Below are 55287 nucleotides of genomic sequence, written 5' to 3' on the forward strand. Positions count from 1 at the left end.
CGACTGGCCCGCCCCGCTAACGGGTTGTTTTGGTTTCCGTTGCTTTGATGCCGCCGGTAGGCGGGGGCCCGGCCGCCCGCTGGGGGGTGGTGGGCGGGCCGGGTCCGGGTGGGTGCCGGTCAGGCCGGGTGGGCCTCGACGACCTGGACGTCTTCCTCCGTGATCTCGCCGTCCACGATGCGGAACGAGCGGAACTCGTAGGGGTCGTCCTCGGCGGCTCCCTCGGCAGTGGAGACGAGGACGTAGTGGGCGAAGGGCTCGGAGGCGTAGCTCACGTCGGTGCGGGAGGGGTAGGCCTCGGTGGCGGTGTGCGAGTGGTAGACGATCACCGGCTCCTCGTCCAGGTCGTCCATCTCGCGGTAGAGCTTGAGCAGGTCGCCCGAGTCGAACTCGTAGAAGGTGGGCGAGCGGGCCGCGTTGAGCATCGGGACGAACCGCTCGGGCCGGCCGCTGCCGGCCGGGCCGGCGACCACGCCGCAGGCCTCGTCCGGGTGGTCGGCGCGGGCGTGGGCCACGATCCGGTCGCGGATCTCTCGGGTGATGGTCAGCATGTCGGCCAGGATGCCACGCCCTACCGGATGTCCGCCGGGGCGTCCGAGGCCCGGTCGCCGGGTGTCCGCCACACGGTCGCGGGCCTGCGGACGCCCGGCCGCGCCGGGGGTGTCAGCCGCCGTTGCGGGCGTGCAGGTGGTCGTGGGCGGTGCCGTGGACGGACTCCGGGTTGCGGCGCTTGAGCACCTGGTAGCCGATCACCAGCACCAGCGCCCAGCCGGGGAAGACGTACAGCGAGATCCGGTTGTCGGCGTCCAGGGCGATCAGCACCACGACCATGGCCAGGAAGGCGAGGGCGGCCCAGCTGACCCAGGCGCCGCCGGGGGCCTTGAAGGTGGGCGGCGGCAGGTGGCCGGCCTGCCAGGCCTTGCGGTAGCGGATCTGGGAGATCAGGATCATCGCCCAGGTCCACAGCCCGCAGACCGTGGCGACCGAGGTGATGTACTCGAACGCCCGTGCCGGGACGAGGTAGTTGAGGACCACGCCGGCGCCCATCAGCACACAGGAGATGGTGATCGCGAAGGCCGGGGTGCGGCGGCTGTTGAGCTTGGTGAGCTGCCCGGGGGCCTGGCCGCGCAGGGCGAGGTCGCGCAGCATCCGGCCGGTGGAGTACATCCCGGAGTTGCAGGAGGAGAGCGCCGCGGTGAGCACCACGAAGTTGATGATGCCGGCCGCGGCCGGGATGCCGATCTTGCCGAAGGCGGCGACGAACGGGCTGACGCCGGGCTGGAACTCCCGCCACGGCACCAGCGAGAGGATGACCACCAGGGCGCCGATGTAGAACAGCGCGATGCGCCAGGGCAGGGTGTTGATGGCGCGCGGCAGGGTCTTCTCGGGGTTCTCACTCTCGCCCGCGGTGACGCCGACGAGTTCGACGCCCAGGTAGGCGAACATGACGATCTGCAGGGTCATCACGGTGGCGCCGATGCCCTTGGGGAAGAAGCCGCCGTCCTGCCACAGGTGGGTGATCGACGCGGTGTCACCGGCCTTGCTGAACCCGAGGGTGAGCACGCCGATGCCGATCAGGATCATGCCGATGATGGCGGTGACCTTGACCATGGAGAACCAGAACTCGATCTCGCCGAACAGCTTCACCGAGATCAGGTTGGCCGCGTAGAGGATGACCAGGAAGGTCAACGCGCTGGCCCACTGCGGGATGCCGGGCGCCCAGAACTTGACGTACACGGCGGCCGCGGTGGTCTCGGCCATGCCGGTGACGACCCAGAACAGCCAGTACGTCCAGCCGGTGACGTAGCCGGCGAAGGGGCCGAGGAACTCCCGGGCGTACTCGGCGAAACTGCCGGAGACCGGGCGGTAGGTGAGGAGTTCGCCGAGGGCGCGCATGATCGCGAAGATCACCAGGCCGGCGACCGCGTAGGAGAGGATCAGGCTCGGCCCGGACTTGGAGATCGCGGTGCCGGCGCCGAGGAAGAGGCCGGTGCCGATCGCGCCGCCGATCGCGATCATCTGGATCTGGCGGCTGCCGAGCCCCCGCTCGTAGCCCTCTTCGTCCGGTTTCCCGTCGACCACCTGGTCGTAGGTCTGCTCGGCCATGGTCACCGTCCTGGTGGGTCTCGTTTGTGGGGAGAAGTCGTACCACGCCCGATCCGGATACCGGTGTTCATCTGAGCGATATTTGAGCATGTCCTGCTAGGTTTTGCCCGATTTATGCGAAAATGCCCCGGCCGATCGTCCGCATGCTGGACGGAACGGCCGGGGCTTGCCCGAAAGCGGGCAGGATCGCCGGACGAAGCGGAGGAAACCGCTCCACCGTCAGTCGGCGATCGCCTCCAGCAGCGACTCCTGGAGCGCCCCGAGCCACAGGTAGGCCATCACCAGCGGCTTGCGCTCGTCGCCGTCCGGCAGCCCGTAGAGGCCCTGCTCGTCCTCCTCGGTGATCTCCAGCCGCGCCCCGAGGGTCAGCCGCAGGTCGTTGAGCGCGCCCAGCCAGCGCAGGCAGTCGGGGGCCGGCAGCTTGAGCACCCCGCCGCCGCCCAGGCCGTCCAGCGACCGGACCACCTGCAGCGCGTCGTCCCGCTTGCGGGCCCGCAGGTCGAGCTCGGTGTAACGGCGGAACTCGGCCGAGGCGGCCTGCGCCTCGGTGTCGGCCGGCGCGGCCGGGTCGCCGTAGGCGTCCGGGAACAGCCGGGCCAGCGCCGGGTCCGCGGGCGCCTCGCTCGGCCCCTCGGCGAACAGCGCCGCCAGCGGGTCGTCGCTCTCCCCGCCCGGGCCGGGGCCGATCAGCTCCAGCATCTGCACTTCCAGCGAGCGCAGGATGGAGGCCTCCACCTCGTCCAGCGCGATCGCCGCGCCACCATCGCCGGTGCTCTCGAACAACCCAGCCATCTGTATCGGTCAGCCCGTCTTCGTCGTCTTCGCCCGCACCGCCGGGGAGGCGGGCGGTCAGTCGGTCGCCCGGTCGGTCGTACGCCGGAGGGGAGGTCAGTCGTGCTGCAGCGTCGCCCACAGGCCGTAGCCGTGCATCGCCTGGACGTCCCGCTCCATCTCCTCGCGGGAGCCACTGGAGACCACCGCCCGACCCTTGCTGTGCACGTCCATCATCAGCTTCCGGGCCTTGTCCTTCGGATAGCCGAAGTAGGCCTGGAAGACGTACTGGACGTAGCTCATGAGGTTGACCGGGTCGTTGTGCACGATGGTCACCCAGGGCGTGTCCGGCTCCGCCACCGGCAGTCCTTCGACCTCCGGGCGCTCGATCTCCACGGGCGCGACACTCACCGGCAGGCCTCCTCGTTGCACACTCGTCCGTGACTTCTCACGCCCCATGCTGCCATCCGGGGGACACCCGGGCGATTCCGCCCCGGGTCGCGTCGAGAGAAATCGTCACTCTGACGCTAAGTGGTAGTAGCATCATCCTCATGGACGCCACATCAGTGCGCGCGGCCGGTTCGACCGCGCTGCTCACCGACCGCTACGAGCTCACCATGCTGCAGGCCGCCCTGCGCAGCGGGGCCGCGCACCGCCGCTCCGTCTTCGAGGCGTTCACCCGACGCCTCCCCAGCGGCCGCCGCTACGGCGTGATGGCCGGCACCGGCCGGGTGCTGGACGCCGTCGAGAACTTCCGCTTCGACACCGCCCAGCTGGACTGGCTGTCCGAGCAGGGCGTGGTGGACGAGGACACCCTGCGGTTCCTGGCCGACTACCGCTTCCGCGGCGACATCCACGGCTACCCCGAGGGCGAGGTCTACTTCCCCGGCTCCCCCGTGCTCACCGTCGAGGGCAGCTTCGCCGAGACGGTGATCCTGGAGACGGTGATCCTCTCGATCCTCAACTTCGACTCCGCCGTCGCGGCCGCCGCCTCCCGGATGACCGCCGCGGCCGGCGGCCGGCCGGTGATCGAACTGGGCGCCCGCCGGGCCCACGAGCAGGCCGCCGTCGCCGCCGCCCGGGCCGCCTACGTGGCCGGCTTCGCCGCCACCTCCGACCTGGAGGCCGGCTACCGGTACGGCATCCCCACCACCGGCACCTCCGCGCACGCCTTCACCCTGGTGCACGACAGCGAACGGGACGCCTTCCGGGCCCAGATCGAGTCGATGGGCCGGGGCACCACCCTGCTGATCGACACCTTCGACCTGCACGAGGCCGTCCGCACCGCCGTCGAAGTGGCCGGGCCCGAACTCGGCGCCGTCCGGATCGACTCCGGCGACCTCATCCTGGCCGCCCACCGGGTCCGCCGTCAGCTCGACGAACTCGGCGCCGAGAAGACCCGGATCATCGTCACCTCGGACCTGGACGAGTACGCCATCGCCGCCCTCGCCGCCGCCCCGGTGGACGGCTACGGCGTCGGCACCAGCCTGGTCACCGGCAGCGGCCACCCGACCTGCGCCATGGTCTACAAGCTGGTCGCCCGCGCCGAGACCCCGGACGGCCCGCTCGTCCCGGTCGCCAAGCGCGCGGCCGGCGGCAAGACCAGCGTCGGCGGCCGCAAGTGGGCCGCCCGCCGACCCGACGCCGAGGGCGTCGCCGAGGCCGAGGTGGTCGGCACCGGGCCGATCCCCGAGGACCTGCGGCCCCACCTCGTCCAGGTGCCGCTGGTCCTGGCCGGCGAGACCGTCGGCCGCGAACCGCTGACCGCCGCCCGCGACCGCCACGTCCGGGCCCGGGCCGCGCTGCCGCTGTCGGCCACCCAGCTGTCCAAGGGGGACCCGGTCATCCCCACCGAGCTGATCGACTGACCGGCGGTCCGGTCGGCCGGCTGGATCGACTGACCGGCGGTCCGGTCGGCCGGCTGGCCGGCAGACGACCGGTTGGCCGACCTGCCGACAGACCCGCCGACTCCTGCGGAGCGTCGCGGACGGCCGCGCGGACCGGCGGTGGGCCGCCGGGCCCGAAGACGGGCCCCAAGCCTTCCGCCGCCGCGCGCCACTCCCTAGAGTCAGCCGTAGAGTTCCCCTGGAGTTCCTCCCCGGCCGTCCGGCGTTCGCGAGGGACCCGCCACCGGGGCGCACCCGCCCCCCACATCCGAGGATGCGAGCCATGCACCGGGCACTGATCGTCGTCGACGTGCAGAACGACTTCTGCGAGGGCGGCAGCCTGGCCGTCCCGGGCGGCGCCGAGGTGGCCGCCGCCATCACCGACCTGATCGCCGAGTCTCCCGCCGGCTACCAGCACATCCTCGCCACCCGGGACCACCACATCGACCCGGGCGGGCACTTCTCCGCCGAGCCGGACTACGTCTCCAGCTGGCCGGTGCACTGCGTGGCCGGGACCGAAGGCGTGGGCTTCCACCCCAACTTCGCCCCCTCGGTGATCTCCGGCGCGGTCGAGGCGGTCTTCGACAAGGGCGCCTACTCGGCGGCCTACAGCGGCTTCGAGGGGCTGGACGAGAACAACCGCGGCCCGGTGGAGTGGCTGCGCGAACGGCAGGTCGACGAGATCGACGTGGTCGGCATCGCCACCGACCACTGCGTCCGGGCCACCGCCCTGGACGCCGCCCGGGCCGGCTTCACCACCCGGGTGCTGCTCGACCTCACCGCCGGGGTGGCGCCGGAGACCACCGCCGCCGCGCTGGAGGAACTGCGGGCGGCCGGGGTCGAGCTGGTCGGCGCGCCGGTGGTCCGGCCGGCCTGAGCCGGACCTGCTGGGCCCGGCCCGCTGGACCCGGCCCGCGCACGAGCGGTGCGGTCGGTGCGGTCGGCGCGGTCGGTGCGGTCGGTGCTCAGACCACCATCAGCTCCACCACGTCCGTCCCGCCCGCCCGGTAGGCCTCGCGCAGCTCGCCGCCGACCGCCTCCGGGTCCGCGGCCAGCCGGGCGCCGGAGACGTACACCACCCGGATCCCCAGGTACTCCATCCGGTGCTGGCCGCCGCGCACCCAGGCGGCCTCGCCCTCGCTGACGCAGCGCAGGTCCGAGTCCACCTCCACCGCGACGCCCTGCTCCGGCCAGTAGAGGTCCGGGACACCGATGTAGGTGCCGCCGCGCATCCGCAGCTCCGGGGCGACCAGCGGGGCGGGCAGCAGCCACTCGTCCACCAGCCGGTCGACCCGCTCCAGCACGAACTCCCGCTCGGCGGCCAGGAGTTCGTCCAGCGCGGCCCGCACCCGGGGCTCCCCGGTCAGCCCCGACTCGACCAGCTCGGCGGCCAACTCCCGCACCGTGCAGCGGTTCTCCGGGCGGGCGACGGCCTCCCGGAGCACCTCGCGCACCGGCACCGGAGCGTCCACCGGGAGCCCGTCCGCCGTCCACTCGGCCAGCGCGTCGGCGACCGCCCGGGCCACCGGCGCGCAGGCCAGCCCGTGCACCGAGCGGGCCACCAACTCCCGTTCGGTGCGCCGGATCCGCACCTCGCCGGCGTCCTTGAGCCGACGCTGGCGGGGTACCAGGACGTCCACCCCGGTCACCGCGGGCAGCCGGGGCACGGCGGCGAAGCCGTACAGCGCCAGCGCGGCCGCCCCGGTGATCACCGCACCCTCCCGGCGGCCCTCCTCCCGGCCGTTCTGCGCCGCGTACAGCAGCGCGGCCCACATCCGCTGCTCCGGGGTGGGCTCGCCGGACTGGAGCAGGTAGACCCTGGGCAGCAGCCGCTGCCAGGGGCCGCCGTGGCGGCAGTGCTCGGTGATGACCCGGGCCGGCACGCCCCGGGCGCGCAGCTGGCTCGCGGTGACGACGTTCTGCTGACGCTTCGCCAGCTCCTCCAGGGACGGCGGCGGCGAGGGGATCCGGTAGCTCATGCGCGCCCCTCGACGAATCGCTCACTACGTTCGTTCATGCGCCCACCATCCCCAACCGCCACGCCCCCCGTGCCACTGCCTGACGCACTGTTACTCAACCGTCGCGAAACCGGGATCAGCCTGCACTAAAGTCCTCATACCCTCACTCATTTGGAGTAAATGACGTTCATATGGCTATCGGGTTTGATCGGAAACGATCGCCGACCTGGTCGTCTGACCCAGAGTGATCAAGGGCATACGGCGAGGGACCCCCGGGGCGTCAAACGCGCTTCCGGGATTGCCTAGGCTTACGTCATGTCACGTGACGAGACCGCCGGCCTCCGCGCGGCCCAGCTCCGCCTCGGCCGTCTGCCCGGGTACGTCCGCCGCCCGGATCCGGCCCGCCGCAGCGGCGAGAAGGGCCATACGTACAAGAAGGGCTGGGAGGTCCGCTTCACCGCCCGGAGCGAGGCCGAGATAGCAGAGATCCGCGACCTCGTGGTCGCCGCCGGGTTCGCCCCGGCCAGACCCTTCTTCAAGGGCCACCAGCTCATCCAGCCGGTCTACGGCATGGCCGCCGTCCAGGCCTACCTGGCCGCTAGACAGGCGGCCGAGGAACACGCCGAACGGGCGGAACTCGGGCGCCGACGACGCGCGGCGGGGGCGCGCACGGGCGCGACGCACGCCGGAGGGGCGCACGCCACCGGACAGCACGCCGTCGGCCATGCGGCGAACGGGTATCCGGCGGGCGGACACCAGGCGAACGGCCACCTCGCCAACAGCCACCCGGCGAACGGACACCAGACCAACGGACACCCGACCAACGGACACCCGACCAACGGACACCCGACCAACGGGCATCCGGCCAACGGGTTTCCGGCGGGCGCACACGCCACAGCCGGCCACCCCTCGGCCGCACAGGCCACCGCAGCGCCCGGCACCCACCGGTGCGAGCGCGAGGAGGCCGCCGCCGGAGCCGCCGCGGCTGCCGCGGCAGCGGCCGCAACGGCCGCCCAGCTGGCCCGGCGCCGGGCCGTCGAGTCCTTCCCCGCCCAGGTCGAACGCGGCAACACCGCCGACGACCTGATCGCCCCCACGGAGGCCCGGCCGACCCCCTGACCGGGCGGCACCTCCCCGCCCCGATCCGCGCCCCGGTCGCCGCAGGCCGCCGGGGCGCTTTCGACGCACCCCCCGCCACCCGGCCCGGCGCAACCCCCGTCGTGAGCGCGGTTGCGCAGACGGTTGTGCGGCCCCGGCTTCGCGCCCTGGGCGTGGACGCCGGACCCGGCAGGCCCTACGGTGGCACCTCAACTGCCGTGCGACCCCTGCCGTCCCACACCCCCTGACCAGCTGCGACACGCTCGCACCCGCGCCCCCGCACCACTGTGCAGCACTCCCCCGGCCGGGCCCCGGCGGCCCCGGTCGACCCACCACCAGCCCTCGACCGGCCCTCGACCGGCCCTTCACCGGCCTCCACCGGCAGTACCGCCGCCGCGCCGCACCGCCCGTCACCGGAACCGGACGCGCCGCAGCGGGTTCCAGGCATTCCATCGGATTGGTCACCCAGCGCACCGAGGGCCTACCGTAGAGTGAGCACAGATGATCGACCGTCAGAAACCCATCTCCCCTTCCGAGAAGACGAGATGACCAACCGTCACACGAGCGCCGCCGAGCCACCCCCGGGGCCCGGCGAACCGGAGGACGTACCGCTGGAGTTCGCGGCCTTCTGCGAACTCCACCGCCCCCGGTACCTCAGCTACGCCCGGGTGTGGCTGACCGAGCACGCCGAAGCGGCCACCGCCGTCCAACAGGCGTTCGCCGAAATCGCCGTCCAGTGGCGGGAATTGCTCACCAGCCCCAACCCGACCGCGCTCGCCTGGCAGATCCTGCGCGGCACCGTCGCCGAACACACCCCGCAGGAGATCCCCGTCCCCGACCGCCACCCCGCCGACGACGACCTGGCGATCCTGCACTACGTCGTCGGCCTCGCCGCCCCCGAGATCGCCGACGTCATCGGCACCGACACCGCCAGCGTCGCGGGCCGGCTCCGGCGCACCATGCTCCGCGAGGCCTCCGGCTGGTGAACCGCGGCGACCGGGGTCAGACCCGCTCGCCCGTCACGTCGAACAGGTGGTGCACCGGGTCGTGGATCAGGTAGCGGGCGAAGGACCCGACGGTGAAGCGCGCCCCGTCGCTGCGGCTCCCGGTCCGCTCCCACTGCTCCCCCGACACCGCCCCGAACGCCGCCGCCAACGCCGCCGCGGCCTCCGCCAGCTCCCCGGCCACCACCTGCGGCCGCTGCTCCCGGTAGCGCTCGGCGACCGCGGTCTCGTCCTGGTCCCAGTTCGGGAAGAGCGGGCCGTCCTGGTCGAGCATCAGGTCCAGCCGGACCAGGAACAGCCGGAAGACGTCCCGGACGTGGCAGGCGTACTCCAGGTCCGACCACACCCCCGGAGCCGGCCGACGGCGCAGCCCGTCCTCGTCCCCCGCCAGCACCGCCAGCCAGGCCTCGGCGTTCGCCCGGACCATCGCGGCGACCTCCGCCGGGGCCACCGCCGGAGTGTCCAACCCGCAGTCGGGGCAGGCGCGTTCGAGCACCCAGGTCCAGTCCTTGGCGTCCGGGACGATCGCGTCCGGGGCGCTGGGGGCGGGGGTGCCCGGGGCGGAGGTTCCCGGGGCGGGGGTGCCGGCGTCGACGGGGTTCGCGAGGTGCTGGTCAGGAGTGCTCATGGGCCCAGCATGGCCGCCCCGCACCCGGCCCCACCAGCGCCAAGGCCGCCAGCGACCGCCGAAATGCTGCCAGGCCGGCGCCCGTCCGAGCAGCCCCCGTCCGAGCGGTGCACGACACGATCAGCCCCGGCGCGATCAGCCCCCGGCCCGCTCGTACTCCAGCCGGGCCGCCAGCAGGCTGCCCAGATTCTCCCGGCTCCACTCGCACACCGCGTCCATCGGCCCCAGCAGGGTCCGCCCCAACGGCGTCAGCGCGTACTCGACCCGCGGCGGATTCTCCGCGTACTCGGTCCGGACCACCGCGCCGTCCTGCTCCATCGAACGCAGCGACTCCGCCAGCACCTTCGCCGTGATGCCCGCCAACGGGACCCGCAGCTCCGAGAACCGGCGCGGCCCGCCCTCCAGGCAACGGATGATCCGCCAGGCCCACTTGCGGCTGCCCAGCACCGGCACCGACTGCACCGGGCAGTCGGCCGGGAAGAAGTCCGCCGGCAGCGGCGCCGGCCCGGTCTGCGTCATGCCCCGACCGTACCCGCCGGACCGGCTCTGCGGCAGGGCGGCACCGGCCGTCGGAGCCGGTTCCGTTGAAGTAACCGGCACCCCCCGGTCTACCGTCACGGCACCGGCGGGCCACCACGCCCGCCACCGAACCGACCCGAACCGACCTGAACCGACCTGAACCGACCGACGGAGGCCCCCATGACCACCACCACGCCCCGGCAGCAGCACCGCGCGGACGTCATCGTCTACGGCGCGGGCGGGCAGGTCGGCCGCGCCGTGATCACCGAGGCCCGCCGCCGCGGCCTCACCGTCACCGCCGCCGTCCGCGACCCCGAGCGCCACGCCGACCTCGCCGACCTCGCCGGCGGGGGCGTCACCCTGGTGCGCTGTGACGTCACCGACCCGGCCGCCGTCGCCGCCACCGCCCCCGGACACCCCGCCGCCGTCAGCTCCGTCTACACCCCCGACACCCCGTCCACCGAGTTCTACCGCGCCGCCACCAGCGCCCTCGTCGACGGCCTCGGCCGCGCCGGCGTCCCCCGGCTGCTCAGCGTCGGCATCGCCACCACCCTGCAGACCGCCCCCGGCGTCGCCGTCCACGACGACCCCGCCTTCCCCGACGCCTACCGCACCTTCTCCCTCGGCCACTCCGCCGCCCTCGACCTGCTCCACGACTCCCCCGCCACCCTCGACTGGGTCGTCGTCACCCCGCCCATGGACCTCGACCGCACCGCCCCCGGCACCGGCCGCTACCGGATCGGCGGCCCCCACGTCCTCGGCCCCCGGATCGCCCAGGCCGACCTCGCCCTCGCCATCGTCGACCAACTCACCACCCCCACCCACCACCGGCAGCAGATCGCCGTCGCCGCATAGGCCCCGCACCGAAAATCCCGGCACGAACCGGCCCCACCGGGCATCCTGGGCACCATGGCCACGGACCTCTCAGCCCTCGCGGTGAAACCCACCCTGCACGGCCCCACCATCCGCCTCGTCCCCCTGGCGGCCCGGCACACCGACCCGCTGTGGGCGCACTGCACCGACCAGGAGACCAACCGGCTCACCGGCACCCGCACCGCCTTCACCCGCGACCAGATCGCCCAGTGGTGCGCCACCCGCGCCGACCACCCCGACCGGCTCGACCTCGCCGTCGAGGACCCGACCACCGGCCGCTTCCTCGGCGACACCGCCCTCACCAACGTCGACCCGGACAACAACTCCGCCGACTACCGGATCGCCCTCACCCCCGACAGCGTCGGCCGCGGCATCGGCACCGAGACCACCGTCCTGGTCCTCCGCCACGCCTTCGCCACCGTCGGCCTCCACCGCGTCCACCTCGACGTCTTCGAGTACAACGAACGCGCCGCCCGCGCCTACACCAAGGCCGGCTTCGTCCTCGAAGGCCGCGCCCGCCAGGCCCACCACTGGGACGACCGCTACTGGGACGTCCTCCACATGGCCGCCCTACGCGACGACTGGCTCAGCACTCACTGACCGCCCCCACCGTACGGCGCCCCCTCAACCCCCCGCCGCCCCCGCCGCCGCAGCACCACCGCGGCGACCACCGCCCCCACCACCACAACACCAACCGCACCGGCGCCGATCACCAGCCCACTGCCGCTGCTGCCGCCTGACGTGGCCTCGGGTACGGCCGATGGTTGGCCCGTCGCGTCGCTCTCGTCATCGCCGGGTGGCGCGCCCAACGACTCGGGCCGGTTCGCGAGCGGGTTCTCCTTCGGCCCGTTGTCCACCGCCGGATTCGGCTCCAGCGCCTTCTCCGGGGCGACGACCCCGTAGCCGTAGTGGACATTGGGCACCACTGTCCCATCCGGCGGGGGAGTAGCCGACTTGATCATCCTGTTGATCACCTGCCCGGCGGACAGGTTCGGGTACTTGGACCGAATGAGAGCCGCGGTAGCGGAGACGTAGGCAGTGGAGTCGGACGTACCGTTCCCGATCGCATAGCTCGTCAGGGATTTCGCCGAAGCACGGTAGATCTCCACACCGGGTGCGAGGAGCGTGAGTTCGGGACCGGGCTTGGAGCTGCCCCACACCACCCCCTTGGCGTCCGCCGCCCCGACGGCCACCACACCGGGAAAGGCGGCCGGATAGTTGACGCTCAGGTCCGCGACGCTGTTGCCGGCTCCCCCGACCAGTACGGCGTCCTTCGACACCGCGTACTCCACCGCTTTCCGGGCCTGAGAGTCGAAGTGGAACGGTCCCCCGACGGACATATTGATGACCGTCGCACCGTGGTCCACCGCGAAACGAATCGCCGCCGCCAGATCGTTCTGCTCCGGCACAGGACCGCCGTCGCTCGTTCTCACCTTCACCGGCAGGATCTTCGCCTTGGGGGCCAGCCCCATCACTCCGGCCTGGGTACCGTGCCCGTGCCCCGCGATGAGACTCGCCATCCCGGTACCGTGACCGTCCGTGTCAGTACGCCCGTCCGACTTGGCACCGGAGAAATCGGCCCCGGGAAGCACCTGCCCCGTCAGGTCCTGGTGCTCCGAGTTCACCCCGCTGTCGATCACCGCAACGACGACGCCCTCGCCCTGACTCACCGGCCAGACCTTCGTCTCGGCCTCGAAGGTCTTGAGAGCCCATTGCTTGTCCCTGACCTCATCGGCCAGAGCCGCCGGCGCGGCGACGGCCCAGACCAGCGCCCCAGCCGCAAGGACCGCCGTACCACGTGCCAACGAGCGGCTCGTCAACCCCGTTCACCCCACTCAACGAGGCATCCCCGCAGATCACCGACCTGCGGGGATGCGATCAGATCACCCGGCCGTTCACGGACCGGCCCTCATTCCACCACGTTCGGATTGGCCGGCTTGTCCGACGCCCAGGTCTCCTCGTCCTCGACGAGGTAGTCCGGCCGCTTACCGTCCTTCCCTCGGTTCTTCCTACCGCGCTGTGCCTCGCTCAGCGGGATGCCTGGCGACATGACACCTGTACTCCGGGCTCCGACCTCCCCACCCAGGCGGCTGCGCGCGCCCAAACCGGACCCTCCTTCCGTGAAGGCCTGCTTGCCCCGTACTCCGGAAATGGGCGGAATCGTCTCGCCGACGGCTCCCCCGGGCCGGGCCAGCGGTCCAGCGAGCTGTCTGGCCCCGGCCGCTCCTCTTCCTCCGGCTCCGATACCTGGATGGACCTCACCACCGATCCCGGTAGTTCGGCCACCTCGAAGACCCGGCCCCTCCACCGGAGCCGCGCCACTCGAAAATTCCTTGGCGCCAAGGCCAGAACCAGCAGGAGAGCCCTGCACCGACGGTCCTGGATGGACAGCAGTCGTCCGCTCACCGCCGCCCCCGATCGGTCCGCTGCCGGGAGCCACGGTCGGCGGAACATTCAAGCCGGACGTCTGGGTCCCGGAGGTGACCGGACTCGGCACACTTCCGCCCTGTCCGGGCATCGGCGTACCCGAGATGCCCGCGCTGGAAGTACGCCCCGTGGTTGGCGGCGATTTCGGGAGCGCCTGTGCCACTCCTCCCCTGATCCCGGAGTCGGTCGGGGCCGCTGTCCCCTTGACCGCGGGGCGGGCCACCATCGGAGGCTGCGACTTCGGCCGCGTTGACGTGGCGCCGGCTGCCGACCGCGCCGACGCCCCTCCGGTCCCGAACGAAGCACCTGAGACGACTGCGGCCACTGCAGCCGCCGCCCCCGTCGGGTCGGCCTGCGGGCTGGCGTCTCGACTGTCGTCCACCGGCGGTCGTTGAAGGGACGGCGGAGCCTTCAAGGCAGGTGTCGCGATGCGGTAGTGCATCGCGAGGGTCTGCATGACGGCTGCCGCTTCGGCCTTCTTCTGGTCCGTGAGCTGGATGTGGTCGTCCTCGCTGCTGAAGAAGTCCCCGACCTTGTCCTTGAACTGGTCCCAGCTGCCCGGTTCCTCGGGCATGGTGCGCTTGGCCGTCGCCATCGCCTCGGACATGTTGTGCAGCGTGTTGGCCGCGTCGTTGGCGTACGCGGCGGCCTCGTTGATGTTGGTGGCGAGGGTCAGCATCGAGGTGTGGAAGGAGTCGCTGGTGGTGCCCTCCCAGGAGGTGGCCGCCTCGGTGCTCACGTTGGTGAGGGTCTTGCGGATCTCCTTGAGCGTGGTCGCCGCCTTGCGCCAGGGGTCGCCGGCGGCCATCACCGCGCCGGGGTCGAGGGCCTGTGCCATCGTGCGGAGATCGGCATGGCTGTACTTGGTGAAATCGGTGTAGGTCACGGGTTGTTCACCTCCGGTCGGGCGATCGGTCAGATGGTGGCGTTGCCACGCCGGGACGGGACCTGGTTGGCCTGGTACGCGACCTGGCTGGTGGCCGAGGGATCGGACACGGACCAACCGTCGCCGGCCAGCTTGAGCTTCGTGCCCACGTGCTGGTCCTGCTCCTCGTAGTTGGTCGCGGTGAGTTCTGCCTTCTTCTGGGCCTGATCGATCGCCTGCTGGAGCTGGTTCAGCACGTCCCGCAGGGCGTCCCGCATGGTGCTGTAGCGGCCGTGGATCTCCGTCGCCTCCGCGAAGGTGCCGAAGGCGGTCTTGCCGATGCCGCTGCGTCCGTGGGTGGTGCTGCCGTTGGCGTCCTTCTCGAATTCCTTCAACAGCAGCCGTACCTGCCCGGCGAACGTGCGCAGTTGCTCGATCTCGACCCGGTAGCCCTGGTTGGCCCCGCCGGTCGAACCGGTCCCTGTTCCCATTGCGGCGCCCCCCGTGCGTCCGTTCCTGGCCTTCGGGGCCCGGGCCCCGGTGTCCCATGTCTAACACACCGGGTCGGAACCCCGCCCGGTGCACGGTCAGTTCGAGGGCGTCCTGGTCTGCAGGGCTTCGGCGAGGGCGCGGCGGCAGAGGGAGTCGGCGTGCCGGGTGGTCTCGGGTTGGCGGTAGCGGCGGGCGAGGTCGAGGGTGGTGCGGACGGCGGTGTCGAGGCCGATGCGGTGGCCGACGGAGACGTAGACGGGTTTGACGCCGGGCTGGGTGCGCACCGCGCGGCCGACCTCTTCGCCGGTGACGGGGTCGGTGAGCGGGGTCCAGGAGCCGCGTGCGGCCTCGGGGTCGTGGTGGTCGAAGGTGAAGGGGGTCTTGGCGACGCCGAGGGTGCGCAGTCCGGTGAGGACGCCGAGGTGGCTGGCGAGGCCGAGGCGGCGGGGGTGGGCGAGGCCGTAGCCGTCGCAGACGACGGTGTCGGGGGTGCGGGTGAGGGCGGCCAGCGCGTCGAGGACGGCGGGGAGTTCGCGGAAGGCTAGCAGTCCGGGGACGTAGGGGAAGGCGATCCGGCCGACGGCGGTGGCTTCCTCGACGACGTCCAGGGTGTCCCGGTCGAGGAGGACGGCGGCGGCGACGACGAGGTCGTGGTCGTCGTCGTAGGCGACGTCGACTCCGGCGATGAGCGGGCCGGGGGTGCCGTCGTCCTGGGCGCGGACGAGCGGCCGCAGTCGTTCCTGTTCGGCGAGCGCCTGGGCCTCGGTGGTGGGCCAGTCGGTGGGGATGGGCACGGTCGGTTCCCCCGGGTCTGCGTGGTGTCGGACGGGTTCCACCGTACCGAGGGGTGCGGACGACCCCGGGGTGAGCCCGTGCGCCCCCTGTGCCCCCGGCCTCGCGGGCTAGCCTGGTCGTGCCGAACTCCCTTGCCGGGTAGGACTTCTGGCACCGGCATCATTCCCGCCCGTTTCCCCCGACGTGCGAAGGACCCCCCGCCATGCCACGTCCGTCCGCTGCCCAGTTCTGCCTCGGCTCGTTCACCGTCGTCGCCACCACAGTGGCGCTGCTGGCCGTCTCGGGCGCCTCGGGCGTCCTGGAGGTCGCGGTGCTGGTGGGGTTCGCGCTGGCGCTCGGCACCGTGGTGACGGTGCTCTCGATGGCGGTGTCCGCCCGCTCGGCGGCGGTCGGCGACCGCTCCGGGGCCTCCGCGGCCGCTGCCGGGCGCGAGTACGCCCGGCAGCGCTGATCCGCCGATCAGCTGATCGACGGGTCGACGGGGCGACGGATCAGCGCTGTCGCGGTCAGATCTCGGTGGTGACCACGACGGTCTTCGCGGCCTTGTCGTGGAGGCACTGCCGGTAGGGCTTGTCGAAGACGCCGAAGAGGCCGTCGATGACCCACCACACGGCGGCGCAGCAGAGCACGGCCGGGAGGATGTAGACGGCGGCCCGGGTCCACGCGGCGGACTGCGTCGGCGAGTTGCCGTCGATCAGCATGGCGACGCGGATCTTCATGGCCTTCTTGCCGAGGGTCTGGCCGTCCCGGCTGAGCATCAGCGCCTCGTAGACGAGGTAGACGGCGCAGCCGAGCCAGAAGGCCTCGGTGGTGCCCTCGCGGGTGCTGAGGTCGACGAAGGGGCCGATGACGATGACGCCGATGGCCTGCATCAGGACGTAGTCGATGAGGCGGGCGACGATCCGCTTGGGCCAGGTGCCGATCGGCGGCATGCCGGGAACGGGTCCGCCGCTGGGGGCGCCGTACGGGGCGGAGTCGGGGCCGTGGCCGGGTGGGGGCTGGTCGTAGGGCTGTCCGCCGTAGGGCGTTTGGCCGTAGGGGTTCTGACCGGGGGTCGGTCCGCCGTAGCTGCCCTGGTAGGCGCCGGGGCCCTCCCCGGGGGCGCCGGACGGGGCGGGTCGTGGCGGTTCGCCGTCCGGCGTGCCGCCGCCCGGGGTGGGGGGCTGCTTGTCGAAGGAGGGCGGACCGCCCCCCTCCGGCTGGGGGCCTGAGGGGTCGTGGGTGCTCATCCCCCGAGTAGAACATCGAGGATTCTCGGCCTTTGGGACATTTTGTCCGTTTTGCTGTCACGCAGCTCGATCGGCGACCCGGCGAACGCCACCCGGGCACCCAGGCACCCAGGCACCCAGGCACCCAGGCACCCAGGCACCCAGGACCGCAACGGCCGGCTCAGCTGCGGACCACCCTGGTCCGGGCCGCCCGGTCCTGCCAGCCGCGCCGGGCCGACCGGTCGAACACCGGCCAGACCAGGCCGAGCAGCAGCACCGTGCCGAGCTGCCGGACGACCCACCGCAGCAGCGAGCGGCCGAGGCTCAGCCGGGTGGTCCGTCCGCCGGGGGCACCGGCGTCCACCACCCGGATCCGGGCCAGGCGTTTGCCGAAGGTCTGGCCGGTCCGGGCGATCGGCAGCACCTCGTAGACGAGGCTGACGAACACCAGGATGCCGAGCAGGGCGGCGACCTTGGCCAGCACCACGTCGTCGACCAGCCAGACCTGCACGTGGCGGCGGGCGAGGGAGCTGGCCATCCTGGCCTGGTCGACCTTCTGCTGGAGGTGGTCGGAGACCGAGCTGCCGAGCGGGATCCCGGCCGCGACGGCGACCACCAGCAGCACCGCGGTGTCCACCGCCCGGGCCGCCAGCCGCCGCCCCAGCCCGGCGGGCACCAGGGGCGCCGGGGATGCCGGTCGGCGACGGACGGCGGACTCCCGGGCCGGCCGCACCACCGGCAACGCGGCGACGACGGCCGGGACCGGCGCCGACCCGGGACCGGCCCCCGCTCCGGGACCGGCCCCCACTTCGGCCGCCACCTGGGCCGCCGGTTCGACGGCCGCCCCGGCGGTCGGCGCCGCCACCTCGCGGACCGCGCCCGTCATGGCGGGCGCGACGGCCGCCGCCACCTCCACGGCAACCGCAGCGCGCTCCCCCTCCGCACGCCCCTCTTCCTCCTCGGGCGCCCCCGGAAGCACCCCCCAGGACACCCAGCGCGGGGCCCCACCGGTCTCCATCAGGCCCCGCTGCGCCCGCGGATCCGCCTGCCACCCCGAGGCTCCGGCGTCGGCACCGGCACCGGCCTCGGCGGCACCGCCCACCCCAGGAGCCTCCTCCAGCGCGGGCTCGACGATCCGGAACACCGGCCCGCCGATCACCTCGGCGACCCGCGGCCCGACCACGAAGGACGCCCCGCCTGTGGTCTGGTCCAGGTACACCGGCCCGGTGTCCCCTGCCCCCGGAGCCTCCCGCCCGTCCAGCACGGGCACCATCGGCACCGGCCCCGGCGCAGAACCAGGCACGGACACCGGCGCAGAAACAGGCACGGACAAAGGCACCGGCACGACCAGCGGCACCGGCGACTCCGACCGCGCCGGCGGCACCGGCACCACCGGTGGCGGCACCACCCGCGCCGCCGCGACGTCGGGGGCGGGGGCGGGGGCGGGGGCGGGGGCGGGCCGCCGGGTGGCGTACCGGGGCGGCTGCAGCACCTCGCCCTCGACGGGGGCAGGCCGGCTGGTGCCCGGCACCCAGGCCGAGCCGCCCCAGTAGCGGACGAACCCGGGGATGGACGGGTCGGCGTAGTAGCCGGGCTCGGGTGCGACGGCCGGGTCGCCGCCGGCGGCGAAGGAGCGGTCCGTCATGGGGGTCTTCTCTCCTGTCGGGCCTTGACGAGGGCCGTTGAGGGGCGGGCCTCGGCAGATCCAAAGATCGAAACGTGGTCGGAACCGGGTCGGTCCGAGCACAGGGCCACGCCGCGCCCGCGCACACCCCGGGGCGTACGGGGCGCTCGGGGCACGTGGGGGCGCCACCGAAGGCGGACAGTCGCCGGACAGTTACAAAGGGTAGTACCTCGCCGGAGCCCCCAAGGAAAGTTGACGATTCCCCGGACAGCGGAGGCCCGCCCGGGGTAGGGGCCCACGCGCGGCGGGACCGCCACACCCCGCCGCCCGAAACTTCCCGGAGAAATCCCGGAAACGTGTGTAAGAACCGGCGCGGACCGCCCTCTCAAAGGTCACAGGGCCCGGAAGCGGGCACGAACCGAAGGCAGAGAGGAAGACGATCATGGACCGCCCCGTCAGCGTCGTGGAGCACGAGCTGGAGCTGAACCTGGTGCTCTCCCCGGAGCACAGCGTCCCCGTCCCGGCCCGGCTGACCTACGGCAGCCACGACCCGTACGCCGTGTACATCACCTTCCACCTGGACACCGGCTCCCCGGTGACCTGGGTGTTCGCCCGCGAGCTGCTGGTCGAGGGCACCTTCCGCCCGTGCGGCCAGGGCGACGTGCGGATCTGGCCGACCCGTTCGGGCCGGCGCAGCGTGCTGTGCATGGCGCTGAGCTCCCCGGCCGGGGACGCGCTGCTGGAGGCGCCGCTGCCGGTCGTCGCGGCCTGGCTGGAGCGGGCGCACCGGCTGGTCCCGCCGGGCAGCGAGCTGGCCGCCCTCGACATGGACGGCTCGCTCGCCGAGCTGCTCGCGTAGACGTGCGGGCCATGCGGGTCGTGCCGGTCGTGCCGGTCGCACGCCGCAACGTACGGAGCGTACGGAGCGTACGGAGGCTGCGGAGCGTACGGAGAGCCCCCGCCGGCTCAGCGGGCCGCGGGGGCCTGCTGACGACCGCGGGCGGCGTCCGGGCCGCCGTCGCCGTCCCGCTGTCCGGGCAGCCGGACCAGCGGGGCACCGGCGGAGCGCCGACGTGCCCTTATCCGGATGGCGGCGGCGAGCAGGAAGCAGAGGCCGACCCACGGATAGACCGAGGTCGGCAGCTGGTTCAGCGGTGACATGTGGAGCACGGCCGCGCCGACCGGCTTGGCGGCCCACATCGCGAAGGACAGGAAGGCCAGCAGGGTGGCCCAGAACGCGGCCCGCCAGCGCAGTCGGCGGACGCCGGCCGGGCGGGCGCGCTCGACGGAGGCCTCGGCGGCGAGCAGCACGAGGACCGGCACGCACCAGACCCAGTGGTGGGTCCAGCTGATCGGCGAGATGAGCACGGCCGTGACGGCGGTGACGCAGAAGCCCCAGGCCTCGGCCCGGGGCAGCCAGCGGCCGCTGCGGACGGCCCAGGCGGCGACGGCGAGGCCGGCCACCGCGACCAGGCCCGCCCCGAGGGTGGCGAGGAAGCCGGGGTCGGCGCTGTGCAGCAGCCGGGCGAAGGCGCCGCGCAGCGACTGGTTGTCGACGATCTCGGTCTTGCCGACCCGGGAGGAGTCGTAGAGGTACTTGGTCCAGAAGCCCCAGGTGGCGTCGGGGAGGAAGAGCGCGCCGATCAGGAAGGTGCCGAGGAAGGTGAGGCCGGCGGTGAAGGCGGCCCGGACCCGGCCGGTGATCAGCAGGTAGACGGCGAACAGGCCGGGGGTGAGCTTGATCCCGGCGGCGATGCCGATCGCGATGCCCTTGCTGCGGTGGGCGTCGGACCGGGTGAGGTCCCAGAGGATCAGGCAGCCGAGCGCGAGGTTGATCTGGCCGTACCGGAGCGTGGTGAAGACGGGTTCGAGCCAGACGCCGAGGCCGGTGATCAGGACCACACCGATCGGCCGGAGTTCGCGGCGCGGCCAGCCGACCAGCTTGAAGGACAGGTGGGACATCAGCGCGAGCAGCCCGAGGTTGCCGAGAGTGATCACCACGCGGAGGACGGGGATCGGCAGCCAGGTGGTCGGGACGAACAGCATGGCCGCGAACGGGGGGTAGGTCGCGGGGAGGTTCCACTCGGTGACGCGCAGCGCGTAGAGGTCGGTGCCGTTGGCGACGGCGGCGCCCTCGGCCCGGTAGACGATCATGTCGACCATCGACGTGTGGACGAAGTGGCGGACCACTGCGTACACGACCAGCGACAGCAGCGCCACGGACGAGGCGATCAGCATCGGGCGGCGGGGGGCCTCACGCACTGCGCGCACGGGGGCACCGAGCGCGACGCGCAGCCGGTCGGACAGGGGAGCGGGCGACGGGGCGGATACGGTCCGCACCGGGCTGCGCTCGTCTTGTACCGCTGTCACCTGTCCACTCCGTCCACCGCTCGGCCAACCAGCGACGATACCGGATGCGACCCATCCCGTCCTGGGCGCGATCGACTACTCGCAGTGACGACAGTGCCCCGACCGACAATGCCCCGACCGACCGTGCCCGGCTGCGGGCTGAGCACGGGCGGCCGGGGCGGTCCGAGGGGCCGGAGCCCGGCGCGGGGGCCTCAGCCGGTGTAGCGGCCGAAGGCCCGGGTGAAGTCCAGCGGCTGCTGGACGATGCTGCTGCAACTGGCGTCCGCGGTGGGCCTGGCGCCGCCGGCGCAGGCCTTGTCCCGGGTCCCGGACCACATGGCCAGCCAGGCGAGGTGCTTGCCGGCCGCGAAGTCGGCCAGCTGCTCGGCGTCGGCCACCGTGAAGACCTCGCTGGCGACGTCGTTGACGCCGATCATCGGGGTGACCGCGACCTTGCGCCAGGCGGCCGCGTCGTCCAGCCCCAGCACGCTCTTGACCTGGGCCTGGGTGGCGGTGGCCGCGGCGATCGCGTACGTGCCCATCCGCCCCTGCGGGTTGGGGGCGACGCCGTCGCCGAAGTCCATGGCCATGATGTTGACGGCACCGATCGCGACGCCGGCGGCCTTGGCACCGGCGACCAGGTCGACGCCGTCCTGGGTCAGGCCGGAGGGCAGCGCGGGCAGGGTGAAGGAGACGTCGAGCGGACTGCCCTTCGCGGCGGCCTCGCGCTGGAGCTGGGCGACGGCCTGGGCCCGCTGGGTGTTGGCGGCGGTGTCGTCGATCGCACCGCCCTCGACGTCGAAGTCGAGCCGGGTCACGCCGTACGCGTCGATCACCGTGCGGTACGCGGCGGCCAGGTCCGCGGTGGAGCCGCAGGCCAGGGCCAGCTCGCTGCCGTTGGCGCCGCCGAAGGAGACCCGGACGTCGCCGCCGATCGCGCGCAGGGCGCCGATCTGGGCGGCCACCGCGTCGGCGGACAGGTCGCTGACCCCGCCCCACTTGGGTACGCAGCCGCCGCCGGAGACCACGAAGGCGAGGGTGAACCGCTTCACCCCGGTGGCCTTGGCGGTGGCGACCAGGTCGTAGGGCGGGTAGAGCGAGGTGTCGACGTACGGGGCGAAGCCGCCCCCGGTGCCGGCCGGGGGGACGGGCACACCGGTCGCCGTGGGGGTGGCGGTCGGGGTGGCGGTCGGCTTCGCGGTGGCGGTCGGGGTCGGCTTCCCGGTGGCCGTGGCAGTGGCAGTGGCGGTCGGACCGGCCGTCGCGGTCGCGGTGGGCGAGGCCGAGCCGGTGGGCGCCACCGTGGGGGTGGTGGTCGGGCGTCCGGAGGGGGTGGGCGCGGGGCCCTCGCCGGCCGTGCAGGAGGCGTTGTTGATCAGGCAGTTCCCGGGCTCGGCCTGCGCCGGGCCGGCGCCCTGGGCAACGAAGCCGACCACCACGCCCTTCCCCGGGTCCAGCCGCTTGCTCCAGGCCTCCGGCCTGACGGTGACGTGCTGCCCGGCGACGGTGAAGGTGGCGTTCCAGAGCGAGTCGATCTTCGCGCCGGCCGGCAGGTCGAAGCTGAGCGTCCAGTCCTCGATCGGATCGGCGGCCGGGTTGGTGACCAGGTACTGGCCGGTGTAGCCGGTGTCCCAGCTGCTGGTCCGGCTGTAGACGGCGCCGAGCGGGGCGGCGCTGGCCGAGGAGGCGAGCACCACCGTCCCGCCCGCGACCAGGGCGGCGGCGACCGCCGAGGCCCCGATGATCGTCCCCTTGCGGCTGCGCCTGCGGCGGCCGGAACGGCGGGTGGGTCGGGTGGTCATGCGCGTTACCTCCGCGGGAGCCTGCGGTCGGCACCGTTCGCGGGTGCCTGCGGTCGGCCGCCGTCCGGACGGGCCGCGCACGGGTGCGCGGGGACGTCCCGGGCGGCCGGCCCGGCTCGGTCGGGTGACCGGCGCGACCGACGCTAGCCGCGCCCGGGGGCCGGAAACCGCGGGCTGAGCGAGGGGTGAAGCTCCCTTAGGCCGCAGTTAAGGAAGAGGCCCCGGAGGAGGACGCCCCGGAGGAGAAAGCCCCGGAGGAGAAGGCGCCGGAGGAGGACGCCCCGGGGGAAGAGGCCACCCTCCCGACCCGCCGTCACTTCGGGAACAGTGCGCCCCGGGTCCGCCGCCGTCCGGCCCGCGCGGGCGGGGCCTCCGTCGGGCGGGTGCGCAGCCGCAGCCTGGTCTCCGCGCCGCCGAGCACGGCGGAGCGGCCGAGTGCCAGGTCGCCGCCGGTGGACTCGGCAAGCTTGCGCACGATGTCCAGTCCGAGGCCGGTGGAGCCCTCGCCGCCGTGGCCCTCGCCGCGTTTGAGGGCGGCGGCCGGGTCGCTGTAGCCGGGCCCGGCGTCGCCGACCAGCACGATCACCGCGTTCTCGGTGGCCAGGACGTCCACCGAGAAGGCGGTGCCGACGGCGGTGTGCCGGAAGACGTTGCCGAGCAGGGCGTCGACGGCGGCGGCCAGGTCGCCGCGCTGGACGGGGACGGGCGCGGCGCGTTCGGCGCCGGCCAGTTGCCAGCGGCGGCCCTCGTCCTCGGCCAGCGCGGACCAGAAGCCGACCCGTTCGCGGATCACCTCGGCGGCGTCGCAGCCGACCGCGACGGCGGGCGCGTCCTCGGGGGCGCGGCGGGCGGAGCGGATGATCTGGTCGACCTCGCGCTCCAGTTGGGCCACCGCGTGCCGGGTGGCGTCGGCCGCGTCGCCGTCGCCGAGGGAGGCGGCGTTGAGTCGCAGCACGGTCAGCGGGGTGCGCAGTCGGTGCGACAGGTCGGCTGCCAACTCGCGTTCTGCCGCGAGGAGTTGGACCACACGGTCGGCCATGGCGTTGAACGCGTTGGCGGCCTCGCGGAGTTCCTCGGGGCTGCCGTCGACCTGCTTGCCCGTCACCGGGACGCGCACCGCGAGGTCCCCGGCGCCCAGCGAGCGGGCGGCGGCGGCCAGCCGGCGGGCGGAGGCCACGATCCGGCCGCCCATCCGGTCGGCGACCAGCACCGAGAGAGCGACCAGGCCGAGCGCGACGGCGGAGAGCACCAGCCAGGCGGTGGCGACGCCCCGGGTGAGGTCGCTCTCGGCGACGAACACCTCGACCACGGCGGTCCGTCCGGTGTCCACCGCGACCGGCTGGAGCAGCGCGTAGCCGCCGGGCACCGCGACGGTGAAGGCCCGGCCCTGGTCGCCGGCCGTGGCCACGTCCGCCGCGGCGGCGCGCCCCTCCCCGAGGGTCGGCCCGTCGGGCCCGCCGGACCCCGCGGGCGCCCGGGTCGCACCGGCCCCCGCAGCCGCCCCGGCCCCTTCGGCCCCACCGGCCCGGCCGGCCCCGCCGGAACCGCCCGACCCCGCAGCCGCACCGGCCCCGCCCGAGGCCCAGGACTCCCCCGCGGGCACCGGCAGGTGCACCGCCATCCGGCCCTGGCCCCCCGCGTCGGTGCTGGCCAGCGCACGGTTGACGGCGTCCTGGTCGGTGGTGATCGCCAGGGCCGGCCCGAGCGCCGCGGCCTGCCGCTCGGCGGCGGTGAACGCCCGGTCCCGGGCGGTCTGCTGGACCATCAGGCCGAGCGGGATGAGGAAGGCCAGCGCGACCATGGTGGTCCCGGCCACGGCGGCCTTGATCAGGGCCCAGCGCAGCGAGTGGGTGAACCGCTTCATGTCCGGTGCTCCGCGGGGCCCCCGGTCGCGAGGCCCGCGGTGGCGGCCTCCAGCCGGACCCCGACGCCCCGGACGGTGTGCAGGTAGCGGGGGTTGGAGGCGGTCTCGCCGAGCTTGCGGCGCAGCCAGGAGAGGTGGACGTCGATGGTCTGGTCGCCGCCGTAGGTCTGCTGCCAGACCTCGGCGAGGATCTCCTTGCGCGGCACCACCACTCCGGGCCGGGCGGCCAGGAAGGCCAGCAGGTCGAACTCCCGCCGGGTCAGGTCGAGCAGCCGCCCGTCCAGGACGGCCTCGCGCCGCTGGAGGTCGATGGCCAGTCCGCCGACCCGCAGCACCTGGGCGACGGGCGCGGTGCCGCCGCCGAGCCGGCGCAGCACGGCGGCCATCCGGGCGCTCAGGTGTTCCCCGGAGAAAGGTTTCACCAGGTAGTCGTCGGCACCGTCGTTGAGCAGTCGGACGATCTCGGCCTCGTCGTCCCGCGCGGTCGAGATGATCACCGGGACGTTGGTCAGTCCCCGGATCATCTTGAGCGCCTCGCTGCCGTCCAGGTCCGGCAGGCCCAGGTCCAGGATCACCAGGTCGCAGCCGACCTGGGCGACCTCCCGCAGCGCCTCCAGGGCCGTGCCCACACTGCGGACCGCGTGACCGGTGTCGGTCAGGTGGCGGATGAGCGCGGAACGTACGAAGGGGTCGTCCTCGACCACGAGCACTGTTGCCATGGCCCTGCACGGTACGCCATCGGCGGGCAGTGGTCTGTACCTCGGGGGTGGCTGCGCACGGCCTCCGGACATGGTGCAACTCCCCTGCCGAACACCGGGGGTACCCGTCACGACCTGCCCGGAAATGCGGCAGGATGTGCGGACGATGCGGAACGGACTGGTACAGCTCTGCGCCTGGGCGGCGGCCACCGGGGCGGCGGTGGCGCTGTCCTGGCTCGGCGTGCACGCCGTGCTCAGCGGAGCCGCGTTCGAGCGGCCCACCGCGCTGCCGCTGCCCTCCCCCAAGGTCGGGAGCACCCCGTACGGAGCGAGCGCCACCCCCGGCCGGACGCCGACCGGCGACGCACCCTCCCCGCCGTCCTCCCCGGCCACGAGCGCGGCCGCCACCGCCGCGCACGCCCCGGTCACCACCGCGGCCGCCCCGCCGACCAGGAAGCCCGTGCCCGCCGCCACCACCCCGACGTCGACGGTGAAGAGCTACCCCGTCCCCGGCGGCCGGGTCGCCCTGGACATCCGCGCCGACCGGGCCTCGCTGGTCTCCGCCACCCCGGACCCGGGCTGGCAGATGCAGGTCTGGAACGGCGACCAGTGGATGCGGGTGGACTTCACCAAGGACAACCAGGCCAACTCGGTCTTCGTCTACTGGAACGGCCACCCGCCGGTCGTGGAGACGGCGGTCCGCTGACCCGCCGCCGCCCGCGACCCCGGCACCGCACCCGCCGTACCGGTCACCGCCCGCGCGGGCGCCCCCGTCACCACCCCGCGAAGGCCTCGTACCCCGGCAGGTACGGCCCCGCGTACCCCGACCGGTCGACCAGGGTGTGCCGGGAGCCGCCCGGCACCGCGATGGTGGCCAGTACCACCGAGCCGTACCGGTCCCGCACCTCGTACGGTTCGGCCAGCGACAGCGCGCCCCGGTCCACGGCGTAGTCGTACGCGTAGGGGACGTCCGGCACGCCGACCGCGAGGTCCAGCACCCCGTCCCCGTAGCGCTCCAGGTGCGCCGCCAGCTCCCGGCCGCGCGGGCCGATCACCTGCACCGGCGAGGTGAGCACGATCCGCGTCCCGGGCCCGGCCAGCACGTAGGAGACCGCCTCCGGGTCACCGGTCCCCGGCCCGGCGTACGCCGTACAGCGCAGCCCGAGCGCCGCCAGGTAGCGGCGGGCCGCCCGCTCGGCGTCGCCGACCACGAACACCAGCGCGTCGGCGCGGCCGGGCGGCAGCGGCCCCGGGTCCTCCGGTCCCCCGGCCGGGCCCGCGGCGAGCAGGACGGATTCGGCGGCGGTGTCGGTCATGACGGCCCTCCCGGTAGGCGTACGGACCACCCGGCGCCCGGGGTGGGGCCCGGAGCACGGGATCGTGGCTGGAGGGTGGCGCCGGGCCGACCGACGCGCAACTGTTCCGTTTCCTCCTGGTCAAGCTGCGCCCCGGAGCGGGAGAATCGGCGGCACCGCTGTACAGAATGCCCACCGGAGGACCGAGCCGCGATGCCCCCCGCCCACTCCCCGAGCGCCCCGGGCTCCCCCGACCCGTCCGCCCCCCAGGGCGCCCCCGCGGCCCCGGCCGCCGCCGGCACCGGCACCGGCGGCGGCGGCGGCAACGACACCATCGACGCCCTGGACGGCCGACTGATCCGGCTGCTCGCCGAGGAGCCCCGGATCGGCGTGCTGGAGTGCTCGCGCCGGCTCCAGGTCGCCCGGGGCACCGTGCAGGCCCGGCTGGACCGGCTGCAGGCCAAGGGGGTGATCAGCGGGTTCGGCCCGGAGGTGGACCCGGCCGCGATCGGCTACCCGGTGACGGCCTTCGCCACCCTGGAGATCTCCCAGGGCCAGGGCGCGGACGTGCGGGCGCACCTGGCGCGGGTGCCGGAGGTGCTGGAGCTGCACACGATCACCGGGATCGGGGACATGCTGGTGCGGATCGTGGCCCGCTCCAACGCCGACCTCCAGCGGGTGATCGACCGGGTGCTGGGCTTCGACGGGATCGTCCGCTCCTCCACCGCGATCGTGCTGGAGAACCCGGTGCCGTACCGGATCCTGCCGCTGGTGGACCAGGCGGCCGCCGAATAGGACGGGGCGGCTCAGCAGCTGGGAACGCTGCCGCCGCTCTTCAACGCCTCGAGCGCCTGCACCGACTCGGCGAGCGTGCCCACCGGCACCAGCCGCAGCGTCCTGGGGGTGTTCACCTTGGCGTCCGTGCACTCGTCCTTGGGCAGCAGGAACACCGTGGCGCCGTCCCGGGCCGCCGCCTGGGTCTTCAACGGGACGCCGCCGACCGGGCCGACGGTGCCGTCGTCGTCGATGGTGCCGGTGCCCGCGATCCTGAGCCCGCCGGTGAGGTCGCCGCCCTTGCCGTCACCGGCCAGCTTGTCGACGATGCCCAGCGCCAGCATCTGTCCGGCGCTGGGGCCGCCCACGTCCCCCAGGTCGACCTTGACCTTCACCTGGGCCGGCGAGAGGTGGAGGTAGCCGAGCGCGGCCGCGGTGGCGCTGTCCTGGGACTCGGCCATCTGCTGGGCCGTCACCTGCTCCGCCTTGGCCTGGTTGCCCTGCGGGTACACCGTCTCGGTCGGCCGGACGGCCTCCTTCGGGTCGAACCAGGCGCGCAGGCCCCGCCAGAACGTGGTCTTCTGCCCCGGGTTGGTGGCCGAGATGGTGACCATCCGCAGCTCGCCCTCGGTGCTGCGCAGCGGCGCCCCGGTGATGGTGAGCACCGGCCGGTCCTGGTAGCTGCCGAGGGTGTCCGCGGTCAGGCCCGGCCAGGTGATCGTGTACGGCAGCGGGACGAAGGCCGCCACGCCGAACAGCGCGGCGACCAGGACCCCGCAGAGCGCGAGCGAGCGGGTCCGCGGGGACGGGAGGGCCTTGGGCAGCTTGGTGTCGGACACAAGGGGAATCCAAACACACCCGACACTCCCGCGTGGTTCGCCCGCTCGCCCCGCGCCGGACGGCGGGCGCTACCTCAGGGCGTCGGCCACCTCGGTGGCCGCCTCCACCACCCGGGGGCCGACCCGTTCGGGCACCAGCCCGTTGAGCATCACCACGCCGACGCTGCCCTCGATGCCGCTCAGCCCGAGCAGCGCGGCGGCGGCCCCGCTGGCCCCGGACTGCTCCTCCGCACGGGTGATGACGAATCCCTGTTCGGGACGGCGCTGGCTGGGGAAGCCGCGGGCCTCCAGGATCGCCCGGCCGGCCGCGCTCTCGCCGAGCGGGTGGCGCAGGCCGGTGCGGTAGGCGACGTGGAAGTCGGTCCAGCTGGGCTCGACGACGGCGACGGCCAGCGCCTCGTTGCCGTCCACCAGGGTCAGGTGGGCGGTGGCGCCGAGGTCCTCGGCGAGGCTGCGCAGGGCGGGGAGTGCGGCCTCGCGCAGCAGCGGGTGGACCCGGTGGGCCAGGCGCAGCACGCCGAGGCCGACCCGGGCCCGGCCGCCGATGTCACGGCGGACCAGGCCGTGCTGCTCCAGGGTGGCGAGGAGCCGGTAGACCACGGTGCGGTTGACGGCGAGGCGGGCGGCCAGCTCGGTGACGGTGAGCCCGCGCTCGGAGTCGGCGAGGAGCTTGAGGACGCGGACGCCGCGATCCAGTGTCTGGGAGGTCTCTGCTGTCACGACGGGCAGTCCTTTCCGCGGCGCTCGCGGGGCGTGCGGCGCCGGGCCAGAAGGTCGGTGTCGCGCGCAGGTGGGGGTGGCCGCGCTCGGGCCGTGCGGCGTCGTCCTTGACGACCGCACGGTCCTGCGGAGCCCGTCCCGCGGGGGTTGCCCGGCGGAAGAGCGTGGGGGAAAGGTAGTGAAGGAATTCCCGCGGCGGAAGTGGTTGTCCAAAATTCGGTCGTGATCGGCATCACCGCCGCCGGGAATTCCGGACAAACCCTGCCGATCCACCGGCCCGACCAGGGCGTCAGTTCGACCCCGGTCCGATGTCCGGACACTCCGGGGGGAGGCGGTCCGGGCCGCGGCGGCCCGGATCCGCCTGCCGGACCGTTACTTCGCCCACTCCCGGATCTTGGCGATCCGCGCCGTCAACTGGTTGGCGGTGGCCTGCGCGGTCAGCGGCCCGCCGCACTGGCGGCGCAGCTCGTTGTGGACGGTTCCGTGCGGCTGGTTGGTGCGGTGGTGCCAGGCGGCGACCAGCGCGTTCAGCTCCTTGCGCAGCTCGCGCAGCTCCTGGTGGGTGACCACCGGCCGCTGCTCGGCCGGGAGCTCCAGCAGGTCGGCCTCCTCGGCGGGCTTGGTCTTGCTGCGCTGGATCTGCCGGTGCTGGCGCTTCTGCAGCAGCATCTGCACCTGGTCCGGCTCCAGCAGGCCCGGGATGCCGAGGTAGTCCTCCTCCTCCTCGCTCCCCGGGTGGGCCTGCATGCCGAACTCCATGGCGTTGTACAGCACCCGGTCGAAGACCGCCTCGGAGCCCAGCGCCTCGTAGGAGAACTCCTCGCCGCCCGCGCCGTCCGGCCCGTCGTTGGCCCGCTCGGCCTCGGCGAGCAGCCGGTCCTCCTCGTCGAAGAGGCCGTCGCCCTCCTTCTTCGGCCGGTCCAGCACGTGGTCGCGCTGGAGCTCCATCTCGTTGGCGAAGCCCAGCAGCATCGGGATGGTCGGCAGGAACACCGAGGCGGTCTCGCCGCGCTTGCGGGCGCGCACGAAGCGGCCGACGGCCTGGGCGAAGAACAGCGGGGTGGAGATCGAGGTGGCGTACACCCCGACGCACAGCCGGGGCACGTCGACGCCCTCGGACACCATGCGGACGGCGACCATCCAGCGCGAGGTCCCCTCCGCGTAGTCGGAGATCCGCTTCGAGGCCTCGGTCTCGTCGGAGAGCACCAGGGTGACCTTCTCGCCGCTGATCTCGCGCAGCATCTTGGCGTAGGCGCGGGCCACGTTCTGGTCGGTGGCGATCACCAGTCCGCCGGCGTCCGGGATCGCCTTGCGGACCTCGGTGAGCCGGCGGTCGGCGGCCTGGAGGACGGAGGGGATCCACTCGCCCTGCGGGGAGAGCGCGGTGCGCCAGGCCTGGGCGATCAGGTCCTTGGTCATCGGCTCGCCGAGCCGGGCCTCCAGCTCGTCGCCGGACTTGGTGCGCCAGCGCATGTTGCCGCTGTAGCTGAGGAAGATCACCGGGCGGACGACGTGGTCGGCGAGCGCGTGCCCGTAGCCGTAGGTGTAGTCGGCGATGGACTTGCGGATGCCGTCGCTGCCCGCGTCGTAGGCCACGAAGGGGATCGGGTTGGTGTCCGAGCGGAACGGCGTCCCGGTCAGCGCCAGCCGGCGGGTGGCCGGCTCGAAGGCCTCGAAGCAGGCCTCGCCCCAGGACTTGGAGTCACCGGCGTGGTGGATCTCGTCCATGATCACGAGGGTCTTGCGGGCCTCGGTCCGGTTCCGGTGCAGCATCGGGTTGACCCCGACGCCCGCGTAGGTGACCACGATGCCGTGGTAGTCCCGGGAGAGCGGGCCGGAGGAGTACGCCGGGTCCAGCCGGATGCCTATCCGTGCGGCGGCCTCGGCCCACTGCTTCTTGAGGTGCTCGGTCGGGGCGACGACGGTCACCTGCTGCACCAGGTGGTTGTGCAGCAGGTACGAGGCCAGGGTGAGGGCGAAGGTGGTCTTGCCGGCGCCCGGGGTGGCGACCGCGAGGAAGTCCCGCGGCTGGGTCTCGATGTACTTGTCCAGCGCACCCTGCTGCCAGGCCCGCAGCTTGCCCGCGGTGCCCCAGGGGGCACGACCGGGGAAGGCCGGGGAGAGGTGGTGCGAGGCGGCGGGCGCGGCGTGGCCGACGGCCCGGGCGGGCTCCTGCTGCTCCGGTGCGTCGGAAAACAGCGGCATCGAGGAGGCGGCGGCAGTACTCACGGTCTCCGAGGGGGGATCATCGCAGGTCAGGGGCGGTTTGGCGGCCCCGTCCCGCGGTCGGGCGGCGATCGGACAACCCGCCCAGCGTACCGGGCCGGCGCCGTTCGGGCCTCCAGGCCGGGCTCCGCGCCGGGCCGGGGCGGCCGGAAATCGCTGTGACGCAGGTCACGTCGATTCCTCCGTGGAACCGGGTAATCCCCACTGTCCCCGGGACTCTCACCAGGGTGAGGCCGCCCCAACCCCACCTGCCGTCGGGCGGCCCGCACCGAACGAAGGGACCCACCCCTTGTACTCCGCCGTCGAAGAGACCGTCCAGGCCCGCCTGATCCTCTCCCCCCAGCGTTCCGCCCGGCTGCGCGTGGTCCTGTCGTACCTGCCGGAGGACCCGTACGCGGTCCGGATGGCCTTCCCGGCCGAGTTCTCGCTGGACGGGCCCGCGGACGAGCGGGCCGGCGAGGACATCGTCTGGGTGTTCGCCCGGCAGCTGCTCTCGGCCGGCCTGGAGCTGCCGGCCGGCGTCGGCGACGTCCACGTCCGCCCGGCCCCCGCCCGGCACACCATGGTCGAGCTGCGGGCCCCGGAGGGCACCGCGCTGCTCCGGTTCGACACCGGGGACCTGCGCCGGTTCCTGTGGCGCAGCCGCCTGCTCGTCCCGGAGGGCGAGGAGCACCTGCACCTGGACGCCGACCGCGCCCTCGCCCAGCTGCTCGGCTGACGTGGGCGCGGCTCCCGGGCCCGGGGCCGGGGCCGGGGCCGCCGCACGCCCGAGCACCGGTCCGGCCGGTTCAGCCGGACAGCTTGCGCATCAGCCGGACCCCCTGCGCCGCCGTGAGGTGCGGCAGATAGGCCTTGCCGATCGCCCTGGTGATGCCGGGCAGCGCGGCCGGGTCGGGGTACGCCATGTACATCGGCCGGTACTCCGGCTGGAACTTCGCCTTGAACGCCAGCAGCGAGCGGAACCCGTACACCGGCTCCAGCACCCGGCCCATCCAGTCCAGCATCCGCTGCAGGCCGGCGGGCTCCTCGTCCTGCCGGGCGCGGGCCAGCGGTGCCCCCGACAGCGAGAGGAAACGGGCGCCCTCGCCCTTGAAGCCGAGCGCGGCCGAGGCGATCAGGAACTCGTTCACGCCGCGGAAGCCGTCCGAGCGCCGCCGCATGAAGTCGAGCGTCCAGCCGACCGGCACGCCGTCCTCGTGCACCGGCATCCAGCTGGTGAGCCCGTGCACCACCCGGTCCTGGTCCACCGCGATCAGCACCCGCACGTCCGGGTCGTCCAGCTCCTCCAGCCCGCCGAGCGTGAAGCCCATCTCGGGCAGGCCCTTCTCGGAGACCCACTCCTCGGAGATGGCCCGGATCTGGTCGCGCAGCGCGAGCGGCGCCTCCTGGTAGGTCCACCACTCCGCGGTGATGCCCTGCTTCCCGGCCTTGTTCAGGGCGGTGCGGATGTCCTGCCACTTGCGGCCGGTGAAGGCCAGTTCGGGCAGCGGCACCACGGTGTCCTCGGCGACCTGCACCGAGCGCCAGCCCAGCTGCGCGGCCGCCGCCCTGGTCTCGGCGCAGACGCTGTAGAAGCACGGCGTCCAGCCGCGGGCGTCGCAGTAGCGGGCGAATCCGGCCACCGCCCGGGCCCGCGCCTCCGGGGCGCCGAACGGGTCGCCGGTGGTCAGCGCCACGGTGCCGACCACCCGGTAGGCGACGGCCGCGCGGCCCTGCTCGTCGAACCAGTAGTGGTTGCCCTCCCAGGTGGTGATGAAGGACAGCGTCCCGCCGCCGTGCTCGGCGAGCAGCGCCCGGGCCCGGGCGGCGGCGGCCGTGTCGGTGCGCAGCACCGGACGGCGGAACGCCGACAGCAGCGCGAGCAGCGCGACGACCCAGAACGCCGGCCCGCAGTACGTCTCCAGGAACAGCGCCATCGGGCCGACGGCTATCGGGTAGTCCGGCAGCAGGTCGTTGTAGGCGGGCGGCAGGAACTGGGCGGGCAGCCCGTTCACCAGTCCGCGCACGCCCGCGCCCGGCTCGAACTGCCCGGCCACCAGTCGCCCGACGCCCACGTAGGTGGCCGCGGCGACCAGCGCGGCCCCGCCGACCACGACGGCCAGCCGGCGCACCGCCCGGCCGGTCAGCCGCAGCCGGAACCGCTGCCGGGTGGCCAGCAGCAGCACGGTGGTCAGCAGCGGCAGCAGCATCGCCTCGACGAAGTACTGCACCGCGTCCCCGCTGACCGGCCCGGCCTCGAAGTACAGCCAGGCCAGCAGCGCGGCCCAGAGCACCTCGGTGACGACGCTGATCCGCCAGGCGAACCGCAGGCCCCGGCGCAGCCCCTCGGCGAGCACCAGCAGCAGGGCCGGGAAGAGCGCGGCCATCAGCCGGGCGGGGGTGTCGAATATCCGCTCGACGGCGTGCGCCCGGGCGCAGTCGTGCGCCGAGGCGGCGCAGAAGTCGGCCACCTCCTCGGGGCTGAGCCGGTGCGAGAGGTACAGCTCGGAGAAGGTGTTGAACGGACCGCTGGCGTTGTCGTACAGCGAGGCGATCAGCGGCCCGCAGGCGGCGGCGACCAGGCAGAGCGCGACCAGCACCCGGGTCTCGCCGTGCGAGGAGCGGTGGGTGCGCAGGTACGGCCGGCCGCGGCTGAGCAGGGCGCCCAGGCCGAGGCCGAACAGCGCGCCGGCGCAGCGCTGGACGCTCTGCAGGTGCCCCACGTACAGGGTCATGACCAGCGGGACGAGCAGCACCAGCAGGTGCAGCCGGCGGCGCCAGAGCACGGTGAGCCGGTAGCCGAGCACCCCGGCCAGGGCGAACAGGCCGACGGCGGGCCCGACCGAGGTCTGGTCGGCCACCGAGGCGGTCCACTGCTCCCCCGCCGAGGAGCCGAACGCGACCAGCCCGGTGCCCAGCAGGGTGCCGGCCACCTGCCCGCCGACCAGCAGCGTGAGGGTGCGCAGCCGGCCGAACCGGCGCTCGGCGGCCGGGCCGACCAGGAGCAGCAGCAGGCTGGTGAAGACGTACGAGCCGATGCCCGTGGAGAAGGACAGCGAGCTGACCGGCGTCCACCAGCGGCCCTCGCCGAGGGTGGGCAGGCCGACGCCGACCCGGGCGAGCAGCCGCCCGGACGGACCGCCGGACAGACTGCCGGTCGCCGCGCCGAGGGCCCAGAACCCGGCCAGCAGCGCCAGGGTCAGCGGCGCCGAGCGCAGCCGGTCGCCGAGCATCCGGACGGCCCGGCGGATCCGCTGCGGCCCGACCTCCCGCGTCGGGGTGACCGGGGCCAGGTGGGCGTCCTGCGGTTGCGCGGCCTCCGCGTCCCGCCCCTCCGCGCGCTCCCGCCCCTTGGCGACGCGCGCCGCCGTCCCGATCACCGGGTCAGCCCGGTCTGCTGGGCCAGCCACGGGATCTGCCGGACGATGCCCGGGCGGAAGACGACCCAGCCGTGACCTCCCGGCATGAGTTCGAACTTCGCCTTCATACCGGCCTCCTGAGCGAGCTGGTAGACCTTCTCCATCTGCGGTCTGAACTCCCCGTCGTGTTCGCCGACGACCAGCGCGACGCTGGTGTCCGGGAACTTCCGGCGGGCCATCACGTGGGCGGGATCGACCGCCTCGAACTTCTTCCCGTCGCCGCCGAAGGCCGCCTTGACGGTCTCCTCACGGGTGCCCAGGGTGGGCTCCTCCTGCCCGGACATGTCGAGCACGGTGCCGTACACGTCGGGCGCGTTGACCCCGAGCTGGAGGGCGCAGGTGCCGCCCATCGAGGCGCCGCCGATCGCCCAGGCCTTCGGGCCGGTGGCGGTCTGCAGGTTCTGGTGGACCCACCGGGGGACGTCCACCGCGAGGTAGGTCTGCACCTTGGCGATCTTCGAGTCCAGGCAGAGCGTGTTGGCCCAGGTCGAGCCGAGCTGGTCGGGCATCACGACGATCGGCGCCAGGCCGTGGTGCTCGGCCGCGAACGCGTCCATCGCCGCGTTGATCTGCCCGGAGAGCACCCAGTCCCCGGGCTGCCCGGGCTGGCCGGGGAGCATCACGACCACGGGCAGCAGCGGCCGCGGGGTGGCCTGGTAGGCGGGCGGGAGGTAGACGTACGCGTCCCGGGCCTTGAAGCCGGACCTGAGGCCCGGGATCGGGACCACCGAGACGGTGCCCTTGTCGGGCAGGTTCGCCGGGGGCTGCCAGACCTCGTCCAGCACCTGCTCCGGCTGGGCGGAGACGGTCTGCGCCACCTTGGCGGCGACCAGGCCCTCGGTCCTGGTCAGCCACGGCGCCAGCATCACCCGCCCGTTGGGGAACTGGCCGAAGCCGGTGTTCACCTCGGAGGCGGCCATCAGCAGGACCAGCCCGCTGAGGCCGAGCGCCAGGCCCCGGCGCGGCCAGGACAGCCGGCGCATCCGGTACCCCGCCAGGCAGAAGCCCAGCAGGGCGACGGCTATCCACCAGGTGACGTACCGGGGGGTGCCCTCCGGGAAGGGGTGCCACCAGCCGTCGACGACGACCTCCAGCAGCAGGCTGAGCGCCGCCGCGGTGATCAGCGCGGCGGGCAGCCGGACCCGCCACCAGCTGCGGCCGCGGCCGACGGCGAGCGCGAACAGCGCCGCCCAGCCGGCCAGCAGGACGGCTTGCGGGATGGGGCCGTGGGTGAGCGGCCAGTCGATCGGGTTCCAGCGGGTGGCGAGGGTGAGCGTGGTCATGCGGCTTTGCCCGGCGGTGTGGTGTCGGCCAGGAATCCGTAGGCGACGACGTTTCCCTCGTAGCCGTGTTCCTCGCTGTACGCGCCGCCGCAGGTGATCACCCGCAGCTGAGCGTCGGCGGCCTGGCGGTAGACCCGGTCGTCCGGGAAGTCCTTTCGGTCGTGCACTTCGATGGCGTACAGCTGGTAGACGGCGGTGGCGCCGTCGGCGCGGGCGATCTCGATCCGGTCGCCCCGGTGGAGTGCTCCCAGGTGGTAGAAGACGGCCGGTCCGGCCTTGTTGTCGACGTGGCCCGCCAGGATGGCGGTGCCGCGCTGGCCGGGGGTGGCGCCGCCGCGGTACCAGCCCGCGAGGTTGCGGTCGGCCGCGGGCGGGGCCTGGAGGTGGCCGTCGGGGTCCAGTCCCAGCTCGGTGACGGGGGCGTCCAGGCGGACGGCCGGGATGCGGATCCGGGTCGGGGCGGACGGGCCGAGCGGGGGGACGACGGAGACCGGGGCGAAGCCCGACAGCGCCTGTCCGCTCGGCAGCGGCGGCAGCACGGGCGCGCCGCCCCCGTGCAGCAGCCAGGCCCCGAGCACCAGGGCGGCGCCGGCCGCCAGGGTGCCCGGCCAGGGGCTCGTGCTCTGCTGGACGCCCACGGGTGCTCCCTTCTGCCGGCCCGGATCCCATTCCTGAGAGTTTGCTGGGAACTCATTCAATCGGATCGGACCCTAAGGCACGTCCCCACGACGGTCGTATCCGCACCCGCCGATCGGCAGGGATGACGGCTCCGGACCTGCACGGAGTGGGTGGGCGGCCACGGTACGTGACGTTCCGCTTCCGCGTCCGGGGGCGGCGCTCCCACCCGTACGAACACCTTCGACGTTTCGGCCCGCCGTTTCGGTTGCGTCAATCGGGCGATCGATCACGACCGTTCGCTGCGCCTCTACGACCGTTCTGGCCCACATGCCATCCTGACCCGGTCACGGGCTCCACCCCCTCCGGGCCGACCGGACCTCCGCGCGCCGCACGCACCCCGAACGCACCCCGCGCGCGCCTGCCGGACTCCGCCCGCCCGTCGAACACCTCACGAACGGAGTGACCATGGACGCGCTCTCCCGCCGAACCCTGCTGGCCGCCGGAGCGGCCGGCGCCGCCACCCTGGCAGCGGGCTGCGGCAGCGACCGGGCCGGCGGGGGCGGGGAGCACGCGGCCGGCGGCGCGGCCCCGGCCACCCCGGCGCCCGAGGGGCAGAGCGCCACCCCCGCCGCGGTCCCGCAGAAGCCGCAGGCCGTCCTGCTCGGCGACGGTTCCACCTCGGACACCGGCCCCCAGCCCCACCAGCCCGTCCCGGACCGGCTCCAGCCCGGCCAGCGGCCCCCGCAGTTCGTGGTCTTCTCCTGGGACGGCGCCGGCGAGCTCGACAACGGGCTGTTCGCGCGCTTCCGCCGGCTGGCCCAGGAGCACAACGCCTCGATGACCTTCTTCCTCAGCGGGCTCTACCTGCTGCCGGAGTCCAAGAAGGACCTGTACCGCCCGCCGCAGCACAAGGTCGGCGCCTCCGAGATCGGCTACCTGAGCGACCAGCACATCCACGACACCCTGGAGAACGTGCACGCCGCCTGGCTGGAGGGCCACGAGATCGGCACCCACTTCAACGGCCACTTCTGCGGCCCCACCGGCGTCAGCGCGTGGTCCCCGGAGGAGTGGGAGAGCGAGATCCAGCAGGCGATGGAGTTCGTGACGAGCTGGCGCACCAACACCGGCTTCACCGACCTGCCGGCCCTGCCCTTCGACTACCGCAAGGAGCTGATCGGCAGCCGCACCCCCTGCCTGGAGGGCCAGCGCAACCTGCTGCCCACCGCGGTCAAGCGCGGCTGGCGCTACGACAGCAGCGGCAACGGCACCCAGGTCTGGCCGCAGAAGATCCAGGGCGGCGCGCTCTGGGACCTCCCGCTGCAGTCCATCCCCTTCCCCGGGCACACCTTCCAGGTGCTGTCGATGGACTACAACATCATGTTCAACCAGTGCGGCCCCAACACCAAGGCCGACCCGGCGCTCTACCCGGGCTTCCAGGCCCAGGCCCGGGACTCCTACCTGATGGGCTTCGACCGCACCTACAACAGCAACCGTGCGCCGTACATCATCGGCAACCACTTCGAGGAGTGGAACGGCGGCATCTACATGAACGCCGTCGAGGACGTGCTCAAGTCGATCGCGGGCAAGCCCGAGGTGCGGCTGGTCTCCTTCCGCCAACTGGTCGACTGGCTGGACGCCCAGGACCCGGCGGTGCTGCGCAAGCTCCAGGGCCTCGGCCCGGGCCAGTCCCCGGCCGGCGGCTGGGAGGCCTTCCTCGGCACCCCGGCCGCGCCGCCGGCCGCCTCCCCCTCCCCCACCGCCGCCGCGTCCTGACCCCGGGTCAGGCCCGGACCCGCACCCGCCCGGCGAGCAGCGCCCCCAGCGCCGCCACCGCGGCCATCACCAGCAGGATCACCGCGAAGGCGCCGGGCGAGCCGTCGGCCCCGGCGCCCTCGTGCGCCGCGGCCAGTGACCCGCCGCCCAGCGCCGCGAACAGCACCCCGGCCAGACCGGTCAGCAGCACGTTGCCCAGGGCGTCGCTCATCTGCAGCGCGGCCGAGTTGGCCCCGGCGTCCTCGGGCGCGGAGAGCTTCATCATCAGCACGCTGACGCTCGCGACCGTCAGCCCCATCCCGATGCCGCCGACGCCCCAGGCCACCGAGGCCACCCAGGCCGGGACCGCCGGGACCAGCACCAGCGCGGCGGCCGCGATCGCCACCGCCGTCAGCACGAAGCCGCCCCGGATCATCGCCTCGCGGTACCGCTCGGCCCCCGGGCGGCCCTGCAGCCAGGAGCCCAGCGCCCAGGTCAGCCCGCCGCTGGTCAGGGTGAGCCCGGACAGGGTCGGCGAGAGGCCGCGCTCGGTGGTCATCATCAGCGGGACGAAGGCCTCGGCGCCGAGGAACGCCCCCGCCGCCAGCCCGCGCAGCAGGATCACCGTCGGCAGCCCGCGCCCGGCCCGCAGGGTCCGCTTCGGCAGCAGCCCCAGCACGGCCGGGGCCAGCAGCGCCGCACCGGCGACGCCGGGGAGCAGCCCGACCAGGTCCCGGCGCTGGCCGGCGTACTGCAGCAGGCCGGCGCCGACCGCCGCCATCGCGGCCAGCAGGGTGCGGCGGCGGTCGAAGTCGGCGCCCTTGAGCACCGGGTGGTCCCGCTCGGAGCGGGCCAGCGCCGGGCCCATCACCGCCAGCGGCAGCAGGATCAGCACCGGCACCGCCAGGAACACCCAGCGCCAGCCGAGGTGCTGGGTGACGGCCCCGGAGACCAGCGGCCCGACGATCGAGGGCAGCACCCAGGCCGAGGAGAAGGCGGCGAACACCGCCGGCCGCAGGCGCTCCGGGTAGGCCCGGCCGACCACCACGTACAGCGCGACGATCACCAGCCCGCCGCCCAGCCCCTGGATCGCCCGCCCGGCCACGAACACCCACATGCCCGGCGCCGTCCCGGCCACCACCAGGCCCGCGCCGAACACCGCGATGCCGGTGAACAGCGGCTGGAGCGGGCCGCGCCGGTCGCACCACTGGCCGGAGACGACCAGGGCGAACAGCGTGGTGGTGAAGTAACCGGAGAAGGCGAAGGCGTACAGCCCCAGGCCGTCCAGCTGCCGGGCCGCGGTCGGCATCGCGGTGTTGACGGCGGTCGCCTCGAAGGCGATCACCAGCACGACCGACACGATCCCGAGCGTCAGGGCCCGGAAGCGGCCGCTCATGACCCCGCCCCCGGGGTCAGCTCCGGAGGGTATCGAGGGGGAGTCGACCGAGGTGGGGGAGGCAGTGGTCATACGTAACATCGTAAGAGCCGTCCGCGTCCTTGACTCCTGACCGGAGTCCCTGACCGGGTCCGTCGCAGGGCCTAGGACCGGCCCCGGGGGCAGGCGTCAGTGCAGCACCTTGAGCCCCACCACGCCGCAGACGATCAGCAGCAGGCAGCCGATCCGGGCCATGGTCACCGCGTCGCCCAGGACGGCCATGCCGTAGACCGCGGTGCCGACCGCGCCGATGCCGACCCAGACCGCGTAGCCGGTGCCGATCGGGATGGTGCGCATCGCGTACGCCAGCCCGCCCATACTGAACAGCAGCGCGACGCCGAAGACGAGGCTGGGAACGAGGCGGGAGAAGCCCTTGGACGATTCCAGGGCCACTGCCCAGACGGTCTCCAGGAGACCCGAGACGATCAGAACGAGCCAAGCCATGACGGCCGTACCTCCGCAGTCCACAGCGGCCGGATTGCCGCTGAACTGCGCCGTCTTGTCGTCACCGGGTACGACGCGCTCGTCCGGGGTGGCGGGGAATCAACCACCTGCTCCGACCGTAGCACACATTGCCACACAGAATTTACACAACGTCATTGACCCCATTCGGCCGGTCCGCCATCCTGAATTCACTGGCCGTGTGCCCGAGTGGCTCAGGGAATCGTCTGCAAAGCGATGTACGCGGGTTCAATTCCCGCCACGGCCTCGAAAGGGGAATTGCCGGTCGACCGAAGTCGACCGGCAATTCCGCATTTCCCGTTCCGTTTCCGGCCGGCCCGACGGCCCGACCCGACCGCCCGGCCCGACCCGACCCGACCCGACCCGACGACCCGACGGGCACCCGCGGCGGCGGGGCCCGACGGCCGAGGGCGCCGGCTCAGGCCGTGACGGCGTCCTCCGGGCGGATCGGCAGCCGGCCCACCGGCAGCCCGGTGGCGGCCCGGACGGCGGCGGCGACCGCCGAGGGGGCGACCACCGCGGGCACCGCGCTGACCGCCTTGGCCCCGAAGGTGGCGACCACGTCCCGCTCCTCCAGCAGCGCGGCGATCCGCACCTCGGGAGTGTCCAGCGAGGTCGGCAGCCGGTAGCCGGTGAGCGAGGGGTTGGTCATCACCCCGCCCGAGGTCTGGAGGTCCTCCATCAGCGCCAGTCCCACGCCGTGGGCCACGCCCGCCTCGATCCGGTCCTCGATCTGGCGCGGGTTCAGCGCCCGGCCGACGTCCTGGGCGACGGTCATCTCGACCACCCGGACGGCCCCCAGCTCGATGTCCACGTCCACCACCGCGCGCATCGCGCAGAAGGAGATGGAGACGAAGGCGTCGCCGTGTCCGGACTCGTCCAGCGGCTCGGTCGGGTGCGGGCGGCACTGCGCGGTGGCCCAGAGCTCCTTGCCCTCCAGCGCCTCCGCGACCGGCATGCCGAGCACCCCGTCGTAGGAGGTGATCTTGCCGTCGGCGATCTGCAGCAGCTCCACCGACATCCCGAAATCGGCCGCGATCGGCTGCAGCAGCTGGTGGCGGACCATCAGCGCGGCCCGCTCGACCGCCCCGCCGGAGACCCAGGTGTGCCGGCCCCGGGCGGAGGGCCCGGCGATCGACTGGTCGCTGTCGGCCGGCGCGATGTAGACCTCGCTGACGCCCAGCACCGTCTGCACGATCTGCCGGGCCAGCGTGGCGAAGCCCTGCCCGGCGTCGACGGCCGCGCAGATCACCGTGGCGTGGTCACCGCTGACCCGCACGGTGGCGGTGGAGACCTCGTCCTCGCCCTCGGCGCCCAGCATGTGCACCATGCCGACGGCGTAGCCGATCCCGCGCCGCACCGCGGCCGGGTCCCCGGCCCCGCCGGGACCGCCGGGCAGCAGCCACTCGGCGTCCGGGTCGTCCACCGGCAGGGCCGGCAGCGGCTCGGCGGCCACCGCGTCCAGCAGCGCCTTCACCGGGGCGGGGCAGGTGACGGCCTGTCCGGTGGGCAGCGGGTCGCCGGTGGACATCGCGTTGCGGCGGCGGATCTCCACCGGGTCCACGCCCACCCGGGCGGCCAGCTGGTCCAGCTGCGACTCGTACGCGAAGCAGGCCTGGAGCGCGCCCTCGCCGCGCATCCGCCCGGCCGGCGGGTTGTTGGTGCGCACCGCCCAGGCGTCCACGAACACGTTGGGGCAGACGTACGGGCCGACCGAGAAGGCCGTCGCGGCGGCCAGCGCCTCGGCGGAGACGTCGGCGTAGGCGCCGCCGTCCAGCAGGATCTGCGCCTCCACCTTCACCAGGGTGCCGTCGGCGTCGGCGTGGTGGCGGTAGCGCAGCAGCGCGGGGTGGCGCGAGGTGTGGGTGTGGAAGGACTCCTCGCGGGTGAGGGTCATCTTCACCGGGCGGCCGGTGCGCAGCGCCAGCAGCGCCAGGGTGACCTGGAAGGAGAGGTCCTCGCGGTCGGTGGTGGCGCCGGGCACGCCGGTGACCACCAGGCGGACCCGGTCCGGCTCCAGGCCGAGGCACGCGGCGGTGCGGTCGCGGTCGCCGTGCGGGTCGGTGGAGGACAGGTGCAGCTCGACGCCGCCGTCCGGGCGCGGCACGGCCAGCCCGGCCTCGGCGCCGAGCGGGGCCGGGTCCTGCCGGCCGACCTGGTAGAGGCCCTCGACGATGATCTCGCCGGCCGCGTCCGGGTCCCCGGTGCGCAGCGGCAGGTGGCGGAACAGGTTGCCGTCCGGGTGCAGCGCCGGAGCGGTGAAGGCCTGCTCGGGGTCGGTGACCGCCTCCAGCGGCTCGTAGTCGACCGCGATCAGGCCGACGGCCAGCCGGGCGGTGTCGGGGTGGTCGGCGGCGACCGCGGCGATCGGCTCGCCGTGGTGGCGCACCACGCCGGCGGCCAGCACCGGGCGGTCGGAGACGATCGGGCCGGCCGGGGCGCCGTCCGGCAGGCCGTCCGGGCCGGGCGGCAGGTCGGCGGCGGTGACCACGGCGTGCACCCCGGGCAGGGCGAGCGCGGCCGAGGTGTCGATGCCGCGGATCCGGGCGTGCGGGTGCGGCGAGCGCAGCACCGCGCCCCACAGCAGCCCCTCGGCCCAGAGGTCGGCCGCGTACGGGTAGATGCCGAGCGCCTTGGGCAGCGCGTCGCTGCGCAGCGGGGAGCTGCCCAGGCCGAAGGGCTCCGGTCCGGCGCCGCCCTCGCCGCCGTCCTGCTGGAGTGCTGCGCCGATGTCGGTAGGCGACGTCATGATGCGTGGTCGTCCTCGGGGAGCCGGATGCCGTGGGCGGGGGTGGCGCCGTAGGGGACGCCGGTGGTCGGGACGCCGGCCTCGGCCGGGGTCCCGTGCGGGTCCGCGTACGGGGTGCCGTGCGGGGGCGTGCCGTCGTGGACGGCGCCCGGCAGCGGGGTGCCGTGCGCGGGGGTGGGCTCGTAGACCGGGGCGTCGTAGCCGGTGTCGTAGCCGGTGTGCTGCTGGTGGCCGTCCGGGTAGCCGGCCGGCACGTAGGTGCCGTGCGCGGGGGTGGCCTGGTAGGGCTGCTCGGGGTAGCCCTGCGGGTAGTACACCTGGTCGCCGACGGCCTGGGCGGGGATGCCGGGCTGCATCCCGGTCAGCGCGGAGGTGTCGTACACGCCGGTGTCGTAGCCGCCGTCGCCGTACGGCTGCTCGGCGGGGGCCTGGGCCGGCTGCGGGGCCTGGGCCTGGGCGGGCACCGGGGCGGGGGCCGGTTCGACGGGCGGCTGCGGGACGTGCTCGATCCAGGCCTCGGAGTCGGCGTAGACCGGCGGTTCGACGGCCGGCTCCGGCTCGACGGCGGCGGCCGGGGCGCCGGTCCCGGCCGCCGGGGCCGCGGTGCTCCCCTCGGCGGCCGCGGCGGCGGCCTCCTCGGCCTCCTCGACCTCCAGCGCGCGGGCGTCCGCGACGGTCTGGACGGCGGCCAGCACTCCGCGGTAGCCGGTGCAGCGGCACAGGTTGCCGCACAGCGCCTGCCGGGCCTCGACCTCGGTGGGCCGGTGGTTGCGCTGGAGCAGGTCGTGCACGGCCATCGCCATGCCGGGGGTGCAGTAGCCGCACTGCACGGCGCCGGAGGCGGCCAGCGCCTGCTGGACGTCGCTCGCGCCGCCGCCGGCCGACAGGCCCTCGACGGTGTTGATCTCGCTGTCGGCGGCCAGCGCGGCGGGCACCAGGCAGCCGGCCACCAGCTGGCCGTCCACCTGCACCGAGCAGGCCCCGCACTCGCCCTGCTCGCAGCCGTCCTTGGCGCCGGCCAGGCCGAGCCGCTCGCGCAGCACGTAGAGCAGGCTCTCGCCGATCCAGGCGTCGGTGACGGGCCGTTCGAAACCGTTGACCCGCAGCGTGTAGGAGGCGCACGGGCGCAGCTCCCGGCTGACCTGCGGGGTGAGGCCGAGCGGGTCGGCGTCGAGGGTCTCGATGGGGTCTGTGGTCACTTCAGCGCCCTTCCCAGTGCCCGTCGGGCCAGCACCGATACGGTACGCCGCAGCCGGACGGCGGCCGCGGTCGGCCCCTCGGTCGCGGCCTCCCAGGCCCCTTCGGCACCGTAGTTGTCGGGGACGCAGGCGGCGGCGACGTACTCGCCGAAGGCGGCGCCCGCGGCCGGGTCGATCTCCCGGCTGCCGTCCCAGTCGATGCAGCCGGCCACCCAGGCCTCGGCCTCCAGCGGGCGCAGCGGCACCGGGGCGACGGCCCCGACGGCGCAGCGCACGGCGCGCCGGGCCGGGTCGAGGACGAGTGCGACGGAGGCGGTGGCACGGGCCGGGCCGCTGCGGCCGGTGGCCTTGAGGAAGACCTGCGGCGCGTGCAGCAGCGGGACCCGCACCCAGGTGAGCAGTTCGCCGGGGCGCACCGGGTCGAGTCCGGTGAGCAGGTGACTGACCGGCACCTCGCGGCTGCCGCCGGCCCGGGCGAGGGTGACGCTGGCCTCCAGGGCGGCGAGCACCGGGAGGGTGTCGCCGGCCGGGGCGGCGGTGACGATGTTGCCGCCGAGGGTGCCGACGTTGCGGACCTGCGGCGGGCCGGCGGTGCGGGCGGCGTCGGCGAGGGCGGGGATGAGCGCGGCGAAGTCGGGGCGGTCCATCCGGGCGTGGGTGAGTCCGGCGCCGAGCACCGCGGTGCCGCCGTCCTCGTAGCGCCAGCCGCGCAGTTCGGTGATCCGGCCGAGGCCGACCAGGGCGGCGGGGCGCAGCCGTCCGGCGTTGACGGCTTCCATGAGGTCGGTGGCTCCGGCCACCGGTACCGCGGCCGGGGCGGCGGCCAACGCGTCGACGGCCTCGTCGAGCGAGGCCGGCAGCATGATCGTCCGGTTCACCTGGGTCCCACCGTGCTCCACTTGCTCATCGATCGTCTGCCGCCCGCGGCCGTGGCCGCACTGCACTGTCCGCGTCAGCAGCCCGGCCTGGCCGTAGGGTACGGGCGATCGGGCCGGGTTGGGCAACTCTGGCACACAATGCTCGATGATCATTTCGGGACCGGTGAACGGGACTGCCCGATTGGGACGGATACCGGGCGGTATCTGCCCCGACCCGAACGGGACCGGGGCAGATGTTCATCTCTTCTTGACGTCAGATGACCGTCCATAAGTTCCCGACGAACACATCGGCGCACCGCCCGCACCGCCTCAGCGCACCGGCGGCGGCCCCTCGATCGGCCGCCCCGCCACCCCGGGCCGGCGCTGCCAGGGGTGCGGCCCGTAGGCCGGGCGGTACTCGACGCCCAGCGCGTCCAGCACCGCCAGGTGGCCCCGCAGCCGCCGCTCGAAGCCGGCGTAGTCGCGCTCGGCGGGCACGGCGGGCAGCGCGGACCAGGCGACCTCCGCGAAGGCGACCAGCCGGGGGAAGGCCCGGTAGTCGATGTCCCGGGCGCTGTCCATGAACTCGCTCCACAGGTTGGCCTGGGTGCCGATGACGTGCCGGGCGGCCTCCCCGTCCAGCTGCTCGGGGACGGGCTCGAAGCGGTAGACGTCCTCCAGCGTGCGCACGAAGCCGACCGGGACCGGCTCGTCCGGCCCGTCCGCCTGCCGGTGGTCGAAGTAGACGTGCTGCTCGGGGCACATCACCACGTCGTGCCCGGCCTTCGCGGCCGCGATCCCGCCGCCGAAGCCGCGCCAGGAGGAGACCGCCGCGCCCGGGGCGAGGCCCCCCTCCAGGATCTCGTCCCAGCCGATCAGCCGGCGGCCGCGCTCGGCCAGCCAGCGGTCGAAGTGCCGGATGAGGTGGCTCTGCAGCTCGTCCTCGTTGGCCAGGCCCAGCTCGCGGATCCGGGCCTGGGCGGCGGCGCTGTCCTTCCACTGCTCCTTGGGGCACTCGTCGCCGCCGAGGTGGACGAACTCGGACGGGAACAGTTCCAGGACCTCCTCCAGCACCCCCTCGAAGAAGCGCAGGGTCTCCTCGGAGGCGTTGAGCACGTGGTGGCTCACCCCCCAGTCGGTCCAGACGCCGAGCGCGGCGGTGTCCACCACGTCGGTGTTGCCCAGCTCGGGGTAGGCGGCGACGGCGGCCTGGGTGTGGCCGGGCAGGTCGATCTCCGGGACGACGGTGACCCCGCGCGCGGCCGCGTAGGCGACGATCTCGCGCAGGTCGTCCTGGGTGTAGTAGCCGCCGTGCGGGCGGTCGTCCCGGCGCTGCGCGGACCGGTAGCCGACCATCGAGCGCTCCCGCCAGGCGCCGCGCTCCGTCAGCCGCGGGTAGCGCTTGATCTCCACCCGCCAGCCCTGGTCGTCGGTGAGGTGCAGGTGCAGCACGTTGAGCTTGTGCGCGGCCAGCAGGTCGACGAAGCGCAGCAGGTCGGACTTGGGCAGGAAGTGCCGGGCGACGTCCAGCAGCGCGCCGCGCCAGCCGAACCGGGGTTCGTCCGCGATGTCCGCGCCGGGCAGCACCCAGCCCTCGGCGCGCAGCGGGGAGCGGCGGTAGGCGTCCGGCCCGAGCAGCTGCCGCAGGGTCTGGGCCGCCCACAGGGCGCCGGCCGGCCCGCCGGCGGTGAGCAGGGCGTGGCCGGGGCGCACCGCGATCCGGTACGCCTCGGCGGCCAGGGTGTCGTCCAGGACCAGCTCGATGCCCGTGCCCGGCCGGCCCGGACCGAGCGGCAGCCCGGTGGCGGCGGACAGCGTGCCGCGCAGCCAGCGCTCGGCGTCGGCCAGTACGGGCGGTGCGGTCAGCGTGGTGGCGGCGTCGAGCGGGAAGTCCCCGTCCGGGCGCCGGACGGCACTCGAAGGTGCGGGAATGAGGTCCATTCCGACATCCTGCCCAGGCCCCGAACGATTGGCATAGACCACCTGGGAAACGCGGTGCTATGCAAAACGGCGTCCTGCAGACGGCGGCGGACTACTTGCCGCCGTTGTCCCCGTCGCCGCCCTGCGGCTTGCCGATGCCGTCGTAGATCTCCTTGCACATCGGGCAGACCGGGTACTTCTTCGGGTCGCGCCCGGGCACCCACACCTTGCCGCACAACGCCACCACCGGGGACCCGGAGAGCGCGCTCTCCATGATCTTGTCCTTCTGGACGTAGTGCGCGAAGCGCTCGTGGTCGCCGTCCCCGTGGGACACCTGGGGGACGGGCTCGACCAGGGTGCCGGTGCCGAGGCCGCGCTCGGGCTCAAGAGTGCTCATGGGTGCCAAGTCTATGGGCGCCCCGGGAAACCGGGCCAGTGTCACGCGGCGGCCCGGGTTCCCCGGGCCTCGACACGGGGCCGGACGGGCCGGACGGGCCGGACACGCCCTAGTTCATCGTCGGGTCGTCCGGGTAGGTCGCCAGCAGGGCCAGCGGGCTGCGCTGGCGGCGCAGCACCGAGCGCCACAGCCGTTCCGGCTCCGGGCTGGAGACGTCCCCCGGCTCGCAGTCCACCAGGTACCAGGCGCCGCTCCCCAGCTCCGACTCCAGCTGGCCCGGCGACCAGCCCGCGTACCCGGCGAAGATCCGCAGGCTGCCCAGCTCCCCGGCCAGCACCTCCGGCGGCGCCTCCAGGTCGACCAGGCCGATCGCGCCGTGCACCCGGCGCCAGCCGAGCGGCTCCCCGGTGCCCGGCTCCCCCGGCGCGACGGCCAGGCCGAGCGCCGAGTCCAGCGCCACCGGCCCGCCCTGGAACACCACCGCGGGCTGCCCGACGAGTCTGCCCCAGCCGTCCAGCACACTGCCCACCTCGACCGGCGTCGGCCGGTTGAGCACCACGCCGAGCGCCCCCTCGGCGTCGTGGTCGAGGAGCAGCACCACCGCCCGGGCGAAGTTCGGGTCGGTGAGCATGGGCGTCGCGACGAGCAGACGGCCGGTGTGGGACCGGCCTCCGTGCGAATGGGCCGCCGTCATGCCACACATGATCCCGCAGAACGGCACCGGCCGGACACCGCAACACCCGAAACCCCGCCACGCCGGACGAGCACCCGTACGGCCGAACCGGCGGGCGGGAGCCGGGCCGGAGAGAGCACCATCACGGGAGAGGCAAACGGGAACCATCGGGACGCCCACTACCATCTACGGATGGTGGACGCCCCTCTACGGTGCCGACTCGGATTCTCCGGGGGCCCGAACGCGCCCGTACGCCTGTACCACCGGTCCACCAGCGGTTCCGTGACGGAACCGTTCCCACTCCTCTGGCACCCCGGATTGCGAGAACGATGACCGACGACGTCCTGCTGGTCCACGGCGGAAACCCGCTCGAAGGCGAGATCCGCGTCCGCGGTGCGAAGAACCTGGTCCCCAAGGCCATGGTCGCCGCCCTCCTCGGCCAGGGCCCCAGCAGACTGCGCAACGTCCCGGACATCCGCGACGTCAAGGTGGTCCGCGGCCTGTTGCAGCTGCACGGCGTGACCGTGCGCACCGGCGACGAGGACGGCGAGCTGATCCTCGACCCCTCGCACGTCGAGAGCGCCAACGTCGCCGACATCGACGCCCACGCGGGCTCCTCGCGGATCCCGATCCTGTTCTGCGGCCCGCTGCTGCACCGCCTCGGCCACGCCTTCATCCCGGGCCTGGGCGGCTGCGACATCGGCGGCCGGCCGGTCGACTTCCACTTCGAGGTGCTGCGCCAGTTCGGCGCCACCATCGAGAAGCACCCGCAGGGCACCTACCTGGTGGCCCCGCAGCGGCTGCGCGGCACCAAGATCGAGCTGCCCTACCCCTCGGTCGGCGCGACCGAGCAGGTGCTGCTCACCGCCGTCCTCGCCGAGGGCGTCACCGAGCTGCGCAACGCGGCCATCGAGCCGGAGATCGTCGACCTGATCTGCGTGCTGCAGAAGATGGGCTCGATCATCACCCTGGGCACCGACCGCACCATCCTGATCACCGGTGTGGACGAGCTGAACGGCTACAACCACCGGGCCCTGCCGGACCGGCTGGAGGCCGCCTCCTGGGCCTGCGCGGCGCTGGCGACCAAGGGCGACATCTACGTCCGCGGCGCCCGCCAGCTGGAGATGATGACCTTCCTCAACACCTTCCGGAAGGTCGGCGGCGCCTTCGAGGTGGACGACGAGGGCATCCGCTTCTGGCACCCGGGCGGCGAGCTCAAGGCGATCGCCCTGGAGACCGACGTGCACCCGGGCTTCCAGACCGACTGGCAGCAGCCGCTGGTGGTCGCGCTGACCCAGGCCACCGGCCTGTCCATCGTCCACGAGACGGTGTACGAGTCGCGGCTGGGCTTCACCGGCGCGCTCAACCAGATGGGCGCGCACATCCAGCTCTACCGCGAGTGCCTGGGCGGCACCCCGTGCCGCTTCGGCGCGCGCAACTTCCTGCACTCCGCGGTGGTGTCCGGCCCGTCCAAGCTGATGGGCGCCGAGCTGGTCATCCCGGACCTGCGCGGCGGCTTCTCGTACCTGATCGCGGCGCTGGCGGCCGAGGGCACCTCGACCGTGCACGGCATCGACCTGATCAACCGCGGCTATGAGAACTTCATGGAGAAGCTGCGGGACCTCGGCGCCCACGTCGAGCTGCCCAGCGAGCAGCTGGTCGACGCGTAACGACCGCACGCACGACGAGAGGCCGGGCTCCCCGCGGGGAGCCCGGCCTCTCGGGCGTTCAAGGGGTGGTTCAGGCGCCCTTGGCGGCTTCCTTCAGCTTGGAGCCGGCGCTCACCTTGGCGCTGTAGCCGGCCGCGATCTGGATCGGCTCGCCGGTCTGCGGGTTGCGGGCGGTGCGGGCAGCGCGGTGGGTGCGCTCGAAGGTCAGGAAACCGGGGATGGTGACCTTCTCGTCGCCCTTGGCGACGACCTCGCCGACGATCTCGGCGAAGGCGGCCAGAACGGCGTCGGCGTCCTTGCGGGTCACCTCGGCGCGCTCGGACAGCGCGGCCACCAGCTCACTGCGGTTCATGTGTACTCCTGTGGTCTGTTCGCTTGCGGTGTGCGGGGGCCCATCGGTGCTCCCACCGGGGGGCACCCGGATGGGCCGCAGGTCCGCACACTGTGCTCATGCAGGCATTGCGTGGTCGCAGGCCGGGTCCGTACCCGTATGCCGCGCGCCGGAGCCGTCGAAGAGGCCCGCCGCCTGCCTGGGAACGAATCCTGCCCCGACCGGCCCCGAGAAAGCCAATCGGGCCCCGGCCGAGCCACCCGAACATCGCCCGCCCGTTGGAGGTGTGACGCTCCGTCGGCTCCGGCGGACCGGGCGCGGACGGCGGTCAGGATGACACGCCGGAAGACCAGGGGGACGTTCCGTACTTGTCGGACACGCCTGCCCCGGCCAGGGCTACCGTACGCCCTAGGCACGACAAGCCCAAACACGCCCCTCGCCCTTGTGTCGCAAGGGTTCGGGGCGCGCTTGGGCGGGTATGGCCGCTAATCGGACATTTGACCGATCGGCGACCGGCCCGCGAGCCGGGCCGTCCGGCGCCCGGCCGGGGCCGTCAGAGCTTGACGGTGGGGAAGGCCGAGGTGTCCAGCGTGCCGACGATGCCGGGGGTCGGACGGGCCGGTACGGCGGGCTCCTGGGCGTCCGCCAGGGCCGCCTCGCGCACCGCCGCGGCGACGGTCTTGGCGACGTCCTTGTGGAAGACGCTGGGGATGATGTAGTTCGCGTTCAGCTCGTCGTCGGCGACGGTGGTGGCCAGCGCGCGGGCCGCAGCGATCATCATCTCGGTGTTGACCGTGCGGCTCTGGGCGTCCAGCAGGCCGCGGAAGACACCCGGGAAGACCAGCACGTTGTTGATCTGGTTCGGGAAGTCGCTGCGGCCGGTGGCGACCACGGCGGCGGTCTGCCGGGCCACCCCGGGGTCGACCTCCGGGTCCGGGTTGGCCAGCGCGAAGACGATCGACCGCTCCGCCATGGTGGCCAGGTCGTCGCCGTCCAGGACGTTCGGGGCCGAGACGCCGATGAACACGTCCGCGCCCGCCACGGCCTCCTTGAGGCTGCCGGTGCGGCCCGAGCGGTTGGTGTGCTCGGCGATCCAGCGCAGGCTGTCGTTGAGGTCCTCACGGCCCTGGTGGACCACGCCGTGCACGTCGGCGACGGTGGCGTGCTCGACACCGGCGGCCAGCAGCAGCTTGAGGATGGCGGTGCCGGCCGCGCCGGCGCCCGACATCACCACGCGGATGTCGCCGATCTCCTTGCCGACCACCTTCAGCGCGTTGGTGAGGGCGGCCAGCACCACGATCGCGGTGCCGTGCTGGTCGTCGTGGAAGACCGGGATGTCCAGGGCCTCGCGCAGCCGGGCCTCGATCTCGAAGCAGCGCGGCGCGGAGATGTCCTCCAGGTTGATCCCGGCGAAGCCCGGGGCGATCGCCTTGACGATGGCGACGATCTCGTCGCTGTCCTGGGTGTCCAGGCAGATCGGCCAGGCGTCGATCCCGGCGAAGCGCTTGAACAGGGCCGCCTTGCCCTCCATGACGGGCAGCGCGGCCGCCGGGCCGATGTTGCCCAGGCCCAGCACCGCCGAGCCGTCGGTGACCACGGCGACGCTGTTGCGCTTGATGGTCAGGCGGCGGGCGTCCTCGGGGTTCTCGGCGATCGCCATGCAGACCCGGGCCACGCCCGGGGTGTAGATCATGCTGAGGTCGTCACGGTTGCGGATCGGCAGCTTCGAGGACATCTCGATCTTGCCGCCGAGGTGCATCAGGAAGGTGCGGTCCGAGACCTTGCCGATCGACACGCCGTCGATCGCCCGGAGCTTCTCGACGATCTCCTCGCCGTGCGCCACCGAGGAGGCCGCGACCGTCACGTCGATCCGCAGCGCCTCCAGGCCGGAGGCGGTGACGTCGAGACCGGTCACCGATCCGCCGGAGGACTCCACTGCCGTGGTGATCGCGCTGACCGCGTTGCCGCGGGCCGGGACCTCCAGTCGCACCGTGATCGAGTTGGAGACACTGGGCACCGTCGCCATCGACGCTTCCTTCTTCCGTCTGTCCCGCAGGCTCAACATTTTGTTGAAGGCATCGCCTGCGCATGCTAGACCTCGATCGTCGCACCTTCCAAGGGGTTGCCAGAAATAACGTTCATTGAGTGTGCGGATCCGACAAGCGGGCCGCGTCGCCCACAGTCTCCGGGCGCACACTCCTTGCCTCTCCCGGCCGATGCGTTACATTGGACGGGACACCGGCTCGATCCAAGCCCCCGGGCCCAACCTTCGTCCCTCAGAGGGACCACTTGCCGCGAGGCGAGCATGGCGGGTCGGTGTCGTCAACGTCCGAAGGCCCCTCACCAGCGGTGAGGGGCCTTCGTCGTGGGTGCGTCAGCCGTGCAGCAGCGCGGGCACGCCGGCCGCGTCCGGCAGGTCGTCAGGGCCGGACAGCACCGTCAGCCGCTGGGTCGCCCGGGTGAGCGCCACGTAGAGCACCCGCAGGCCCGCCTCCGACTCGCCGGCGATGCCGGTCGGGTCGGCGACCACCGTCGCGTCGTACTCCAGGCCCTTGGCCTCCAGGCTGCCCAGCACCACCGCGCGCCCGCCCAGGCCCTCGGCCCAGCCGGCCGCCTCGGCCCGGCGGTCCATCGGCACCACGATCGCCACGGTGCCGTCCACCTCGCCCAGCAGCCGCTCCAGCTCGCTCCGGGCGGCCCGGCCGAAGGCCTCCGGCGCGGGGTCGGTGACGGCCGCGAAGCGCGGCTCCACGCCGACGTGGCGCACCGCGCTCGGCGAGGGCGTGCCCGGCGCGGCCAGCGCCAGCACCTTCGCCGCGACCTCGGCGATCTCGGCCGGGTTGCGGTAGTTGACGGTCAGCGTGAAGCGGCGGCGCGGCTTGCCCGCCAGCACCTCGTCCAGCGCGGCCTGGGCCTCCTGGGGGAACGGCCAGGAGGACTGCGCCGGGTCGCCGACGATGGTCCAGGTGGCCATCCGGGAGCGCCGGCCGATCATCCGCCACTGCATCGGGGTGAGGTCCTGGGCCTCGTCCACGATCACGTGGGCGTACTCCTTGCGCTCCACCGGCTGGCGCTCGCGCTGGCGGGAGTTGCGGTCGGCGAAGGTGGTGACCTCCTCCAGGCCGCTCAGCAGGTCCACCGCGTCCACCTCGCGGACCTTCGGACGGGCCGGCTCGCCGAGCAGCACCTGCAGCTCGTCCACCAGTGCCACGTCGTGCGCGGACAGCCCGCCCTCGCCCTGCGGCGACAGGTGGCGCCAGGAGGCGGCCAGCAGCCTGGCCTCGTCCGGGGTCACGGCACGGCGGGCGATCCGGTTGGTGTGCCGGGTCTGCTTGAGCGTGCCGAGCACCCGGCGCGGGGTCAGCGCGGGCCACCAGGCGTCCAGGAAGTCCAGGAACGACGACTCGTCGGAGACGTAGTCGTCGAAGGACTCCTTCTCCTCCTGGCGCTGCTCCCGGGCGTAGTGGTCGGTGGGCTTGGGCAGGTGCCTGATCGCCTCCTGCCACAGGGCGTCCAGCAGCAGCCGGCGGGCGCGCGGGCGCAGCAGGTTCAGCGGGGTGCCGCCGGAGCCCACCACGTTGCCGCGGACGGACCTCAGCCGGCCCGCGTCCAGCTTCAGCACCTCGCCGCGGGCGACCACCTTGAGCTCCTGCGGGGCGCCCAGCTCCAGCGCCGCCCGGGCCGCCCGCCGCAGCAGGTGCACCATCCGGGCCGAGCCCTTGACCCGGGCCGCCTCCGGGGCGTCGTAGGTGTCGGCCTCGATGCCGTCCACCAGCGAGCCGACCGCGCGGATCGCGACCTGGCCCTCCTCGCCGAGCGAGGGCAGCACGCCCTCGGTGTAGGAGACCAGCAGCGCGGTGGGCGAGACCACCAGGATGCCCCCGGCGTAGCGGCGGCGGTCCTGGTAGAGCAGGTACGCGGCGCGGTGCAGGGCGACGGCGGTCTTGCCGGTGCCGGGGCCGCCGGTGACGAGGGTGGCCCCGGCCGCGGCGGCCCGGATCACCTCGTCCTGCTCCTTCTGGATCGAGGAGACGATGTCGCGCATCGAGTGGCTGCGGGCGCGGCCCAGCGAGGCCATCAGCGCGCCGTCGCCGACCACGGCCAGCTCCCGGCCGCCCAGGGTCGGGGTGAGGTCGGGGCGCAGCAGGTCGTCCTCGACGCCGATCACCTTGCGGCCCTTGGAGCGGATCACCCGGCGGCGGATCACCCGGCCGGGCTCCACCGGGGTGGCGCGGTAGAACGGCGCGGCGGCCGGGGCCCGCCAGTCGATCACCAGCGGGCCGAACTCGGCGTCCAGCACGCCCAGGCGGCCGATGTGCAGGGTCTCGGCGACGGCCGGGTCGGCCGGGTTGAGCGGGGTGTTCGAGGGGATGCCGTGTTCCTCCGGCGCGTCGGCCTGCTGGAGGTCGATCCGGCCGAAGAGGAAGTCCTCGAACTCGTTGTTGAGCCGTTGGAGGTGCGCGCCGGCCCGGTAGACCTGGGCGTCGCGCTCGGCGAGGGCGCCGGGAGTACCGACCTGGACCCGCTTGGCGGCGTCCTCCAGGATGTACTCCGCCTCGGCGAGCTTCTCCTCCAGCCGGTGGTAGACGGTGTCGAGGTGCTGCTGTTCACCGGCGATCTCACGCTCGCGGACGGTCTCGTGATCGGTGGTGGGGGTGGTGTCCGTGTTGCTCTGCATGGCCTCGGGGGTTGCGACGGAATCCGGCTCCGGAAAACGAGCGGACGGATGATCCTACGCCGCGACCCCCCGCACGCGCTGCTCCGGAACGTACAAAAATCGAAGGCCGCCCTCCGCATCAGCGGTGGACGGCCTTCGGTGTGAACATGGGGTGGTGGAGATGCCGGGAATCGAACCCGGGTCCAGTGGAGTTAATTCAGGGCTTCTCCGAGCGCAGTCCGCTGTGATTTTCTCGGCCCTGGCGGTCACACGGACAAGCCGCCAACAGGCCCAGCTGCTGTTTGATTTCCCGTCCACCCTCGCAGCCCGGGCGGACGGTTGAGTTCCCTAGATTATGCCAGGGTCCGGGTCGGGAACTCCCCGGTCTGACACCCAAGCGCTATCGGTGCTTATTAGGCAGCGAGAGCGAACTGCTGGGAATCGCGCTTAGAGTTGGCGATTATTTTTTTGCGACACGTGGTTAACGAGATCATTGCCGCGTTCCTCGGCTCGCTTCCCCTGTTTCAACATCCCCTGTCGAAACCGATCATCCCCATGTTTTGTTGAGAAACAGCTCGGACGGTGACCGTCCGTGTTGCTGACGCCATAGTACGCGAGGCGACGGGCGAGGGTCCAGCGGATTAACCCTGGCGCCGCCGGGCCGCCGCCACCGCGCGGGCCGTCTCGCGGGTGTCCTGCTTCTCCCGCAGCGTCTGGCGCTTGTCGTACAGCTTCTTGCCGACCGCCAGCGCGAGTTCGAGCTTGACCCGGCCGTCCTTGAAGTACAGGGACAGCGGGACCAGGGTGTGGCCCGCGTCGCGGACCTTGGTCTCGATCTTCTGGATCTCCATCCTGTGCAGCAGCAGCTTGCGCTTGCGCCGGGCCGCGTGGTTGGTCCACGTCCCCTGGGTGTACTCGGGGATGAAGACGTTGTCGATCCAGGCCTCGCGGTTCTGGATGTAGGCGTAGCCGTCGACCAGGTTGGCCCGCCCCTCGCGCAGCGACTTGACCTCGGTGCCGGTGAGCACGAGGCCGCACTCGTAGGTGTCGAGGATCGTGTACTCG

General features: G+C 73.5%; 49 protein-coding genes, 1 tRNA gene, 1 other RNA gene and 1 riboswitch (1 of these 52 only partly in view). Of the genes, 14 read left to right on the plus strand and 37 right to left on the minus strand.

From position 1 onward, the window contains the following. Window positions 1-119: 119 nt before the first annotated feature. The 4 genes from ACFXOZ_RS10990 to clpS form a co-directional block, all read right to left on the minus strand. Window positions 120-551 (minus strand): Mov34/MPN/PAD-1 family protein, encoded by a 432-nt coding sequence (locus tag ACFXOZ_RS10990; protein ID WP_375883086.1) that lies wholly within the window; start codon window positions 549-551, stop codon window positions 120-122. Window positions 552-663: 112 nt separating this feature from the next. After that, a complete protein-coding gene (locus ACFXOZ_RS10995; protein WP_375883083.1) occupies window positions 664-2106 on the minus strand; it encodes an amino acid permease in 1443 nt (480 codons plus the stop codon). Window positions 2107-2325: 219 nt separating this feature from the next. Next, complete coding sequence (locus tag ACFXOZ_RS11000; RefSeq protein ID WP_375883081.1) at window positions 2326-2898, minus strand: DUF2017 domain-containing protein; 573 nt, start codon at window positions 2896-2898, stop codon at window positions 2326-2328. 96 nt (window positions 2899-2994) lie between these two features. Next, a complete protein-coding gene (gene clpS / locus ACFXOZ_RS11005; RefSeq protein WP_380522531.1) occupies window positions 2995-3288 on the minus strand; it encodes an ATP-dependent Clp protease adapter ClpS in 294 nt (97 codons plus the stop codon). Window positions 3289-3428: 140 nt separating this feature from the next. Here clpS and ACFXOZ_RS11010 point away from each other — a divergent pair, with 140 nt between their 5' ends. Next, window positions 3429-4745 carry a nicotinate phosphoribosyltransferase gene (locus ACFXOZ_RS11010; RefSeq protein WP_380589448.1) on the plus strand — a complete coding sequence of 439 codons (1317 nt, stop codon included), beginning with the start codon at window positions 3429-3431 and terminating at the stop codon, window positions 4743-4745. Between the two features lie 301 nt (window positions 4746-5046). Further along, window positions 5047-5640: an isochorismatase family protein gene (locus tag ACFXOZ_RS11015; RefSeq protein ID WP_375883075.1), complete on the plus strand. Its 594-nt coding sequence runs from the start codon at window positions 5047-5049 to the stop codon at window positions 5638-5640. A gap of 88 nt (window positions 5641-5728) precedes the next feature. Here ACFXOZ_RS11015 and ACFXOZ_RS11020 read toward each other — a convergent pair whose 3' ends face one another. Beyond that, window positions 5729-6742, minus strand: coding sequence for a hypothetical protein (locus ACFXOZ_RS11020; RefSeq protein ID WP_375883072.1), 1014 nt, complete (start codon window positions 6740-6742; stop codon window positions 5729-5731). Window positions 6743-7036: 294 nt separating this feature from the next. On the opposite strand from ACFXOZ_RS11020, the gene ACFXOZ_RS11025 reads away from it, so the two are divergent. Together ACFXOZ_RS11025 and ACFXOZ_RS11030 are read left to right on the plus strand one after the other, a co-directional pair. After that, on the plus strand, window positions 7037-7840 hold the full coding sequence (locus ACFXOZ_RS11025) for a hypothetical protein (protein ID WP_380589451.1): 804 nt from the start codon (window positions 7037-7039) through the stop codon (window positions 7838-7840). A 524-nt stretch (window positions 7841-8364) separates the two neighbouring features. Beyond that, window positions 8365-8805 carry a hypothetical protein gene (locus tag ACFXOZ_RS11030; protein WP_375883069.1) on the plus strand — a complete coding sequence of 147 codons (441 nt, stop codon included), beginning with the start codon at window positions 8365-8367 and terminating at the stop codon, window positions 8803-8805. 16 nt (window positions 8806-8821) lie between these two features. Here the strand turns inward: ACFXOZ_RS11030 and ACFXOZ_RS11035 are convergent, their stop codons facing one another. Both ACFXOZ_RS11035 and ACFXOZ_RS11040 read right to left on the minus strand, forming a co-directional pair. Further along, window positions 8822-9451: a DinB family protein gene (locus tag ACFXOZ_RS11035; protein ID WP_380589454.1), complete on the minus strand. Its 630-nt coding sequence runs from the start codon at window positions 9449-9451 to the stop codon at window positions 8822-8824. 135 nt (window positions 9452-9586) lie between these two features. Continuing rightward, window positions 9587-9970, minus strand: a complete 384-nt coding sequence (locus ACFXOZ_RS11040; protein WP_375883065.1) for a winged helix-turn-helix transcriptional regulator — start codon at window positions 9968-9970, stop codon at window positions 9587-9589. Window positions 9971-10150: 180 nt separating this feature from the next. Here ACFXOZ_RS11040 and ACFXOZ_RS11045 point away from each other — a divergent pair, with 180 nt between their 5' ends. After that, window positions 10151-10825: an NAD(P)-dependent oxidoreductase gene (locus ACFXOZ_RS11045; protein WP_380589457.1), complete on the plus strand. Its 675-nt coding sequence runs from the start codon at window positions 10151-10153 to the stop codon at window positions 10823-10825. Window positions 10826-10879: 54 nt separating this feature from the next. After that, window positions 10880-11443: a GNAT family N-acetyltransferase gene (locus ACFXOZ_RS11050; protein WP_380522528.1), complete on the plus strand. Its 564-nt coding sequence runs from the start codon at window positions 10880-10882 to the stop codon at window positions 11441-11443. Here the strand turns inward: ACFXOZ_RS11050 and mycP are convergent. The 4 genes from mycP to ACFXOZ_RS11070 all read right to left on the minus strand — a co-directional run bounded on the left by mycP (window position 11437) and on the right by ACFXOZ_RS11070 (window position 15421). Further along, window positions 11437-12663 (minus strand): type VII secretion-associated serine protease mycosin, encoded by a 1227-nt coding sequence (gene mycP / locus ACFXOZ_RS11055; RefSeq protein WP_380589460.1) that lies wholly within the window; start codon window positions 12661-12663, stop codon window positions 11437-11439. The two genes, ACFXOZ_RS11050 and mycP, sit on opposite strands and share 7 nt — an antisense overlap. A gap of 89 nt (window positions 12664-12752) precedes the next feature. Then, window positions 12753-14156 (minus strand): WXG100 family type VII secretion target, encoded by a 1404-nt coding sequence (locus ACFXOZ_RS11060; protein ID WP_380589463.1) that lies wholly within the window; start codon window positions 14154-14156, stop codon window positions 12753-12755. A 29-nt stretch (window positions 14157-14185) separates the two neighbouring features. Further along, window positions 14186-14626 (minus strand): hypothetical protein, encoded by a 441-nt coding sequence (locus ACFXOZ_RS11065; RefSeq protein WP_380522524.1) that lies wholly within the window; start codon window positions 14624-14626, stop codon window positions 14186-14188. Window positions 14627-14722: 96 nt separating this feature from the next. Further along, entirely contained in the window at window positions 14723-15421 is a 699-nt protein-coding gene (locus ACFXOZ_RS11070) for an endonuclease V (RefSeq protein WP_380522523.1), read from the minus strand. Between the two features lie 203 nt (window positions 15422-15624). Between ACFXOZ_RS11070 and ACFXOZ_RS11075 the strand changes: the two genes are divergently transcribed. Next, complete coding sequence (locus tag ACFXOZ_RS11075; protein WP_380522522.1) at window positions 15625-15873, plus strand: hypothetical protein; 249 nt, start codon at window positions 15625-15627, stop codon at window positions 15871-15873. Between the two features lie 55 nt (window positions 15874-15928). Here the strand turns inward: ACFXOZ_RS11075 and ACFXOZ_RS11080 are convergent, their stop codons facing one another. Together ACFXOZ_RS11080 and ACFXOZ_RS11085 are read right to left on the minus strand one after the other, a co-directional pair. After that, entirely contained in the window at window positions 15929-16651 is a 723-nt protein-coding gene (locus ACFXOZ_RS11080; protein ID WP_380589466.1) for an RDD family protein, read from the minus strand. Between the two features lie 160 nt (window positions 16652-16811). Beyond that, entirely contained in the window at window positions 16812-18275 is a 1464-nt protein-coding gene (locus tag ACFXOZ_RS11085) for an RDD family protein (protein ID WP_380589469.1), read from the minus strand. Between the two features lie 421 nt (window positions 18276-18696). Between ACFXOZ_RS11085 and ACFXOZ_RS11090 the strand changes: the two genes are divergently transcribed. Beyond that, window positions 18697-19113, plus strand: a complete 417-nt coding sequence (locus ACFXOZ_RS11090) for an SsgA family sporulation/cell division regulator (RefSeq protein ID WP_188307044.1) — start codon at window positions 18697-18699, stop codon at window positions 19111-19113. 107 nt (window positions 19114-19220) lie between these two features. Here ACFXOZ_RS11090 and ACFXOZ_RS11095 read toward each other — a convergent pair whose 3' ends face one another. The 4 genes from ACFXOZ_RS11095 to ACFXOZ_RS11110 all read right to left on the minus strand — a co-directional run bounded on the left by ACFXOZ_RS11095 (window position 19221) and on the right by ACFXOZ_RS11110 (window position 24988). After that, window positions 19221-20624 carry a glycosyltransferase 87 family protein gene (locus ACFXOZ_RS11095; RefSeq protein WP_380589472.1) on the minus strand — a complete coding sequence of 468 codons (1404 nt, stop codon included), beginning with the start codon at window positions 20622-20624 and terminating at the stop codon, window positions 19221-19223. Window positions 20625-20815: 191 nt separating this feature from the next. Beyond that, window positions 20816-22405 carry a cellulose binding domain-containing protein gene (locus ACFXOZ_RS11100; RefSeq protein WP_380589475.1) on the minus strand — a complete coding sequence of 530 codons (1590 nt, stop codon included), beginning with the start codon at window positions 22403-22405 and terminating at the stop codon, window positions 20816-20818. Window positions 22406-22718: 313 nt separating this feature from the next. Continuing rightward, the gene (locus ACFXOZ_RS11105) at window positions 22719-24269 is read right to left on the minus strand and encodes a sensor histidine kinase (protein ID WP_380589477.1); all 1551 of its coding nucleotides are present in this window, start codon (window positions 24267-24269) and stop codon (window positions 22719-22721) included. After that, window positions 24266-24988 (minus strand): response regulator transcription factor, encoded by a 723-nt coding sequence (locus tag ACFXOZ_RS11110; RefSeq protein WP_380589480.1) that lies wholly within the window; start codon window positions 24986-24988, stop codon window positions 24266-24268. Before ACFXOZ_RS11110 ends, ACFXOZ_RS11105 begins: the two co-directional genes overlap by 4 nt. A 145-nt stretch (window positions 24989-25133) precedes the next feature. Here ACFXOZ_RS11110 and ACFXOZ_RS11115 point away from each other — a divergent pair, with 145 nt between their 5' ends. Continuing rightward, window positions 25134-25673: a hypothetical protein gene (locus ACFXOZ_RS11115; RefSeq protein WP_380589483.1), complete on the plus strand. Its 540-nt coding sequence runs from the start codon at window positions 25134-25136 to the stop codon at window positions 25671-25673. Between the two features lie 67 nt (window positions 25674-25740). Here ACFXOZ_RS11115 and ACFXOZ_RS11120 read toward each other — a convergent pair whose 3' ends face one another. Beyond that, window positions 25741-26283, minus strand: coding sequence for a VOC family protein (locus tag ACFXOZ_RS11120; RefSeq protein ID WP_375883028.1), 543 nt, complete (start codon window positions 26281-26283; stop codon window positions 25741-25743). Between the two features lie 192 nt (window positions 26284-26475). On the opposite strand from ACFXOZ_RS11120, the gene ACFXOZ_RS11125 reads away from it, so the two are divergent. Continuing rightward, window positions 26476-27057, plus strand: coding sequence for an Lrp/AsnC family transcriptional regulator (locus ACFXOZ_RS11125; RefSeq protein WP_380589486.1), 582 nt, complete (start codon window positions 26476-26478; stop codon window positions 27055-27057). Window positions 27058-27068: 11 nt separating this feature from the next. Here ACFXOZ_RS11125 and ACFXOZ_RS11130 read toward each other — a convergent pair whose 3' ends face one another. From ACFXOZ_RS11130 to ACFXOZ_RS11140, 3 genes are all read right to left on the minus strand, one after another. Continuing rightward, window positions 27069-27875: a S16 family serine protease gene (locus tag ACFXOZ_RS11130; protein WP_380589489.1), complete on the minus strand. Its 807-nt coding sequence runs from the start codon at window positions 27873-27875 to the stop codon at window positions 27069-27071. A 69-nt stretch (window positions 27876-27944) separates the two neighbouring features. After that, on the minus strand, window positions 27945-28595 hold the full coding sequence (locus ACFXOZ_RS11135) for a helix-turn-helix domain-containing protein (protein WP_350564128.1): 651 nt from the start codon (window positions 28593-28595) through the stop codon (window positions 27945-27947). A gap of 372 nt (window positions 28596-28967) precedes the next feature. Beyond that, window positions 28968-30800, minus strand: coding sequence for a DEAD/DEAH box helicase (locus ACFXOZ_RS11140; RefSeq protein WP_375883453.1), 1833 nt, complete (start codon window positions 30798-30800; stop codon window positions 28968-28970). 310 nt (window positions 30801-31110) lie between these two features. Here ACFXOZ_RS11140 and ACFXOZ_RS11145 point away from each other — a divergent pair, with 310 nt between their 5' ends. Further along, the gene (locus ACFXOZ_RS11145; RefSeq protein ID WP_375883023.1) at window positions 31111-31539 is read left to right on the plus strand and encodes an SsgA family sporulation/cell division regulator; all 429 of its coding nucleotides are present in this window, start codon (window positions 31111-31113) and stop codon (window positions 31537-31539) included. A gap of 70 nt (window positions 31540-31609) precedes the next feature. On the opposite strand, the gene ACFXOZ_RS11150 is transcribed toward ACFXOZ_RS11145, so the two are convergent. The 3 genes from ACFXOZ_RS11150 to ACFXOZ_RS11160 are packed head-to-tail and all read right to left on the minus strand — an operon-like array spanning window position 31610 to window position 36140. Further along, window positions 31610-34210, minus strand: coding sequence for a rhomboid family intramembrane serine protease (locus ACFXOZ_RS11150; protein ID WP_380589492.1), 2601 nt, complete (start codon window positions 34208-34210; stop codon window positions 31610-31612). Next, a complete protein-coding gene (locus ACFXOZ_RS11155; RefSeq protein WP_375883019.1) occupies window positions 34177-35502 on the minus strand; it encodes an alpha/beta hydrolase-fold protein in 1326 nt (441 codons plus the stop codon). The genes ACFXOZ_RS11150 and ACFXOZ_RS11155 overlap by 34 nt, the downstream gene beginning before the upstream one ends. Continuing rightward, window positions 35499-36140, minus strand: coding sequence for a class F sortase (locus tag ACFXOZ_RS11160; RefSeq protein ID WP_380522510.1), 642 nt, complete (start codon window positions 36138-36140; stop codon window positions 35499-35501). The genes ACFXOZ_RS11155 and ACFXOZ_RS11160 overlap by 4 nt, the downstream gene beginning before the upstream one ends. Window positions 36141-36585: 445 nt before the next feature. Here ACFXOZ_RS11160 and ACFXOZ_RS11165 point away from each other — a divergent pair, with 445 nt between their 5' ends. Beyond that, entirely contained in the window at window positions 36586-37893 is a 1308-nt protein-coding gene (locus tag ACFXOZ_RS11165) for a hypothetical protein (protein ID WP_380589495.1), read from the plus strand. 7 nt (window positions 37894-37900) lie between these two features. Here the strand turns inward: ACFXOZ_RS11165 and ACFXOZ_RS11170 are convergent, their stop codons facing one another. Continuing rightward, a complete protein-coding gene (locus tag ACFXOZ_RS11170; RefSeq protein WP_375883011.1) occupies window positions 37901-39340 on the minus strand; it encodes an MFS transporter in 1440 nt (479 codons plus the stop codon). A 96-nt stretch (window positions 39341-39436) separates the two neighbouring features. Continuing rightward, complete coding sequence (locus ACFXOZ_RS11175; RefSeq protein WP_375883009.1) at window positions 39437-39751, minus strand: DMT family transporter; 315 nt, start codon at window positions 39749-39751, stop codon at window positions 39437-39439. A gap of 44 nt (window positions 39752-39795) precedes the next feature. Then, window positions 39796-39864: riboswitch (guanidine-III (ykkC-III) riboswitch) on the minus strand. Window positions 39865-39944: 80 nt separating this feature from the next. On the opposite strand from ACFXOZ_RS11175, the gene ACFXOZ_RS11180 reads away from it, so the two are divergent. After that, a tRNA-Cys gene (locus ACFXOZ_RS11180) sits at window positions 39945-40016 on the plus strand. 171 nt (window positions 40017-40187) lie between these two features. On the opposite strand, the gene ACFXOZ_RS11185 is transcribed toward ACFXOZ_RS11180, so the two are convergent. The 6 genes from ACFXOZ_RS11185 to ACFXOZ_RS11210 all read right to left on the minus strand — a co-directional run bounded on the left by ACFXOZ_RS11185 (window position 40188) and on the right by ACFXOZ_RS11210 (window position 47594). Next, window positions 40188-42518: a xanthine dehydrogenase family protein molybdopterin-binding subunit gene (locus ACFXOZ_RS11185; RefSeq protein WP_380522508.1), complete on the minus strand. Its 2331-nt coding sequence runs from the start codon at window positions 42516-42518 to the stop codon at window positions 40188-40190. Beyond that, on the minus strand, window positions 42515-43717 hold the full coding sequence (locus ACFXOZ_RS11190; protein WP_380589498.1) for a 2Fe-2S iron-sulfur cluster-binding protein: 1203 nt from the start codon (window positions 43715-43717) through the stop codon (window positions 42515-42517). Before ACFXOZ_RS11190 ends, ACFXOZ_RS11185 begins: the two co-directional genes overlap by 4 nt. Next, a complete protein-coding gene (locus tag ACFXOZ_RS11195) occupies window positions 43714-44580 on the minus strand; it encodes an FAD binding domain-containing protein (RefSeq protein ID WP_375883450.1) in 867 nt (288 codons plus the stop codon). The genes ACFXOZ_RS11190 and ACFXOZ_RS11195 overlap by 4 nt, the downstream gene beginning before the upstream one ends. A 324-nt stretch (window positions 44581-44904) precedes the next feature. Beyond that, window positions 44905-46515 carry a beta-N-acetylhexosaminidase gene (locus ACFXOZ_RS11200; RefSeq protein WP_380589501.1) on the minus strand — a complete coding sequence of 537 codons (1611 nt, stop codon included), beginning with the start codon at window positions 46513-46515 and terminating at the stop codon, window positions 44905-44907. Between the two features lie 91 nt (window positions 46516-46606). Next, window positions 46607-46891 carry a DUF3039 domain-containing protein gene (locus ACFXOZ_RS11205; protein ID WP_360239079.1) on the minus strand — a complete coding sequence of 95 codons (285 nt, stop codon included), beginning with the start codon at window positions 46889-46891 and terminating at the stop codon, window positions 46607-46609. 109 nt (window positions 46892-47000) lie between these two features. Continuing rightward, window positions 47001-47594, minus strand: coding sequence for a YqgE/AlgH family protein (locus tag ACFXOZ_RS11210; RefSeq protein WP_375883000.1), 594 nt, complete (start codon window positions 47592-47594; stop codon window positions 47001-47003). A gap of 299 nt (window positions 47595-47893) precedes the next feature. Here ACFXOZ_RS11210 and murA point away from each other — a divergent pair, with 299 nt between their 5' ends. Next, entirely contained in the window at window positions 47894-49234 is a 1341-nt protein-coding gene (gene murA / locus ACFXOZ_RS11215; protein ID WP_375882997.1) for a UDP-N-acetylglucosamine 1-carboxyvinyltransferase, read from the plus strand. A 70-nt stretch (window positions 49235-49304) separates the two neighbouring features. Here murA and ACFXOZ_RS11220 read toward each other — a convergent pair whose 3' ends face one another. The 5 genes from ACFXOZ_RS11220 to smpB form a co-directional block, all read right to left on the minus strand. After that, window positions 49305-49586 carry an HU family DNA-binding protein gene (locus ACFXOZ_RS11220; protein WP_030059737.1) on the minus strand — a complete coding sequence of 94 codons (282 nt, stop codon included), beginning with the start codon at window positions 49584-49586 and terminating at the stop codon, window positions 49305-49307. A 532-nt stretch (window positions 49587-50118) separates the two neighbouring features. Further along, a complete protein-coding gene (locus ACFXOZ_RS11225) occupies window positions 50119-51591 on the minus strand; it encodes an NAD-dependent malic enzyme (protein WP_375882994.1) in 1473 nt (490 codons plus the stop codon). Window positions 51592-51939: 348 nt separating this feature from the next. Then, complete coding sequence (locus ACFXOZ_RS11230) at window positions 51940-54243, minus strand: HelD family protein (protein ID WP_380589504.1); 2304 nt, start codon at window positions 54241-54243, stop codon at window positions 51940-51942. Window positions 54244-54395: 152 nt separating this feature from the next. After that, window positions 54396-54777, minus strand: a transfer-messenger RNA (tmRNA) gene (gene ssrA / locus ACFXOZ_RS11235). Window positions 54778-54863: 86 nt separating this feature from the next. Beyond that, on the minus strand, window positions 54864-55287 hold the 3' portion of the coding sequence (gene smpB / locus ACFXOZ_RS11240) for an SsrA-binding protein SmpB (protein ID WP_350504740.1). The gene runs 53 nt beyond the window's last position; 424 of the gene's 477 nt are visible here — the last part of the coding sequence; its start codon lies beyond the right edge, outside the window; its stop codon occupies window positions 54864-54866.

This window comes from Kitasatospora sp. NPDC059160 (genome assembly GCF_042755465.1).
Taxonomy (GTDB): Bacteria; Actinomycetota; Actinomycetes; order Streptomycetales; family Streptomycetaceae; genus Kitasatospora.

Bases quoted from the DNA above. Each gene is read 5' to 3' on its own strand.
- ACFXOZ_RS10990 (WP_375883086.1), bottom strand. From the start codon at position 551: ATGCTGACCATCACCCGAGAGATCCGCGACCGGATCGTGGCCCACGCC.
- ACFXOZ_RS10995 (WP_375883083.1), bottom strand. From the start codon at position 2,106: ATGGCCGAGCAGACCTACGACCAGGTGGTCGACGGGAAACCGGACGAA.
- ACFXOZ_RS11000 (WP_375883081.1), bottom strand. From the start codon at position 2,898: ATGGCTGGGTTGTTCGAGAGCACCGGCGATGGTGGCGCGGCGATCGCG.
- ACFXOZ_RS11010 (WP_380589448.1), top strand. From the start codon at position 3,429: ATGGACGCCACATCAGTGCGCGCGGCCGGTTCGACCGCGCTGCTCACC.
- ACFXOZ_RS11015 (WP_375883075.1), top strand. From the start codon at position 5,047: ATGCACCGGGCACTGATCGTCGTCGACGTGCAGAACGACTTCTGCGAG.
- ACFXOZ_RS11020 (WP_375883072.1), bottom strand. From the start codon at position 6,742: ATGAGCTACCGGATCCCCTCGCCGCCGCCGTCCCTGGAGGAGCTGGCG.
- ACFXOZ_RS11025 (WP_380589451.1), top strand. From the start codon at position 7,037: ATGTCACGTGACGAGACCGCCGGCCTCCGCGCGGCCCAGCTCCGCCTC.
- ACFXOZ_RS11030 (WP_375883069.1), top strand. From the start codon at position 8,365: ATGACCAACCGTCACACGAGCGCCGCCGAGCCACCCCCGGGGCCCGGC.
- ACFXOZ_RS11035 (WP_380589454.1), bottom strand. From the start codon at position 9,451: ATGAGCACTCCTGACCAGCACCTCGCGAACCCCGTCGACGCCGGCACC.
- ACFXOZ_RS11040 (WP_375883065.1), bottom strand. From the start codon at position 9,970: ATGACGCAGACCGGGCCGGCGCCGCTGCCGGCGGACTTCTTCCCGGCC.
- ACFXOZ_RS11045 (WP_380589457.1), top strand. From the start codon at position 10,151: ATGACCACCACCACGCCCCGGCAGCAGCACCGCGCGGACGTCATCGTC.
- ACFXOZ_RS11050 (WP_380522528.1), top strand. From the start codon at position 10,880: ATGGCCACGGACCTCTCAGCCCTCGCGGTGAAACCCACCCTGCACGGC.
- ACFXOZ_RS11065 (WP_380522524.1), bottom strand. From the start codon at position 14,626: ATGGGAACAGGGACCGGTTCGACCGGCGGGGCCAACCAGGGCTACCGG.
- ACFXOZ_RS11075 (WP_380522522.1), top strand. From the start codon at position 15,625: ATGCCACGTCCGTCCGCTGCCCAGTTCTGCCTCGGCTCGTTCACCGTC.
- ACFXOZ_RS11080 (WP_380589466.1), bottom strand. From the start codon at position 16,651: ATGAGCACCCACGACCCCTCAGGCCCCCAGCCGGAGGGGGGCGGTCCG.
- ACFXOZ_RS11085 (WP_380589469.1), bottom strand. From the start codon at position 18,275: ATGACGGACCGCTCCTTCGCCGCCGGCGGCGACCCGGCCGTCGCACCC.
- ACFXOZ_RS11090 (WP_188307044.1), top strand. From the start codon at position 18,697: ATGGACCGCCCCGTCAGCGTCGTGGAGCACGAGCTGGAGCTGAACCTG.
- ACFXOZ_RS11100 (WP_380589475.1), bottom strand. From the start codon at position 22,405: ATGACCACCCGACCCACCCGCCGTTCCGGCCGCCGCAGGCGCAGCCGC.
- ACFXOZ_RS11105 (WP_380589477.1), bottom strand. From the start codon at position 24,269: ATGAAGCGGTTCACCCACTCGCTGCGCTGGGCCCTGATCAAGGCCGCC.
- ACFXOZ_RS11110 (WP_380589480.1), bottom strand. From the start codon at position 24,988: ATGGCAACAGTGCTCGTGGTCGAGGACGACCCCTTCGTACGTTCCGCG.
- ACFXOZ_RS11115 (WP_380589483.1), top strand. From the start codon at position 25,134: ATGCGGAACGGACTGGTACAGCTCTGCGCCTGGGCGGCGGCCACCGGG.
- ACFXOZ_RS11120 (WP_375883028.1), bottom strand. From the start codon at position 26,283: ATGACCGACACCGCCGCCGAATCCGTCCTGCTCGCCGCGGGCCCGGCC.
- ACFXOZ_RS11125 (WP_380589486.1), top strand. From the start codon at position 26,476: ATGCCCCCCGCCCACTCCCCGAGCGCCCCGGGCTCCCCCGACCCGTCC.
- ACFXOZ_RS11140 (WP_375883453.1), bottom strand. From the start codon at position 30,800: ATGCCGCTGTTTTCCGACGCACCGGAGCAGCAGGAGCCCGCCCGGGCC.
- ACFXOZ_RS11155 (WP_375883019.1), bottom strand. From the start codon at position 35,502: ATGACCACGCTCACCCTCGCCACCCGCTGGAACCCGATCGACTGGCCG.
- ACFXOZ_RS11165 (WP_380589495.1), top strand. From the start codon at position 36,586: ATGGACGCGCTCTCCCGCCGAACCCTGCTGGCCGCCGGAGCGGCCGGC.
- ACFXOZ_RS11170 (WP_375883011.1), bottom strand. From the start codon at position 39,340: ATGACCACTGCCTCCCCCACCTCGGTCGACTCCCCCTCGATACCCTCC.
- ACFXOZ_RS11175 (WP_375883009.1), bottom strand. From the start codon at position 39,751: ATGGCTTGGCTCGTTCTGATCGTCTCGGGTCTCCTGGAGACCGTCTGG.
- ACFXOZ_RS11185 (WP_380522508.1), bottom strand. From the start codon at position 42,518: ATGACGTCGCCTACCGACATCGGCGCAGCACTCCAGCAGGACGGCGGC.
- ACFXOZ_RS11195 (WP_375883450.1), bottom strand. From the start codon at position 44,580: ATGCTGCCGGCCTCGCTCGACGAGGCCGTCGACGCGTTGGCCGCCGCC.
- ACFXOZ_RS11200 (WP_380589501.1), bottom strand. From the start codon at position 46,515: ATGGACCTCATTCCCGCACCTTCGAGTGCCGTCCGGCGCCCGGACGGG.
- ACFXOZ_RS11205 (WP_360239079.1), bottom strand. From the start codon at position 46,891: ATGAGCACTCTTGAGCCCGAGCGCGGCCTCGGCACCGGCACCCTGGTC.
- ACFXOZ_RS11210 (WP_375883000.1), bottom strand. From the start codon at position 47,594: ATGTGTGGCATGACGGCGGCCCATTCGCACGGAGGCCGGTCCCACACC.
- murA (WP_375882997.1), top strand. From the start codon at position 47,894: ATGACCGACGACGTCCTGCTGGTCCACGGCGGAAACCCGCTCGAAGGC.
- ACFXOZ_RS11220 (WP_030059737.1), bottom strand. From the start codon at position 49,586: ATGAACCGCAGTGAGCTGGTGGCCGCGCTGTCCGAGCGCGCCGAGGTG.
- ACFXOZ_RS11225 (WP_375882994.1), bottom strand. From the start codon at position 51,591: ATGGCGACGGTGCCCAGTGTCTCCAACTCGATCACGGTGCGACTGGAG.
- ACFXOZ_RS11230 (WP_380589504.1), bottom strand. From the start codon at position 54,243: ATGCAGAGCAACACGGACACCACCCCCACCACCGATCACGAGACCGTC.